The sequence below is a fragment of the Pseudomonas sp. NFACC25 genome, from assembly GCF_900100935.1.
GTDB classification, from domain to species: domain Bacteria; phylum Pseudomonadota; class Gammaproteobacteria; order Pseudomonadales; family Pseudomonadaceae; genus Aquipseudomonas; species Aquipseudomonas marginalis.
The window spans coordinates 229,155-284,359 of record NZ_FMUC01000004.1; the positions used below are offsets into that span (position 1 = coordinate 229,155).

51 protein-coding genes and 2 pseudogenes (2 of these 53 cut by a window edge) are annotated in these 55,205 nt (G+C 63.5%); 28 read left to right on the top strand and 25 right to left on the bottom strand.

Translation table 11 applies throughout. From position 1 onward, the window contains the following. From BLQ09_RS11905 to dctM, 6 genes are all read left to right on the top strand, one after another. Positions 1–307: the 3' portion of an MmgE/PrpD family protein gene (locus tag BLQ09_RS11905; RefSeq protein ID WP_092356878.1), read on the top strand. Its footprint begins 1,043 nt before the window's first position; 307 of the gene's 1,350 nt are visible here — the last part of the coding sequence; its start codon lies off the left edge, out of view; its stop codon occupies positions 305–307. 9 nt (positions 308–316) lie between these two features. After that, positions 317–1,510: a CaiB/BaiF CoA transferase family protein gene (locus BLQ09_RS11910; protein WP_027608532.1), complete on the top strand. Its 1,194-nt coding sequence runs from the start codon at positions 317–319 to the stop codon at positions 1,508–1,510. A 14-nt stretch (positions 1,511–1,524) separates the two neighbouring features. After that, on the top strand, positions 1,525–2,337 hold the full coding sequence (locus BLQ09_RS11915) for an HpcH/HpaI aldolase/citrate lyase family protein (protein ID WP_027608531.1): 813 nt from the start codon (positions 1,525–1,527) through the stop codon (positions 2,335–2,337). Positions 2,338–2,492: 155 nt separating this feature from the next. Further along, positions 2,493–3,476, top strand: coding sequence for a TRAP transporter substrate-binding protein (locus BLQ09_RS11920; RefSeq protein ID WP_027608530.1), 984 nt, complete (start codon positions 2,493–2,495; stop codon positions 3,474–3,476). A 48-nt stretch (positions 3,477–3,524) separates the two neighbouring features. Continuing rightward, positions 3,525–4,157 carry a TRAP transporter small permease gene (locus BLQ09_RS11925; protein WP_027608529.1) on the top strand — a complete coding sequence of 211 codons (633 nt, stop codon included), beginning with the start codon at positions 3,525–3,527 and terminating at the stop codon, positions 4,155–4,157. Then, a complete protein-coding gene (gene dctM / locus BLQ09_RS11930; protein ID WP_027608528.1) occupies positions 4,157–5,437 on the top strand; it encodes a C4-dicarboxylate TRAP transporter large permease protein DctM in 1,281 nt (426 codons plus the stop codon). Before BLQ09_RS11925 ends, dctM begins: the two co-directional genes overlap by 1 nt. Before the next feature lie 56 nt (positions 5,438–5,493). On the opposite strand, the gene ampC is transcribed toward dctM, so the two are convergent. Further along, positions 5,494–6,648, bottom strand: coding sequence for a class C beta-lactamase (gene ampC / locus BLQ09_RS11935; RefSeq protein WP_092356881.1), 1,155 nt, complete (start codon positions 6,646–6,648; stop codon positions 5,494–5,496). Between the two features lie 127 nt (positions 6,649–6,775). Here ampC and BLQ09_RS11940 point away from each other — a divergent pair, with 127 nt between their 5' ends. Continuing rightward, a complete protein-coding gene (locus BLQ09_RS11940; RefSeq protein ID WP_092356884.1) occupies positions 6,776–7,654 on the top strand; it encodes a LysR family transcriptional regulator in 879 nt (292 codons plus the stop codon). Positions 7,655–7,728: 74 nt separating this feature from the next. Continuing rightward, positions 7,729–8,913 (top strand): DUF2252 family protein, encoded by a 1,185-nt coding sequence (locus BLQ09_RS11945; protein ID WP_092356887.1) that lies wholly within the window; start codon positions 7,729–7,731, stop codon positions 8,911–8,913. A 123-nt stretch (positions 8,914–9,036) separates the two neighbouring features. Here the strand turns inward: BLQ09_RS11945 and yghX are convergent, their stop codons facing one another. Together yghX and BLQ09_RS11955 are read right to left on the bottom strand one after the other, a co-directional pair. Continuing rightward, positions 9,037–9,924, bottom strand: coding sequence for a YghX family hydrolase (gene yghX, locus BLQ09_RS11950; RefSeq protein WP_092356890.1), 888 nt, complete (start codon positions 9,922–9,924; stop codon positions 9,037–9,039). A 44-nt stretch (positions 9,925–9,968) separates the two neighbouring features. Next, on the bottom strand, positions 9,969–10,463 hold the full coding sequence (locus BLQ09_RS11955; RefSeq protein ID WP_027608523.1) for a PaaI family thioesterase: 495 nt from the start codon (positions 10,461–10,463) through the stop codon (positions 9,969–9,971). 86 nt (positions 10,464–10,549) lie between these two features. Here BLQ09_RS11955 and BLQ09_RS11960 point away from each other — a divergent pair, with 86 nt between their 5' ends. After that, the gene (locus tag BLQ09_RS11960) at positions 10,550–11,107 is read left to right on the top strand and encodes a YceI family protein (RefSeq protein WP_092356893.1); all 558 of its coding nucleotides are present in this window, start codon (positions 10,550–10,552) and stop codon (positions 11,105–11,107) included. Here BLQ09_RS11960 and BLQ09_RS11965 read toward each other — a convergent pair. Then, positions 11,104–11,994, bottom strand: a complete 891-nt coding sequence (locus tag BLQ09_RS11965; RefSeq protein WP_065942063.1) for a DMT family transporter — start codon at positions 11,992–11,994, stop codon at positions 11,104–11,106. The two genes, BLQ09_RS11960 and BLQ09_RS11965, sit on opposite strands and share 4 nt — an antisense overlap. Positions 11,995–12,083: 89 nt before the next feature. Between BLQ09_RS11965 and BLQ09_RS11970 the strand changes: the two genes are divergently transcribed. Beyond that, on the top strand, positions 12,084–13,409 hold the full coding sequence (locus BLQ09_RS11970; protein WP_092356896.1) for an aminotransferase-like domain-containing protein: 1,326 nt from the start codon (positions 12,084–12,086) through the stop codon (positions 13,407–13,409). A gap of 23 nt (positions 13,410–13,432) precedes the next feature. Here BLQ09_RS11970 and BLQ09_RS11975 read toward each other — a convergent pair whose 3' ends face one another. Further along, positions 13,433–13,861 carry a nuclear transport factor 2 family protein gene (locus BLQ09_RS11975; RefSeq protein ID WP_024075865.1) on the bottom strand — a complete coding sequence of 143 codons (429 nt, stop codon included), beginning with the start codon at positions 13,859–13,861 and terminating at the stop codon, positions 13,433–13,435. 246 nt (positions 13,862–14,107) lie between these two features. Between BLQ09_RS11975 and BLQ09_RS11980 the strand changes: the two genes are divergently transcribed. From BLQ09_RS11980 to BLQ09_RS30990, 3 genes and pseudogenes are all read left to right on the top strand, one after another. Next, positions 14,108–14,326, top strand: a complete 219-nt coding sequence (locus BLQ09_RS11980; protein ID WP_092356899.1) for a DUF6434 domain-containing protein — start codon at positions 14,108–14,110, stop codon at positions 14,324–14,326. Next, positions 14,323–14,793: a RidA family protein gene (locus BLQ09_RS11985; protein ID WP_092356902.1), complete on the top strand. Its 471-nt coding sequence runs from the start codon at positions 14,323–14,325 to the stop codon at positions 14,791–14,793. The genes BLQ09_RS11980 and BLQ09_RS11985 overlap by 4 nt, the downstream gene beginning before the upstream one ends. A gap of 44 nt (positions 14,794–14,837) precedes the next feature. Further along, positions 14,838–14,924 (top strand): annotated as a pseudogene (locus BLQ09_RS30990) (CPBP family intramembrane glutamate endopeptidase); the annotation flags it as partial. 117 nt (positions 14,925–15,041) lie between these two features. Here BLQ09_RS30990 and BLQ09_RS11990 read toward each other — a convergent pair. Both BLQ09_RS11990 and BLQ09_RS11995 read right to left on the bottom strand, forming a co-directional pair. Then, positions 15,042–16,748 carry an amidase gene (locus tag BLQ09_RS11990; RefSeq protein WP_092356905.1) on the bottom strand — a complete coding sequence of 569 codons (1,707 nt, stop codon included), beginning with the start codon at positions 16,746–16,748 and terminating at the stop codon, positions 15,042–15,044. A gap of 56 nt (positions 16,749–16,804) precedes the next feature. Then, the gene (locus tag BLQ09_RS11995; RefSeq protein ID WP_092356908.1) at positions 16,805–17,590 is read right to left on the bottom strand and encodes a helix-turn-helix domain-containing protein; all 786 of its coding nucleotides are present in this window, start codon (positions 17,588–17,590) and stop codon (positions 16,805–16,807) included. A gap of 83 nt (positions 17,591–17,673) precedes the next feature. On the opposite strand from BLQ09_RS11995, the gene BLQ09_RS12000 reads away from it, so the two are divergent. Continuing rightward, entirely contained in the window at positions 17,674–17,979 is a 306-nt protein-coding gene (locus BLQ09_RS12000) for a DUF2834 domain-containing protein (protein ID WP_092356911.1), read from the top strand. Further along, on the top strand, positions 17,972–18,394 hold the full coding sequence (locus tag BLQ09_RS12005) for an MAPEG family protein (RefSeq protein WP_092356914.1): 423 nt from the start codon (positions 17,972–17,974) through the stop codon (positions 18,392–18,394). Before BLQ09_RS12000 ends, BLQ09_RS12005 begins: the two co-directional genes overlap by 8 nt. An 89-nt stretch (positions 18,395–18,483) precedes the next feature. Here BLQ09_RS12005 and BLQ09_RS12010 read toward each other — a convergent pair whose 3' ends face one another. From BLQ09_RS12010 to BLQ09_RS12020, 3 genes are read right to left on the bottom strand one after another with little or no spacing between them, the layout of a single operon-like run. Continuing rightward, on the bottom strand, positions 18,484–19,407 hold the full coding sequence (locus BLQ09_RS12010; protein WP_027608512.1) for a sugar ABC transporter substrate-binding protein: 924 nt from the start codon (positions 19,405–19,407) through the stop codon (positions 18,484–18,486). A gap of 35 nt (positions 19,408–19,442) precedes the next feature. Beyond that, positions 19,443–20,576: a phytanoyl-CoA dioxygenase family protein gene (locus tag BLQ09_RS12015; RefSeq protein WP_092356918.1), complete on the bottom strand. Its 1,134-nt coding sequence runs from the start codon at positions 20,574–20,576 to the stop codon at positions 19,443–19,445. Beyond that, positions 20,576–21,418, bottom strand: coding sequence for an SDR family oxidoreductase (locus tag BLQ09_RS12020; RefSeq protein ID WP_092356921.1), 843 nt, complete (start codon positions 21,416–21,418; stop codon positions 20,576–20,578). Before BLQ09_RS12020 ends, BLQ09_RS12015 begins: the two co-directional genes overlap by 1 nt. Positions 21,419–21,540: 122 nt before the next feature. Here BLQ09_RS12020 and BLQ09_RS12025 point away from each other — a divergent pair, with 122 nt between their 5' ends. Then, complete coding sequence (locus BLQ09_RS12025) at positions 21,541–22,566, top strand: LacI family DNA-binding transcriptional regulator (RefSeq protein ID WP_027608509.1); 1,026 nt, start codon at positions 21,541–21,543, stop codon at positions 22,564–22,566. A gap of 32 nt (positions 22,567–22,598) precedes the next feature. Beyond that, positions 22,599–23,603, top strand: coding sequence for an inositol 2-dehydrogenase (gene iolG, locus BLQ09_RS12030; RefSeq protein ID WP_027608508.1), 1,005 nt, complete (start codon positions 22,599–22,601; stop codon positions 23,601–23,603). On the opposite strand, the gene BLQ09_RS12035 is transcribed toward iolG, so the two are convergent. Next, the gene (locus BLQ09_RS12035; RefSeq protein WP_027608507.1) at positions 23,591–24,754 is read right to left on the bottom strand and encodes a GGDEF domain-containing protein; all 1,164 of its coding nucleotides are present in this window, start codon (positions 24,752–24,754) and stop codon (positions 23,591–23,593) included. The genes iolG and BLQ09_RS12035 overlap by 13 nt on opposite strands. 110 nt (positions 24,755–24,864) lie before the next feature. Next, on the bottom strand, positions 24,865–26,076 hold the full coding sequence (locus tag BLQ09_RS12040; RefSeq protein ID WP_027608506.1) for an MFS transporter: 1,212 nt from the start codon (positions 26,074–26,076) through the stop codon (positions 24,865–24,867). 97 nt (positions 26,077–26,173) lie between these two features. Between BLQ09_RS12040 and BLQ09_RS12045 the strand changes: the two genes are divergently transcribed. Next, complete coding sequence (locus tag BLQ09_RS12045) at positions 26,174–26,995, top strand: AraC family transcriptional regulator (RefSeq protein ID WP_027608505.1); 822 nt, start codon at positions 26,174–26,176, stop codon at positions 26,993–26,995. Here BLQ09_RS12045 and BLQ09_RS12050 read toward each other — a convergent pair. Next, complete coding sequence (locus BLQ09_RS12050) at positions 26,952–29,561, bottom strand: bifunctional diguanylate cyclase/phosphodiesterase (protein ID WP_092356923.1); 2,610 nt, start codon at positions 29,559–29,561, stop codon at positions 26,952–26,954. The two genes, BLQ09_RS12045 and BLQ09_RS12050, sit on opposite strands and share 44 nt — an antisense overlap. A 66-nt stretch (positions 29,562–29,627) precedes the next feature. Further along, positions 29,628–30,026, bottom strand: coding sequence for a winged helix-turn-helix transcriptional regulator (locus tag BLQ09_RS12055; RefSeq protein ID WP_065928047.1), 399 nt, complete (start codon positions 30,024–30,026; stop codon positions 29,628–29,630). 90 nt (positions 30,027–30,116) lie between these two features. Here BLQ09_RS12055 and BLQ09_RS12060 point away from each other — a divergent pair, with 90 nt between their 5' ends. Continuing rightward, positions 30,117–30,860 (top strand): SDR family NAD(P)-dependent oxidoreductase, encoded by a 744-nt coding sequence (locus tag BLQ09_RS12060; RefSeq protein ID WP_027608503.1) that lies wholly within the window; start codon positions 30,117–30,119, stop codon positions 30,858–30,860. Here BLQ09_RS12060 and BLQ09_RS12065 read toward each other — a convergent pair. Beyond that, positions 30,812–32,017, bottom strand: a complete 1,206-nt coding sequence (locus BLQ09_RS12065; protein ID WP_092356926.1) for an MFS transporter — start codon at positions 32,015–32,017, stop codon at positions 30,812–30,814. The two genes, BLQ09_RS12060 and BLQ09_RS12065, sit on opposite strands and share 49 nt — an antisense overlap. Beyond that, positions 32,014–33,036 carry an alpha/beta hydrolase gene (locus tag BLQ09_RS12070; RefSeq protein WP_092356929.1) on the bottom strand — a complete coding sequence of 341 codons (1,023 nt, stop codon included), beginning with the start codon at positions 33,034–33,036 and terminating at the stop codon, positions 32,014–32,016. The genes BLQ09_RS12065 and BLQ09_RS12070 overlap by 4 nt, the downstream gene beginning before the upstream one ends. 165 nt (positions 33,037–33,201) lie before the next feature. Between BLQ09_RS12070 and BLQ09_RS12075 the strand changes: the two genes are divergently transcribed. Next, positions 33,202–34,125 (top strand): AraC family transcriptional regulator, encoded by a 924-nt coding sequence (locus tag BLQ09_RS12075; protein WP_027608501.1) that lies wholly within the window; start codon positions 33,202–33,204, stop codon positions 34,123–34,125. On the opposite strand, the gene BLQ09_RS12080 is transcribed toward BLQ09_RS12075, so the two are convergent. Then, a complete protein-coding gene (locus BLQ09_RS12080; protein WP_027608500.1) occupies positions 34,100–34,606 on the bottom strand; it encodes a GAF domain-containing protein in 507 nt (168 codons plus the stop codon). The genes BLQ09_RS12075 and BLQ09_RS12080 overlap by 26 nt on opposite strands. Before the next feature lie 52 nt (positions 34,607–34,658). Next, entirely contained in the window at positions 34,659–36,161 is a 1,503-nt protein-coding gene (gene proP / locus BLQ09_RS12085; protein ID WP_027608499.1) for a glycine betaine/L-proline transporter ProP, read from the bottom strand. 209 nt (positions 36,162–36,370) lie between these two features. Between proP and BLQ09_RS12090 the strand changes: the two genes are divergently transcribed. Further along, complete coding sequence (locus tag BLQ09_RS12090; protein ID WP_092356931.1) at positions 36,371–36,892, top strand: GNAT family N-acetyltransferase; 522 nt, start codon at positions 36,371–36,373, stop codon at positions 36,890–36,892. Positions 36,893–37,046: 154 nt separating this feature from the next. Beyond that, the gene (locus BLQ09_RS12095; RefSeq protein ID WP_092356934.1) at positions 37,047–38,450 is read left to right on the top strand and encodes an MFS transporter; all 1,404 of its coding nucleotides are present in this window, start codon (positions 37,047–37,049) and stop codon (positions 38,448–38,450) included. A 224-nt stretch (positions 38,451–38,674) separates the two neighbouring features. On the opposite strand, the gene BLQ09_RS12100 is transcribed toward BLQ09_RS12095, so the two are convergent. Next, the gene (locus BLQ09_RS12100) at positions 38,675–39,595 is read right to left on the bottom strand and encodes a bifunctional helix-turn-helix transcriptional regulator/GNAT family N-acetyltransferase (protein WP_092356937.1); all 921 of its coding nucleotides are present in this window, start codon (positions 39,593–39,595) and stop codon (positions 38,675–38,677) included. Between the two features lie 56 nt (positions 39,596–39,651). Beyond that, entirely contained in the window at positions 39,652–40,641 is a 990-nt protein-coding gene (locus BLQ09_RS12105; RefSeq protein WP_092356940.1) for a DMT family transporter, read from the bottom strand. A gap of 93 nt (positions 40,642–40,734) precedes the next feature. Here BLQ09_RS12105 and BLQ09_RS12110 point away from each other — a divergent pair, with 93 nt between their 5' ends. Then, the gene (locus tag BLQ09_RS12110; protein ID WP_092356943.1) at positions 40,735–41,643 is read left to right on the top strand and encodes a LysR substrate-binding domain-containing protein; all 909 of its coding nucleotides are present in this window, start codon (positions 40,735–40,737) and stop codon (positions 41,641–41,643) included. Positions 41,644–41,673: 30 nt separating this feature from the next. Here the strand turns inward: BLQ09_RS12110 and BLQ09_RS12115 are convergent, their stop codons facing one another. Next, the gene (locus BLQ09_RS12115) at positions 41,674–42,966 is read right to left on the bottom strand and encodes a PQQ-dependent sugar dehydrogenase (RefSeq protein ID WP_092356946.1); all 1,293 of its coding nucleotides are present in this window, start codon (positions 42,964–42,966) and stop codon (positions 41,674–41,676) included. Continuing rightward, complete coding sequence (locus tag BLQ09_RS12120) at positions 42,963–43,376, bottom strand: DUF2231 domain-containing protein (protein WP_092356949.1); 414 nt, start codon at positions 43,374–43,376, stop codon at positions 42,963–42,965. The genes BLQ09_RS12115 and BLQ09_RS12120 overlap by 4 nt, the downstream gene beginning before the upstream one ends. 157 nt (positions 43,377–43,533) lie before the next feature. On the opposite strand from BLQ09_RS12120, the gene BLQ09_RS12125 reads away from it, so the two are divergent. From BLQ09_RS12125 to BLQ09_RS12140, 4 genes are all read left to right on the top strand, one after another. Beyond that, positions 43,534–44,013: a P-loop nucleotide/nucleoside kinase family protein gene (locus BLQ09_RS12125; RefSeq protein WP_092356952.1), complete on the top strand. Its 480-nt coding sequence runs from the start codon at positions 43,534–43,536 to the stop codon at positions 44,011–44,013. Next, complete coding sequence (locus tag BLQ09_RS12130) at positions 44,010–44,804, top strand: nucleotidyltransferase domain-containing protein (protein WP_092356955.1); 795 nt, start codon at positions 44,010–44,012, stop codon at positions 44,802–44,804. The genes BLQ09_RS12125 and BLQ09_RS12130 overlap by 4 nt, the downstream gene beginning before the upstream one ends. Positions 44,805–44,902: 98 nt before the next feature. After that, entirely contained in the window at positions 44,903–45,805 is a 903-nt protein-coding gene (locus BLQ09_RS12135; protein ID WP_027608490.1) for a LysR family transcriptional regulator, read from the top strand. Between the two features lie 79 nt (positions 45,806–45,884). After that, positions 45,885–46,679: an alpha/beta fold hydrolase gene (locus BLQ09_RS12140; protein ID WP_092356958.1), complete on the top strand. Its 795-nt coding sequence runs from the start codon at positions 45,885–45,887 to the stop codon at positions 46,677–46,679. Here the strand turns inward: BLQ09_RS12140 and BLQ09_RS31830 are convergent. From BLQ09_RS31830 to BLQ09_RS12150, 3 genes and pseudogenes are all read right to left on the bottom strand, one after another. After that, positions 46,669–47,436, bottom strand: a complete 768-nt coding sequence (locus tag BLQ09_RS31830; protein ID WP_370737674.1) for a methyl-accepting chemotaxis protein — start codon at positions 47,434–47,436, stop codon at positions 46,669–46,671. The two genes, BLQ09_RS12140 and BLQ09_RS31830, sit on opposite strands and share 11 nt — an antisense overlap. Before the next feature lie 87 nt (positions 47,437–47,523). After that, positions 47,524–48,621: pseudogene (locus tag BLQ09_RS31835) on the bottom strand (cache domain-containing protein); the annotation flags it as partial. Between the two features lie 137 nt (positions 48,622–48,758). Then, positions 48,759–52,766, bottom strand: coding sequence for a bifunctional nitrate reductase/sulfite reductase flavoprotein subunit alpha (locus tag BLQ09_RS12150; protein WP_092356964.1), 4,008 nt, complete (start codon positions 52,764–52,766; stop codon positions 48,759–48,761). 693 nt (positions 52,767–53,459) lie between these two features. On the opposite strand from BLQ09_RS12150, the gene nirB reads away from it, so the two are divergent. After that, positions 53,460–55,205: the 5' portion of a nitrite reductase large subunit NirB gene (gene nirB, locus BLQ09_RS12155; protein WP_027608486.1), read on the top strand. It continues 798 nt past the right edge of the window; the window shows 1,746 of its 2,544 coding nt (coding positions 1–1,746); the start codon lies at positions 53,460–53,462; the stop codon falls past the right edge of the window.

Sequence of the window (55,205 nt, forward strand, 5' to 3'; positions counted from 1 at the left end):
GACCGATCCCGCCGTCGCCGCCTTTCGCGACAGGGTCAGCATGACCCTAGACCCCGAGGTCGATGGCGCCTACCCGCAGCGCTGGCTCGGCCGCGTCACCGTCACCACGGTTGACGGCCGCACCCTGCACGGCGCCATCGACGAGCCCAAGGGCGACCCGGGGAACAGCCTGAGCCGTGCAGAGCTGGCGGATAAATTCCAGCGCCTCGCCCGGTTCAGTAGCGCCCGCACACCGGCCCAGGCCGACATATTGATCGCCAAGGTCTGGGATGTGCGCAACGCCGCGTCCATGGCCCACTGGCTCTGAGGAACTGTCATGACTGACCCACGACCGCTGGACGGCATCACCGTTGTCAGCCTGGAACACGCGATCGCCGCGCCCTTTTGCACCCGTCAACTGGCCGACCTCGGCGCCCGCGTGATCAAGATCGAACGCCCCGGTGCCGGTGACTTCGCCCGTGGCTACGATGAGCGCGTGCGTGGCCTGGCCTCGCATTTCGTGTGGACCAACCGCTCCAAGGAAAGCCTCACCCTGGACCTCAAGCAGGACGAAGCCGACGCCATCCTCGACAGCCTGCTGGCCGATGCCGATGTGCTGGTGCAGAACCTTGCACCGGGCGCGGCGGCGCGCATGGGCCTGTCGTTCGAGGCGCTGCATGCACGCTTTCCACGGCTGATCGTCTGCGACATTTCCGGCTATGGCGAAGGCGGGCCCTACGAGAAAAAGAAAGCCTATGACCTGCTGATCCAGAGCGAGGGCGGCTTTCTGTCGGTGACCGGTGGCCCGGGTGACGAGCAGATGGCCAAGGCCGGTTGCTCCATCGCCGACATCTCCGCCGGCATGTACGCCTACAGCGGCATCCTTTCCGCGCTGCTGCTGCGCGGCAAGACGGGGCAGGGCAGCCGCATCGACGTGAGCATGCTCGAAAGCCTGGTGGAATGGATGGGCTACCCGATGTACTACGCCTTCGACGGTGCGCCGCCGCCGCCGCGTGCCGGCGCGGCGCATTCGACCATCTACCCCTACGGGCCGTTTCCCACCGGCGATGGCGGCACGGTGATGCTCGGTTTGCAGAATGAGCGCGAATGGGCGGCGTTCTGCGACAAGGTCCTGCTCACGCCTGGGCTGGCGACGGATGAGCGCTTCAGCGCCAACTTCAAGCGCTCGGCCAACCGCGAGGCGCTGCGCCAGATCATCGTCGACAGCTTTGCCCAACTGGATGCCGAGGCCGTGATCCAGCGCCTGGAGGATGCGCAGATCGCCAGTGCCCGCGTCAACGATATGCAAGGCGTGTGGGACCACCCGCAGCTCAAGGCCCGCGACAGTTGGCGTGAAGTGGCAAGCCCTGCCGGCCCGCTGCCATCGCTGCTGCCGCCGGCGCGCAACGGGGCGTTTACCCCGCGCATGGACGCTGTACCGGCGCTGGGGCAGCACAGCCAGGGCATCCTCGAGCAGCTCGGTTACTCCGGCGATGCCATCGACAGCCTGCGCGCGCGCGGCGTTATCTAATAAGGAAGTCCGTTATGCCAAATCCTCTTGTGCGCTCTGCGCTGTTTGTTCCCGGCAGCCGACCGGAACGCTTTGCCAAGGCGCTGGCCAGTGGCGCCGACGCCGTGATCGTGGATTTCGAAGACGCGGTGGAAGAGCCGCTCAAGCGCCAGGCGCGAGATAACCTCGGGGCGTTCCTGCAAAGTCACCCGCAGGCCCGGGTGTGGGTGCGCATCAATGCGCCGGAACATGCCGGGCATTTCGACGATGTGGCGTTTTGCAAAGCCTACGCCAACGTGGCGGGTGTACTCCTGCCGAAAGTGGAAAGTGCGGCCCAGGTGGCGGTGGTCGCCACGGCGGGCAAGCTGATCTGGCCGATTATCGAAAGCGCCCGCGGCTTGCTGGCGCTGGCCGACATCGCCCAGGCGCCGCAGGTCGAACGTCTGTCATTCGGCGGCCTGGACCTGGCGCTGGACCTCAACCTGAGCAGCAACTCCCCGGCCGCGCAGTTCGCCCTCGACCAGGCACGCCTGGCGCTGATCGTGCACTCCCGCGCGGCTGGCCTGGTGGCGCCACTGGATGGCGTGCACCCGGCCATCGACGACCCCGACGGCCTGCGCCGTTCGATCCGGCATGCCTATGAAATGGGCTTTGCCGGCGCGTTGTGTATCCATCCCAGGCAGGTGGCGGTGATCCATGAAGCGTTGGCGCCCAGCGCCGCAGACCTGGCCTGGGCGCAGCGGGTGGTGGACGCCGGGGCGCACGGGGCGGGGGCTTACCAGATTGATGGGCAGATGGTGGATGCGCCGGTGTTATTGCGGGCGCAGCGGTTGCTCGCACAGTCATAGCTGACGGAACCGAATCAAATGTGGGAGGGGGAACTGCATTTTTCTTGAGGTTGGTGTTCGGCGTGGCCGAACGCAGGTATCAAAAATTCGAAATTCACTACACGCGTCATATCAGGCACCTTGCCCTACAACACAACAATAAGAAGGTGATTTCCATGCTCAAGCTTTCTCGGGCGCTGTTCTGCGCCGCCACCTTGTTTGCCGCAGGCCTGGCCCAGGCGGCGGACCCGATCGTGATCAAGTTCGCCCACGTGGTCGCTGAAAACACCCCCAAGGGCCAGGGCGCGTTGCTGTTCAAGAAACTCGCCGAAGAACGCTTGCCGGGCAAGGTCAAGGTCGAGGTGTACCCCAACTCGTCACTGTTCGGTGACGGCAAGGAAATGGAAGCGCTGCTGCTGGGCGACGTGCAGATGCTGGCGCCATCCCTGGCCAAGTTCGAGCAATACACCCGGCAAGTGCAGATCTATGACCTGCCGTTCCTGTTCAACGACCTGGCCGCCGTCGACCGCTTCCAGGCCGCCGAGGGCAAGCAACTGCTGACCTCGATGCAGAACAAGAACATCCTCGGCCTGGCTTATTGGCACAACGGCCTCAAGCAACTCTCCGCCAACAAGGCGCTGCATGAACCCAAGGACGCCCGTGGCCTGAAATTCCGCGTGCAGGCCTCCAGCGTGCTGGAGGAACAGTTCAAGGCGATCCGCGCCAACCCGCGCAAGATGAGCTTTGCCGAGGTGTACCAGGGCTTGCAGACCGGCACCGTGAATGGCACCGAGAACACCTGGTCGAACTATGAAAGCCAGAAGGTCAACGAAGTGCAGAAGTACTTCACCGAATCCAACCATGGCCTGATCGACTACATGGTCATCACCAATGCCACCTTCTGGAACGGCCTGCCGCCGGACATCCGCGGCACCCTGGAGCAGGTCATGGTCGAGGTCACCGTCGAGGTGAACAAACAGGCCGAAGCCCTGAACCAGTCGGCCAGGCAGAAGATCATCGACGCCAGGACCAGCGAAATCATCGAGCTGACCCCCGAGCAACGCCAGCTGTGGCGCGACGCGATGCGCCCGGTATGGCAGAAGTTCGAAGGGGACATCGGGGCTGATCTGATCAAGGCGGCGGATGCCGCCAACCACTAAGGCCGGTTTCCGCCCTGACATCTCATTTTGCTTTCGCGAGGTTTTGCCATGCAAACGCTAAGGCGCGTCTGGGAGCACCTGGAGGAAGGCTTTATTGCCTTCCTGCTGGCGGCCATGACCCTGGTGACATTCGTCTACGTCATGCTCAACAACATCTACACGCTGTTCTTTGCCCTGGCCGACAAGTGGGCCTTCAGCAGCAACTTCTTCAGCGCCCTGGGCGACGGCACCATGACCTGGGCCCAGGACATGACCTGGAGCGTGGCGCTGACCAAGGCCATGTTCGGCTGGCTGATTTTCTTCGGCATTTCCTATGGCGTGCGCACCGCCGGCCACCTGGGGGTGGACGCGCTGGTCAAGCTGACCCGGCGTCCGGTGCAACGCGTGCTGGGCATGCTCGCCTGCCTGTGCTGCCTGGCCTATGCCGGGCTGTTCATGGTCGCCAGCTACAAGTGGGTCAGCGCGGTGATGACCGCCCATATCGGCGCCGAAGACCTCGATAAGTTCGGCATCGACGTGGGTGACATCGTGATCATCGTGCCCATCGGTTTTGCCCTGGTGTTTATCCGCTACCTGGAAATTTTCTACCGCATCTTTACCCGCCGTCAGGTCGGGTTGGGGCTGGCCGACGAGGCCGGTGAGGCCAGCAAGTTGGCCGGCAGCCATGGGGAGCGTCACTGATGGCCGTGCTCTGTCTGTTCCTGCTGTTGTTCGTGTTCATGTTCCTCGGCGTGCCGATTGCCATCGCGCTGGGTTTGTCGGGCGCGGTGTCGATCCTGATGTTCAGCCCGGACTCGGTCAGTTCCCTGGCGATCAAGCTGTTCGAAACCTCCGACGCCTATACCTTCCTGGCGATCCCGTTCTTCCTGCTCTCCGGTGCGTTCATGACCACCGGCGGCGTGGCGCAGCGGCTGATCGACTTTGCCAACGCCTGTGTCGGGCATATCCGTGGCGGCCTGGCGATTGCGGCGGTACTGGCGTGCATGCTGTTTGCGGCGCTGTCCGGCTCATCCCCGGCGACGGTGGCGGCGGTGGGTTCGATTGCGGTGGCGGGCATGGTGCGCTCCGGTTACCCGAAGGAATTCGGCGCGGGGATCATCTGCAACGCCGGCACCCTGGGCATCCTGATTCCGCCGTCGATCGTGATGGTGGTGTACTCGGCGGCGACGGAAACCTCGGTGGGCAAGCTGTTCATGGCCGGGGTGATCCCGGGCTTGCTGCTGGGTCTGATGCTGATGGTGGCGATCTATATTGTCGCGCGCATCAAGAAGCTGCCGGCCCAGCCACGGGCGACGTTTCGTGAGTGGCTGAGCTGTGCGCGCCGCGCCTTCTGGGGCCTGTTGCTGCTGGTGATCATCCTCGGCGGCATCTACAGCGGCATGTTCACCCCCACCGAAGCGGCGGCGGTGGCGGCCGTGTACTCGGCCTTTGTGGCGTTGTTCGTCTACAAGGACATGAAGCTGCGCGACTGCCCCAAGGTGCTGCTGGAGTCCGGGCGCCTGGCGATCATGCTGATGTTTATCATCGCCAATGCCATGCTCTTCGCCCATGTGCTGACCACCGAGCAGATCCCCCAGGAAATCACCGCCTGGGTGCTGTCCGAGGGCCTCACGCCGATTGGCTTTTTGATCATGGTCAACGTGGTGCTGCTGATCGCCGGCAGTTTCATGGAGCCTTCGGCCATCGTGCTGATCCTGGCGCCGATCTTCTTCCCGATCGCCATGAAGCTGGGCATCGACCCGATTCACCTGGGCATCGTGATGGTGGTCAATATGGAAATCGGCCTGGTGCACCCACCGGTGGGGCTGAATCTGTTCGTGACCTCGGCGGTGACCGGGTTGACGCTGGGGCAGACCATTCGTGCGGCGTTGCCGTGGCTGATGATCCTGTTGGTGTTCCTGATCATGGTCACGTACTTGCCGTTTATCTCGCTGGCCTTGCCGCATTGGCTGGGGATGTAGCGCGGGTCAACAGGTGGGAGGGGGCCAGTCGAATCGTCGCACCGGCCCCTCCACCGTTAGTGGTCCAGCGCACTCAAGATTGCATGGGCGACCTTTACCCGTTCGGCATTCGGGTAGTTCTTGTTCGCCAATATCACCACGCCCACTCCCTTGCTCGGCACGTACGCCACGTAGGCGCCAAACCCATTGGTGGAGCCGGTCTTGTTCACCAGGGTGTCGGCGTGGGGCGCCTGGGGCGGGGTCAGCCAGTTGACCGTGTGCGGTTCCATTGCCATGGGTGTGGAGTTGCCGGCCATCAACCTATCGAGCGGGATGGGGTAGGGGTACATTTCCCAGCCCAGGCCCTGGGTCATGCCCTCCACGTTGTAGTAACCCGTGTGAGTCACGCTGATCGCCTGCTGCAGGGTTTTATCCAGCGTTGCCGGGCGCATGTTCGCGTCAACGTACTTCAACAAGTCCGCAGCGCTTGTCTTGATGCCGTAGGCCTCGCTGTCCAGGGCGCCGGGGCCGACGCGTACCGGTTTGCCATCTTTGCCATAGCCCTGGGCGTACAGGCTCATCTGGCTCTGCGGCACCTTGATGAAGGTGTGCTTGAGCCCGAGCGCGGGCAACAGGGTCTTTTCCATCGCCTGAGCGAACGGCTGCTTGAGGCTCTGCGCCGCCAGGTAGCCGAACAACCCCAGGCTCGGGTTGGAATACAGGCGCTGGGTGCCAGGGGCGAAGTCGGGTTGCCAATGCTGGAAGTAGCTGATCATGCGCTGGCTGTTATCCGCGTTGGCGGGGAATTGCAGGGGCAAGCCGCCGGCGGTGTAGGTGCCGAGGTTGAGCACGCTGATGTGGTCGAACGTGCCGCCGCCCAGTGCCGGCAGGTAATGGCTGGCCGGGTCGGAAAGCGTGAGTTTGCCGCTGGCTACCGCGTAACCGGCCAGGGTCGCGGTGAAGGTCTTGCTCACTGAGCCCACTTCGAACAGGGTGTTTTCGCTGACCGGCTGGCGAGTCTCGGTGGCGGCGACGCCGTAGTTAAAGTATTGCGCCTTGCCGGCCCGCACCACGCCGACCACCAGGCCGTTAATCGACTGCTGCTGCATCAGCGGTTTTACATTGGCATCCACCACCGCCTGCAGGTCGGTGGCCGCCAGGCAGTTGCCGGCGGCGATAAACACCGCGAGGGCGGTGAAATTACGCACGCCAGACAGTAAATGTTGGGGCATGATAACGCTTCCATGAGAATGATCGATTGAATGAAGGGCCTGCGCGGGCGAGGCAAATGTAGGCCGTTCGCCGGTCCTGGGCAAACGATGATATCTCGCAGCAGTCATTAGAAATATTGGGGTCAATATGCTCCGCTCCCACTTACCGTTGAACGCCTTGCGCGCCTTCGAAGCGGCCGCCCGGCATCTGAGCTTTACCCGCGCTGCCATCGAGTTATGCGTGACCCAGGCGGCGGTCAGCCATCAGGTCAAGAGCCTGGAGGCGCAGCTCACTGTCACCTTGTTCAAGCGCCTGCCCCGCGGGTTGATGCTCACCCGCGAGGGCGAAACCCTGCTGCCGGTGGTGCGCGAGTCGTTCGACCGTATTGCCCACACCTTGGGCCAGTTCGAGGGCGGGCATTACCGCGAGGTACTCACCGTGGGCGCGGTCGGCACCTTTGCCGTTGGCTGGCTGCTGCCACGTCTGCCGGATTTCCAGAGCCGCTACCCGTTCATCGACCTGCGCCTGTCCACCCACAACAACCGCGTCGACGTGGCTGCCGAAGGCCTGGATTACGCGATCCGTTTCGGTGCAGGTGCCTGGCACGGCACGGATGCGCTGGAGTTGCTGGAAGCGCCGCTGACGGTACTGTGTGTGCCGTCACTCGCCGCGCAGTTGCACACGCCGGCCGACCTGTTGAAACACACGCTATTGCGCTCCTACCGCGCGGATGAGTGGAGCCTGTGGCTTCAGGCCGCCGGGCTGCCCGCCGACACCCTGGTACCGCGCAGCATCGTGTTCGACTCGTCGCTGGCGATGATGGAGGCGGCACTGCAAGGCAGCGGCGTGGCGCTGGCGCCGGCGATGATGTTCTCGCGGCAACTCGAGAGTGATGTGATTCGCCAGCCCTTCGACGTCGGCATCAGCACCGGCAGCTACTGGCTGACGCGCCTGCAGTCGCGGGCCGAGACCTCGGCCATGCAGGCCTTCAAGGCGTGGTTGCTGGAGGAGAGTGGGCGTGTCTGAGTTTATTTCTGAAACATAATGAAACATTTGCTCGGGGCCGGCGTTCTACCGCTACACCTGCACTGAGTTATTCCATGAAAATACCGCGCCCCTCCGCTCGCATGCCACACCTCACCCAACTGCGTAATTTGAAGATGGCACGCTCCGCCCACGCGTATGTGCGCGGCAGCACCGTGCAATTCTACGAGTGGCTGCACAGCCAGATGGGCAGGCGTCTGCCTCAAGGCCCGGCGATCTGGATCTGCGGCGACTGCCACGCGGGCAACCTGGGGCCTACCGGCGACAACAAGGGCCGCATCGATATGCATATCCGCGACCTTGACCAGGCCGTGATCGGCAACCCGGCCCACGACCTGGTGCGCCTGGCGCTGTCCCTGGCCACCGCCGCGCGCGGTTCGGACCTGCCGGGCGTGACCACCGCGCGCATGCTTGAAGAAATGATGGTGGGCTATGAACAGGCGTTCAAGGACAAGCCCGACGAGGTACCGCCGCGTCCGTCCCAGGTCAAGGCGGGGATGCGCAGCGCCGTCGAGCGCACCTGGAAAAGCCTGGCCCGTGAGCGCATCGACAACGTGCGGCCGACGATCCCGCTGGGCAAGCATTTCTGGTCGCTGTCGCGGGCAGAAAAAAGTGCGCTGGAAAGCGTCTGCGCGTCGGATGACATCCATCAGTTGGTCACCTCGCTCAAGGGCCGCCCCAAGGACGCCAAGGTCCAACTGCTGGATTCGGCTTACTGGGTCAAGGGCTGCAGCTCCCTCGGCCTGTTGCGCTACGCCGTCTTGCTGGGGGTGGGCGACAAGGACGATGAGGAATACTGCCTGATCGATATCAAGGAAGCCGTCGGCGCCGCCGCACCGCGCGCGGCACGGGCGAAGATGCCCAGGGACAACGGCCGCCGGGTGGTGGAGGGCGCCCGCCAGCTGTCGCCGGGCCTGGGTGAACGCATGGTGGCGACACGGTTTCTGGACCATGGCTTTTTCATCCGCGAACTGTTGCCCCAGGACATGAAGCTGGAACTGGACGAACTGAGTGAACTCGATGCCATGCACGCCGCCGGTTACCTGGCGCGGGTGGTCGGTATCGCCCATGCCCGGCAGATGGACCGGGCGACGCGCAAGGGCTGGATGGCGGTGCTGCAGGAAAACCGCTCCAAGCAATTGGATGCGCCGTCGTGGTTATGGACCAGCGTGGTGCAGTTGGTGGGCAGTCATGAGCAGGGCTACCTCAACCATTGCCGCCGGTATGCGCTGGAACACTGATCTGGAATGTGGTGATGGTCAATGTGGGAGGGGGCTTGCCCCCGATAGCGGCGGGTCAGTCACCTCAATGGTTGCTGATACACCGCAATCGGGGGCAAGCCCCCTCCCACATTTGGACTGCACTTAGGCCAGGTACTTGCGGAACCAACCGAGTGTCCTTTCCCATGCCAGATTCGCCGCTGCCTCGTCATAACGCGGCGTCGAATCGTTATGGAAGCCATGGTTGGCGCCCTTGTAGATGTACGCTTCATAAGTCGTGCCGGCGGCCTTCAGGGCCTTTTCATACGCCGGCCACCCCTCGTTGATCCGCGTATCCAGCTCGCCGTAATGCAGCATGATCGGTGCCTTGATGCGCGGCACGTCCTTGGCTTCCGGCTGGCGCCCGTAGAACGACACCGCCGCGCCCAGTTCCGGGTAAGCCACCGCCGCCGCATTGGTCACGCCGCCGCCATAGCAGAAGCCGGTGATGCCGACCTTGCCGGTGCTGCTGTCGTGGTGCATCAGCCATTCGATGGCGGCGAAGAAGTCGTTCATCAGCTTGGTCGGGTCGACTGTCTGTTGCAGCGCCACGCCTTTTTCATCGTTGCCGGGATAGCCGCCCACCGAGGTCAGGCCGTCCGGCGCGAGGGCGATAAACCCGGCTTTGGCCAGGCGCCGTGCGACGTCTTCGATGTAGGGGTTGAGGCCACGGTTTTCGTGGACCACCACCACGGCCGGCAGCTTGCCGGTGGCCTTGGCCGGGCGCACCAGGTAGCCACGCACGGTGCCGTTGCCCTTGGGCGAGGGGTAGGTGATGTAGTCGGCAACGATGTCCGGGTCGGTGAATTTCACCTGTTCGGCCAGGGCATAGTTGGGGCTCAGGGCCGCCAGCAGGGCCGAGGCGGTCAGGCCGCCAAAGGTGAACAGCGCCGCGCGGTCGAGAAATTCGCGGCGGTTGAGCTTGCCGTGGGCGTAGCCGTCGTAGAGTTCCAGCAGTTCGGGGGCAAAGTCTTTCGCGGTGAGACGAGTCATCGGTTCGGTCCTCGATTAGCGGTGCCAGTCAATGTAGACCAGGATCAGCCGTCACGGCCATGGGCGGCCGCAGCCAGTTCGCGGGTGTCGACGCGCACGAACAGCGAATCGCCGATGGCCGTGAGCACCTCGCCGGCGTACACCTCGCAGACCACGCGGCTTTTGCGACCCACGTCGCCCTCGACCCGCGCACGCAAGGTGAGCGGCACGCCCATGGGGGTCGGCTTGATGAATTTGATCGCCAGGTTGCCGGTGACGCAGTCGATGCGCGGCAGGCTGCCGGGTTCGCGCTGTTCGGCACGGTAGTGGTAGGCCATGGCGGTCCAGTTGGAATGGCAGTCCACCAGCATGGCGATCAGGCCGCCGTAGACCAGGTCGGGCCAGCCGCTGTATTTTGCCTCGGGGCGATGTTCGGCGATGAGATGGACACCATCGGCATCCCAGCGGCTCTTGATATGCAAGCCATGGGGGTTACTGCCGCCGCAGCCGTAGCAGATGCCTTCCGGCGCGGTGATGTCCTGTAGAGAAGGGGTGGGCATGCAGCGTCCTTATTGTTGTGAGCGGCTAATCTGTTTAGCAGGACAGGCACCTGATGGGAATACATCCTTTTTTTGCGGAGCGTGGCATGAAGCGTCGAATTCTCCCGTTGGTCCTGGTCCTGGGTGCTATCGGCTGTTCCCAGGCGGCGGAGTACACCGACGTCAATCGCACCGCCAGCCAGATCAGTTTTACCTATAAGCAGTTGGGGCAGCGGGTGTATGGCACCTTCGGCGACTTCGAAGGCACGCTGAGCTTTGACACGCAAAAGCCCGAAAGCGGACATGCCTTGCTCAAGATCCAGCTGGCGAGTATCGATGCCGGCAGCCCCGATGCCAACGACGAGCTGCAACGGGCCTCGTGGTTCGATACCGCGACCTATCCGGTGGGCGTGTATGAGTCCACCGCTGTAAAGGCCCTGGGGGATAACCGCTTCAACATCAGCGGCAACCTGACGATCAAGGGCACCACGCGCCCGGTGGCGGTCAACGTGGTGCTCAAGGAGCTGGATGGCATTGGCGTGTTCGACGGTGAGTTCATCCTCAAGCGCGGCGACTTCAGGATCGGCGAAGGCGAATGGGCCGGCAACAGCGTGGTGTCCGACGACATCAACATCAAGTTCAAGATGGTCGCGCCCCAGCGTTAGCGCGCGAAGCGCTTGGCCCCGGCCACGCAGCCGATCACCGCGACCGTCACCAGCAGCATGCCCAGGCTGACCTGTTCATGCAGCAAGCCCGCTGCCAGCGCCAGGCCGAAGAACGGTTGCAGCAGTTGCAATTGGCCGACGGCGGCGATGCCGCCCTGGGCCAGGCCGCGATACCAGAACACAAAGCCGATCAGCATGCTGAACAGCGACACATAGCCCAGGCTCAGCCAGGCCGGCAGGCTGATGCCGCTGACGCTCGACGGCGCCAGCACCAGGCTCAACGGCACCACCACCGGCAACGACACCACCAGCGCCCAGCAGATCACCTGCCAGCCGCCCAGGCTGCGCGACAGTTTGGCGCCTTCGGCATACCCCAGGCCGCACACCAGCACCGCCAGCAGCATCAGTACGTCACCCGCCGGTGCGGCGCTCAAGCCCTGGGCGAAGGCGTATCCCATCACCAGCAGACTGCCGAGGATCGAAAACAGCCAGAACACCGGGCGTGGACGCTCGCCGCCACGCAGTACAGCAAACACGGCGGTCGCCAGCGGCAGCAGGCCGATGAAGACGATGGAGTGTGCGGAGGTCACGTATTGCAGGGCCAGCGCGGTGAGTAACGGAAAGCCGATCACCACGCCGAGGGCGACGATGGCCAGGGGCATCCATTGCTGGCGTGCGGGACGTTGCTCCTTGAACAGCCCCAGCAAGGCCAGCCCCAGCAGCGCGGCAATGGCGGCGCGGATCATGGTCAGGAACACCGGGTCGAATTCCATCACCGCCAGGCGCGTGGCCGGCAGCGAGCCGCTGAAGATCACCACGCCGATAAAACCGTTGATCCAGCCTTGGGTGCGGGTGTCGAGGTTGCTGAGGGGAGCTGTACGTTCCATAAGGGGTGTCCGAAAAGGAAGAGTTGCGTGGCAGGCATCCTAGGATTGAAGATAAAGACAATCAAAAAATTGTCATGGATACATCGCTTATGCCCCGTGCCCGCTACAAGTCGTTGGTCGACAGCTTCGCCGAGGCCATTCGCTCAGGCCGCATGCCCCCCGGCACGCGACTGCCGACGCACCGCCAACTGGCCGCCGAGCATGGCCTGGCGCTGGTCACCGCGAGCCGGGTGTACGCCGAGCTGGAGGCCATGGGCCTGGTCAGTGGCGAAACGGGCCGCGGCACCTTCGTGCGCGAAATCTCGCTGCCGCCGGGGCAGGGCAGCGGGCAGATGAGTGTGGCGGCGGGCATGCTCGATCTGAATTTCAACTACCCGTCCTTGCCGGGCCAGGCCGACTTGCTGCGCACGGCCTTGCGCCAGTTGGCACTGTCCGGCGACCTCGACGCGCTGCTGCGTTACCAGCCCCACGCCGGTCGCCTGCATGAGCGCGCGGCTGTCGCGCGGCACCTGTTGAGCCGAGGGCTGACGGTCGAGGCCGAACAGGTGCTGGTGGTCAGCGGCGCCCAGCACGGGTTGGCCGTGACCATGATGGCCTTGCTCAAGCCCGGTGATGTGATCGCCGTCGACGCCTTGACGTATTCGGGGTTCAAGGTGCTGGCCGAGACCCTGCACCTGGAAATTGTCGCCATCCCGGTCACCGCCGACGGCCCGGACCTGGACCACCTGCACAGCCTGTGTCGCAAGCGCCCGGTGCGTGCCGTGTACAGCATGCCGACCCTGCATAACCCGTTGGGCTGGGTGCTGAGCCTGGCGCAGCGCGAGCAGTTGGTGGCGATTGCCCGTGAGCACAACCTGATGATCATCGAGGACGCGGCCTACGCGTTCCTGGCCGAGGACGCGCCGCTGCCCGTGGCCAGATTGGCGCCGGAGCGCACGGTCTACGTGGGCGGGCTGTCGAAAAGTGTCGCGACCGGCCTGCGCGTGGGGTTTATCGCTGCCCCGTCGGGTTGGGTCAAAGCACTCGAGCGCACCATCATGGCCACCACCTGGAACGTGCCGGGGGTGATGAGTGCGATTGCGGTGGCCTGGCTCGAGGATGGCACCGTGGCGCAACTTGAAGCACAAAAGCGCCAGGATGCGCGGGCGCGGCAAGCCTTGGCGGCGCAGGTGCTCAAGGGGCTGGCCTACACCAGCCACCCGTCATCGTATTTCTTGTGGCTGCCCCTGGCGGAAGAGGCTCGCGCCGATCAAGTCGCCATGACCTTGCAGCGCGACGGTATTTCCGTCTCCACCGCCGAGCCCTTCGCCGTCTCGGCCCACGTGCCCCATGCGTTGCGCCTGGCCTTGGGCTCGGTGGACATGCCGGCGCTGCGCGAGGCGTTGCTGAAGGTGCGCAAGGTAGTGCAGTGGTGAGCCCGATGGCCCACCGCTAGCCATCAGAATTTAAACGCCTGGCGCCCGATCAGCAGCCAGTGGCCTTTCTGTTTTTGCCAGATCTGGAAGTTCTCGATTTCGGTGGGCACTTCCTTGCCGCTGTTCACCGCCAGGGCGGAGAAGTGGTTGCGTACCAGGGCGGTATCGCCACTCAGGGTGATGGTCTGTTTCTGCATTTCCAGGGTCTTGAAGCCGCTGCGTCCGGTCTCGATGTCGGCGATGAATTCCTGCTTGTTCTGGATCTTGCCGCTGGAGTGGCCGTAGGTGAGGTTCTCGGCGGTCAGGCTCTGGAGCTGCTTGAGGTCTTTATGCAGCATGGCCTGGGTGAGGTGGTCGACCGCTTGGGCGACGTCTTTGTCGGCGGCAGGGGCGGCGGCCACATAGCCGCTGAACAGGCACAGAAATCCGATCAGCACTTTGACGTTTTGCATGGGTGTTTCCTTATTGTTGTTGGGGGCGGATATGACTCGTTAAGTCATCGTACAACCATGCAATATTTTCCCCAGTGAAGGAAAGAAAAATTTGAAATATCTCGAAAGGATTGGTGTTTCAATGGGTGTGGACATCTGGGTTTCTTATACGATGTCTCAACACCTCGTTTGGCTTAAACCTCGCTTCCGGTGCAAGTAGCACATCGCTATGCTACTGCCCGACCCCCAGATCTCCGGAGAGACAAAATGGATGTTGACTGGCACAGCGAACCCATCACCCGCGCCACTCCCGTGACCCCACACTATAAAAACACCCAGAACGTGCGCCGCTTCATGCTTGAACAATGTGGGCCGGGGTTCAAGTTCGACCGGCCTTTCATGGCCTGGATTCGCAACGCAACGCCCAAGACCATGGGCGACGTGGTGGATGAATGGCAACGACGCAACGAGGAAGCACGCCCATGACGCCCGATGAAAAATACCAAGCCGTGCAAAAACGCCTCGGCTATCAATTGGATGAATTCAAAGTCGGCGGCAACTACACACCGCTGGTGCGCGACGGCAACCACCTGTACATCAGCGGGCAGATCCCTCGCGTCGGCGACACGATCATGCTGCCGGGTAAAGTCGGTGACACCCTGACCCTGGCCCAGGCCCAGATCGCCGCCGGCATCAGTGCATTGCGCTGCCTGGGCCTGCTCAAGCAGGCACTCGGTTCGCTGGACCGGGTCAAGGCCATCCCGCGTATCACCGTGTATGTACGCAGCGCCGAGGACTTCGATCAGCAGAGTGAAGTGGCCAACGGCGCCTCGGACCTGTTGCACGAGATCCTCGGCGGTGCCGGGGTGCATTCGCGCACGTCGGTGGGAGTGATGCAACTGCCGAAGTCGGCGGCGGTGGAAATCGACATGGTCGCGGTCGCGCACGACTGATGGTCAGCCAAGGCCTGGTCGTCCTGCTCAACTACGGCCTGCACCTGGTGCGCATGCGTCATGGCGTGTTGGCGGCGACGGCCTGCCATGGCACGGCAATCCTGCTGATTGCCGTGCCCTATATGGCCTGACTTGAAATGCGCTCAGAACGGTGGGAGGGGGCTTGCTCCCGATGGCAGTGGGTCAGCCACCGATGCATCAACTGACACTCCCTCATCGGGAGCAAGCCCCCTCCCACAGTGAATCAGTTAGTTTGTCGCCAGCGGCGGCGTGCGCGGCGGGATCAGGCGTTTGCTGCCGGTGGCTTCATACGCCGCCGCAAAGCGCAGCAATGCCGAATCATCGTAGGCGCGCCCGGCAAAGGTCAGCCCGACCGGCATGCCGATGTCCGCCATCACGCCCATGGGCACGGTAACGGTAGGCACGCCCAGGTGGCGGATGGCGAGGTTGCCGTTAGCTACCCATACACCATTGCTCCAGGCGATATCGGCACTGGCTTCGTTCACGTCGGCATCCGCCGGGCCCACATCGGCCACGGTCGGGAACAGCACAGCGTGGAGGCCGAGCTTATCCATCCAGTCTTCCAGGTCGATCCGCCGGGTTTGCTCCAGGCCGCGCAGGCCATCGGGCACGGTGCTGATCTCGTTCCACGGGGTGATGCCGCGCTCGGCCATGCGCACGTATTCGTCCATGCCGGCGGCCAGGTCGTCTTCACGGTTGGGCAAGGTGCCGGGGTCGTGGGGGAAGATCTTCGGCCCGTCCACATCGGCCAGGCGGTTCAGGGCCGGGTCGTTGTTGGCGCGCAGGAAATCATCGAAGGCCCAGGCCGACAGTTCCCACAGTTCATCGTGCAGGAATTCCCTGGACACCAGGCCACGGGTAAACACGGTGGGCGCGCCGGGGCGGTCGCCTTCGCAGTTGGACACCAGCGGGAAATCCACCTCGATGACTTCTGCACCGGCCGCTTCAAGGGCCTGGCGTGCGTCCTTCCATAAGTCGATCACGCTGGCGCGGGTGTTGATCTTCTGCCCGGTGGGGCCGCCGATGCCGGGCTTCTCGCTGGTGCCGGCCTCGGGGTCGGCGTTGATGTACATGCGCGGCACGCCGAAGCGTTTGCCGGCCAGGGATTCGGCCGTCGCCGCCAATTCAGGGTAAGACGCCGGGCGTACCGAAGCGACGCTGGGGATCGGCACCCACGGCTGCAGGCGCCACAGGTCGCCACGGGTGTGCGGGTCTTCAGCCACTACCACGTCGAGCACTTCCAGCAGGTCGGCCATGGTGCGGGCGTAGGGCACCACCACGTCCATGGTCGGGGTCAACGGCCAGTTGCCGCGCACCGAAATCACCCCACGGGACGGGGTGTAGGCGCACAGGCCATTGTTGGACGCCGGGCCACGCCCGCTGGACCAGGTTTCCTCCGCCAGGCCGAAGGCGGCGAAGCTGGCGGCGGTGGCGGTGCCGGCACCGTTGGATGAGCCGGAGGCAAACGGCGCGGTGAGGTAGTCGGCGTTATACGGGCTTTCCGCGCGGCCATACACGCCGCGCTGCATGCCGCCATTGGCCATCGGCGGCATGTTGGTCTTGCCCAGGCAGATGGCGCCGCCGGCGCGCAGGCGCTCGATGGTGAACGCATCGCGCTGGGCGACCAGCTTGGCGAAGGCCGGGCTGCCGGAGGCGGCGGTCAGCCCCTTGACCAGGTAGCTGTCCTTGGCGGTGTAGGGAATGCCATCCAGTGGCCCCAGGGTTTCACCCTTGGCCCGGCGTGCATCGGAGGCCTCGGCTTCCTTCAGGGCGTCGGGGTTGCGCACGACGACGGCGTTGAGTGCGGTAGCGGTCTGCGGACCGTCGTAGGCATCGATCCGCGCGAGGTAAGCCTGCACCAGTTCAACGGCCGTGGTCTGGCCGGATTCGAGCGCCGCGCGCAATTGGGCAATGGAGACTTCGGTAACTTGCATGACGTTTTCTTCGCCGCCTTAAGTTGAGGTATGGCGGCAGTCTACGTACAGATATTTCACAAAACCAGTGCGGCATTTTCCCCATGGGCGGCACGCATCACCTGCCAGGTGGCGTCGTCTGCGGGAATCAGATGCTCGATACGCAGGGAGGCGAGGGTGATGTCCTGGGGCATGCCGAAGGTGGTGAAGGTGGACAGAAAGCTCAGCTCGCCCCGGCTGGTATGCACGCGGGTCAACACCAGTGGCGGCATTTCAGGCGGCGGCGTGGTGTGGGCGGGGGCGGGCAGGCTCGCCAGGAGAGCGGCCAGCGCAGGGTTGTCCAGCGCCTCGCGGCTTGCCCGTTGCCAGGCCAGGGTGCGGATTTCTTCGGCGTTGACCAGGTGGTCGCCCAGGCCGCCGGGTTGCAGCAGGGTGGTCAGCAGGTTCAGGCCTTCCAGCGGCGGCGTGACCCCCGCCAGTGCCAACAGCACGCCGGTACTCGCATTCGCCGCCAGCACTTCCCAGTGGCTGCCCAGCAGGATCGCCGGGGCCGGGTTGTTGGCGTGCAGGACATGGCTGACCGCCTCGCGAATTGCGGCCATGGCCGGTGACGCGAGCGGGGTAGCGGCGTAACGCGGGGCAAAACCGGCGGCGAGGAACACGCGGTTGCACTGCTCCAGGGGTGTTTCCAGGGCGCTGAGCAGGTTGTGCAGGGTGCCTGGGCTCGGCTTGGCACGGCCGGTTTCGAGGCAACTGAGATGGCGCTGGGAAATGCCGGTGATCAAGGCCAGGTCGAGCTGGCTCAATTTGGCGTGTCGACGCAGTTGGCGCAAGTGTTCGCCGGCAGTAGCGGGGTTATCCATGGCGTGACTATGACCTCCGAGGTCATTGCGAGGAGGGCAACCTTATCACTAGGGTGAGCCTCGATCACGTCAAGGAGCCGACCATGCACAAACCTTACCTGGCCCTCGCCGCTCTGCTGGGCTTTTCGCTGTACACCCTGTTCACGCTGCTCACGGCCGAGCAATCGCTGCTGGCCTTCGGACGAGAGTTGATATCGCGCCCGGACACCGCGCAGGTCGTCATCGACCTGTACCTGATGGCCGTGCTGGCCTGTGTGTGGATGTACCGGGATGCACGGTCGCGGGGGCGGTCGCTGGCGTCGGTGCTGCCGTACTTCTTGCTGACGGCGGTGTTCGTGTCGGTGGGGCCGTTGCTCTACATCGTCGTGAAGGGCGCGCGGGATGAATGAGCTGTTGCACATCTACGCCCTGTGCGTGCTGGTGCTGTGCCTGAAGATGTTCGGCATTTCCTGCTATCAGGGATTTTTCCGGCTTCGCGGGCTGGCGTTCACCAACCGCGAAGATGCGGCGGTCTTCAAGCGTGCTGCGCATCCCGTGGAGTTATCCCAGGTGAGTCGGGCGGCCAGGGCCTGGGCCAATGACCTGGAGAATATCCCGCTGTTCTTCGTGCTCGGTGGGTTGTGTGTGGCGCTGGGCACTGCCGGTGCGACCACTGCCTGGTTGTTCATTGGTTTCACCCTGGCGCGGATGGCCCATACGCTGATGTATCTGGCGGGATGGCAGCCGTGGCGCACGCTGGCGTATGGGCTGGGGGTGGCGTGCCTGTTCGGGCTGGGTGCAATGGTGCTTTACGCATTGCGATGAGCCGCAGCGACACCCCCGGTTTTTGTGGCAAGCCCTAACGTCGTTCAGTTAAGCGAAGGTGATTCACTGACTGGCATTAGGACAACCGTTTATGGGTTGAGGAATGCCTGGTAGTTGTCCTTGGTGATCTGCTGGTAAGGAATGGTCAGCTCGGCGTCATACGGCTGTTTCTTGACCATCTTCACCGCCAGGTCAATGGAGCCCACGGCCTGCCCTTTGTTGTCCTGATACGCTGTCACCAGCAACTGGCCTTTCTTCACCGCATCCAGCCCGGCCGCACCGCCATCGCTGCCGGCCACCAGAATATCCTTGCCGGGCTGCATGCCGGCCTGGCTGATCGCCATGGCCGCGCCAATCGCCATTTCGTCGGCATTCGCCGCCACGGCGTCGATTTTGCGCCCGGACACGATCCAGTTGTTCATCAGGTCAATCGCCTTGCTGCGCTGCCATTCGGCACTCTGCTCCTCGACGATCTTGATACCCGGATAGTCCTTGAGCACGTTCTTGACCCCCTGCGTGCGGTTGTGGGTGGCGTTGTTGGACAGCAGCCCGAGCATGATCGCCAGGTTGCCCTTGCCTCCCATTTTCTCGGCCAGGTAGCGCATCTGGATTTCACCGGCCTTGATCTCATCCGAGCCGACATAGCCAACCCCCGGCGGTACTTCCTTGAACTCGGGGCGGCGGTTGACGTACACCAGCGGGATCCTGGCCTGTTGGGCATTGACCGTCATTTTCTGGGTGGCGGCGGTGTCTACGGCGTTGACGATGATCGCGTCCATGCCCTGGGCGGTGAAGTTCTGCACCTGGTTAAGCTGGCGCACCACGTCGCCCTGGGCGTCTTCGAATTGCAGGGTCACGCCGGGCAGTTCCTTGGCGTGGGCGACCATGTAGTCACGCATTTGCGCAAGAAACACGTCGTCGACCTGGGCGATGCTCACGCCGATCCGTATATCGGCCAGCGCCCAGGGGGTGATGGCGAGGGTCAAGAGTGCCGCAAGGAGTTGCTTCTTCATGGTTGTGCTCCGTTGTTTTTGTTGTTGTTAAAGCATCACGCCTGGCGCTTGGCCCGCAGTTGCGTCACGGCCGCAGCGAAGTCCTCATACGCCCAGCGTTCGTCGAGGGCTTGCAGCATGAGTTGTTGCCCGGTTTGCGGGGCCAGGCCCTGCAAGGGTGGGTCGGTGTCGAGGTTGGTGGGGAAGGCATAGCCGTCGGCGGTGCAGGCCACCACCGCTGCAATTGCCTGGGCATCCAGGGCCGTGTTGGCCAGCAAGGCCGGGTACACCGCCAGCATCATGCGGTCGCGGTCGAGGGCTTCCATGGGCTTGCCGAAGGCCGAGGAGATTTGCAGCAGGTTGGCCATGCGCTGGTGGCCGGTCGTGCGGTTGGTGCCGGCGGCGTGGAACAACGCCGGGTTGAAAAACAGCAGGTCGCCCTTGTCCAGCGCCAGTTGCACGGCGTGTTGCTGGAAGTGCTCGATAAATTCGGGGCACCGCCAGGCCAGGTAACCCAGGGCGTATTGTTGGGAAAACGGCAGCAGCTGGGTGGGGCCGCTTTCCAGCGGCATCGCCGAGTGGGCCACGGCGCCCTGCAACGTCAGGTACTGGGACAGCACATGCAAGGGCAGGGGAAAGCGTTCCACCACCTCGGTGGTCTGGAAGCCCAGGTGATAGTCGCGGTGTGGCTGTTGCGCCTGGCCGCCGGGGTGCACCACGTTCACTTGCGCCGTCACCTGATAGCTCGGGCCCAGCCACGCCTCGGCGATCAGCCCCAGCAGCGGGTTGGCGTAATACTCCACAAAGGATTGCGGCGACTGCAGCGCCGCCTTCTGCAATGAATTCCAGATACGCCCGTTACTGCCGGCCTTGGCAAAATGGTCGGCGGCCACGCCTTGGGCGGCCTCCTGGGCGAAGATCGCCTCGAACACCTGGCTGTGGCGATCCACCACTTCCAGGTCCTCATAGGCGCGGCGCACCACCATCACGCCCGGTCCATCGCGAAACAAGCGGTGCAGCTCATTCATCACCGTGTGGCGGTCGCTGTTGCGCAAGGTGCGGGCCTGATAGACCGGCACGTTGCCGAGCACTTCCGCAGCCAGGGGATATTCCTCGGCACGCGCCTGTTGCGCGCAAATCCGCTTGAAATCCTCAATGCGCACATCCTGCAGTGTCACGAATGCCGACATTACTCACCTCCCAGGCTCAGGGCCTTGAAGGGCTGCGGGCTGCCGCTGTCGGTGCAGCCGACCACGCCTTGCTCCAGGTCGATCACCGCGCCGGTCATCATCCCCGACTCGCGCGACAGCAGGAACGCCACGCTTTGCGCCACCTCTTCGGGCTTGAGCAGGCGACCGAACGGCTGCGCGCGTTCAGCCTCAGCCAGCCAACCGTCCTGGGCGCCGTGGTACTGGCGCTGGATCTGATCCTCATGGGGCGTGTCCATCCAGCCGATGTTCAGGCCGTTGACGCGGATCCGGTTGCGCAGCGCACTGAACGCCACGTTCCTGGTCAGGATCGCCAGCGCACCTTTGGACGCCGCATACGCGCAAAGGAACGATTGCCCGCCATGCCCGGTGATGCTCTGGATATTCACCACGGCGCCTTCCACACCCTGGCTGATCATCAATTTCAACGCGTCCTGCATCAGGAAAAACGGCGCGCGCACATTCACCGCCATCAGCCGATCGAACAGCTCCGGCGAGGTGTCGACAATGGTGCCGCGGTCCGACATCCCGGCGCAGTTCACCAGGCCATGCAAGGTGCCGAAGTGGGTGCGCGCGGCGTCGATGATCGCGCGGCAATCCTCGACCTGTTCGAGGTCGGCCTCGACAAAAAACGCCTGGCAATCCAGCTGCGCCAACTGCCGCACCTGTTCTTCGCCCTGGGCGCGGCGCCGCCCGCAAATGATCAGCCCGGCGGCGCCGCGTCGCGCCAGGGTGTGGGCCACGGCGGCGCCCAGGCCCTGGGTGCTGCCGGTGACGACAAAATATTGGCCGTTGAAGGTACTGGCGAGGTCGGCTCGAGGCATGGGGTTCTCCTGGATTGTTGTTGTTTTGATTGCCCGGCTCGACGCCGGACAAAACTGAGACTAGCATTGCAAAACCTCAGTAATGCCTAAAAAAGACCTCATAAACACCTCAGGCGAAACCCATGCTCGAACGCGCCAAACACTTCTCCATCAAGCAGCTCGCGACCCAGGCGGGCGTGAGCAAGGCCACGGTCGACCGCGTGCTGCACCAGCGCGGCAGCGTGCACGCCCAGACTCGCCGACGTATCGAGCAGGCGCTGGATGAACTGGAATCCCAGGAGAAAAACGGCCTGGCGGTAGGGCGCACCTTCCATGTCGACGTGATCATGCACACCCCTCAGCGTTTCAGCGCCGCAGTGCAGGCGGCGATCACCGCGCAACTGGCCAGCCTCGCGCCGTTTCGCATCGCCCCGCGTTTTCACCTGTTCGAAGAAATCGAACCCCAGGCCATGCACGATCAGTTGCTGCGCTGCCTCGACACCGGCAGCCAGGGCGTGGTGCTCAAGGCCGCCGACGAACCGGCGGTGAACCAGGCCGTCAAGCACCTGATCGCGGCGGGCATCCCGGTGGTGACCTTGGTGACGGACCTGCCGCAAAGCGAACGCATCGGCTACGTCGGCATGGACAACCGCACCGCCGGCCAGACCGCCGCCTACCTGATGTCGCGCTGGCTGCCGGCGTTGCCCCAGGACGTGGCGGTGGTGATCGGCAGCGAGTTGTTCCGGGGCGAGGAGGAGCGCGAGATGGGCTTTCGCGCCTGGCTGCGCGGGCGAGCCCCTCACCTGCGGGTGCTGGACGTCAGCGGCGGCTATGGCGTGTACCCGCGCACCTTCGAGCGGGTCACCCAGGCGCTGCAACAGCATCCCGGCCTCAAGGCGGTGTACAGCGTCGGCGGCGGCAACCGTGCGATTGTCGACGCCTTCGCCGCCCTGGGTCGCCCGCTGGAAGTGTTTATCGGCCACGACCTCGACGAAGAAAACCGCCAACTGCTGCTGGACGAAAAAATCGCCGCGATCATCGACCACAACCTGCAGATCGATGCCCGCCACGTGTTCCTGCACATCCTGCACTACCACCGGTTGTGGAAGGCCGGGCCGATTGCGCCGTCACAGGTGCAGATCGTCACCCCGTTCAACCTGCCGGACTGAGTACTCCCTCCAACAACATCAGGAGTTCAACCATGCTACGTATCGCCGTCCTAGGTGCCGGGCGCATCGCCAGGATCCACGCCGCCAACGTCGCCGCCCACCCGAATGCCACGCTGGTGCTGGTGGCCGACCCCTGGCGCGAAGGCGTCGATGCCCTCAGCCGCCAACTGGGCTGCGAGGCGGCCTACGATTGTGCCGCCGCCCTCACGCGCAAAGACATCGACGCCGTGGTCATCGGCACCCCCACCGACACCCATATCGACCTGCTATTGGCCGCCGTCGCCGAGGGCAAGGCGGTACTCTGCGAGAAGCCCATCGACCTCGACATCGCCAAGGCCCGCAGCGCCGCCCAGGCCGTGGAGCGCCAGGGCGGCAAGGTGATGCTCGGCTTCAATCGCCGTTTCGACCCCGACATGCTGCGCCTGCGCCAGGCCCTGGATGCCGGCCAGATCGGCGCAGTGCGCCAGGTGATCATCACCAGCCGCGACCCAGGCCTGGCGCCGCGGGACTACCTGGAACACTCCGGCGGCATCCTGCGCGACATGACCATCCACGACTTCGACACCGCCCGCCACCTGCTCGGCGAGGAACCGGTGGAAGTCAGCGCCATTGCCAGCCGCCTGGTGGACCCGAGCCTGGAACAGATCGACGACTACGACAGCGTGATGGTCCTGCTGCGTACCGCCTCCGGCAAGCAATGCCATATCAACTGCTGCCGCCAGGCGGTGTACGGTTACGACCAGCGGGTGGAAGTCTCCGGCGCCCTTGGCGTGCTGCTCACCGACAACCATCGCCCCAGCACCCTGCGCCACTGGAGCGCCGACCACACCGAAGCGCTGGAACCGTTGCAGCATTTCTTCCTGGAGCGTTACGCCGATGCCTATCGCAATGAGCTGACCCGGTTTATCGATGCGCTGAACAGCGGCCAGCCGCTGCCCACCAGTGTGCGCGACGGGTTGTATGCGCTGCATCTGGCCGATTGTGCGTTGGAGTCGGTGAGGACGGGGAGGTGTGTGGCGGTCAGTTACGACCTGTAGGCCCCGGTCCGATCCACCAGCCGAATGCTGTCCCGTCCGCCACGCTTGGATTCATACAGCGTGGTATCTCCCTGTTCGATCAGCGCCGCCAGGCTGGCCGGCGGCTGGTCGAACAGGGTGGCGCCGATGCTCAGGGTCACCGGCGCGGGCGTGGCGAAGGTTTGTGCGGCCAGTTGCTGGAACTGCTCGCGCAGGCTGCTGCCCAGTTCGACGATCTGCTCGGTCGAGGCCGGGTTGAGCAGGATCACAAACTCATCACCGCCCAAACGTGCGGCCAGCGCGCCTCGGGGCACGACGGCGCGAATCATCTCGCTCAAGGCGATCAGCACGCGGTCGCCGGCGGTATGGCCGTGGAGGTCGTTGACCGACTTGAAGTTGTCGATATCGATCAGCAGCAGGGCGCCTGGTTGTTGCGCCGACACCTGGGCCAGCAGGCGCGGCGCGCGCAGGTCGAGGGCGCGGCGGTTGTAGAGGGCGGTGAGTGGGTCGCGGGCGGCGAGGCGGGCGATCTGCTGTTCGCGGCGGTAGCGCTCCGAGCCGGTCATTGACAGCGCAATCAGCATGATCGCCATGGCGCCTTCCACCAGGGACACCTGGATGATCTCGCCCTTGAACGCCGCAAGGTCGATCAAGGTGCCGGGGATCACCACCGACAGCGCCTTGGCCACGTAGAACATGCCGTGGACCAGCAGCACATAACGCAGTTGCACCGCGCCGATGCTCAATGATCGGCCGTGGGGCCGCAGCAGGAAACTGGCGCGCAGGGTCGGCAGTGCGACCAGCAGCGACTGCACGCCCAACATGGCTTTGGACCACGGCAGGTCGGTCGGGAGCATCAGCATGCCCAGCCACACGGCCAGCAGCAGCCACCATCGCGGCGACAGGCGTACCTGGGTAAAGCGTGCGACCCCGAGCAAGAACAGGCAGTGCGCGGCCACCAGCAAGCCGTTGGCAAACCAGATGCCGATGAGCAGGTAGCCATTGATGCGCAGCAGGGCCAGGGTGGAGCCGACGGTGATGGTGGCGAAACCGGCGCTCCAGAACAGCAGCGAAGGTTCGCGTACGCTGCGCCATTCTATGGCCAGGTACAGGGCAGCAGCAGCGGCCAGGGCAACGGTGAGTGCCAAAATCGTAGGAGGGTCGAGCGTCATTTCGTGCCGGGTCTGCCTGGGTGTGCGTTGAAGCCGGGGATTGTAAGCGCACACGCAGGTTTTTCAGAGCCCAAACGATAATGGCATACAGCCATCCGATGATCGGCGGTCTAGACGCCTTTGGTCGACGGCAGCAGTATCGTCAGGATGCCCACCAGTGGCAGGAACGAGCACAGTGTGTAGACGTACTCGATGCCGTGGCTGTCGGCGAGCAGGCCGAGCAAGGCCGCGCCGATCCCGCTGAAGCCGAACATCAGGCCGAAAAAGATCCCGGCGATCATGCCGACATTGCCCGGCACCAGTTCCTGGGCAAACACCACGATGGCCGAGAACGCCGAGGCGAGGATAAAGCCGATCACCACGCTGAGCACGGCGGTCCAGAACAGGTCGACGTAGGGCAGGGCCAGGGTGAACGGCGCGGCACCGAGGATCGAGAACCAGATGACTTTCTTGCGCCCGATCCGGTCGCCGATCGGCCCGCCCGCGAAGGTGCCCACGGCCACCGCACCGAGGAACAGGAACAGGTACATCTGGGAACTCGATACCGACAGGTGGAATTTTTCAATCAGGTAGAACGTGAAGTAGCTGGTCAGGCTGGTCATGTAGAAGTACTTGGAGAACACCAGCACCGCCAGCACCACCAGGGCAAACGTCACGCGGCCCTTGGACAAGCCGTGGGTGGCCTTGCCGCCTTGCTTGAGCTTGAACAGGTTGAGGTGGTTGCGGTACCAGCGGCTCAAGCCATACAGCACCAGGATCGCGAACACGGCAAACAGCCCGAACCAGGCGATGTTGCCCTGGCCGTAAGGAATGATGATCGCCGCCGCGAGCAACGGCCCCAACGCGCTGCCGGTGTTGCCGCCGACCTGGAAGGTCGATTGCGCCAGGCCATAGCGCCCGCCGGAGGCCAGGCGGGCGACGCGCGAGGTTTCCGGGTGGAAGGTCGACGAGCCGACGCCCACCAGGCCTGCCGCCAGCAGGATCGCCGGGAAGCTGCCGACAAACGCCAGCATCAGGATGCCGACCAGGGTGCAGACCATGCCCGCCGGCAGCAGCCACGGCTTGGGATGCCGGTCGGTGTGGTAGCCGATCCAGGGTTGCAGCAGCGAGGCGGTCAGCTGGAACGTCAGGGTGATCAGGCCGACCTGGGTAAACGTCAGGCCGTAGTTGGCCTTGAGCATCGGGTAGATCGACGGCAATACGGCCTGGATCAGGTCATTGATCAGGTGCGCCAGGGCACAGGCGCCGAGGATACGCAGGACTAACGGGCTTACTTGGGGCGGACTCGAGGTGGCGGCAGGTGATGCGGTCAGGGTCGACATGCAGGCATTCCATACAAGGCAGCGAACAGGGGCAGCGAGTACTTGAGCAGGCTGCCCATTTCAATTTGTTTCAGAGCTTATGCTAGATTCGCCAGGAATGCCTGTCTCGCGTAATTCGGGAGGCAACCATCGTAAAAAGGGCGAAATGATCAAATCACTGGATAAATTTTTGCAGGAAATCGATGAGGGCGACTGGGCTGTCATCAGTTCGGCCACCGATTATCCGGAAAACTGGGTGATCCCCGACCACAGTCACGAAAAGCATCAATTACTCTACGCCACCGAAGGCGTGATGGTGGTGCATTCGGCGCACAACCAATGGACGGTGCCGCCCCATCGCGGCTTCTGGATGCCCTGCGGGCACGTGCACTCCCTGCGCTGCGTGGGCGCCCTGAAAATGCGCAGCGTGTTCGTGCGCCCCGACAGTTTCCCCAACCTGCCGACCGAGACCAAGGCGGTGAGTATCTCGCCGCTGCTCAGCGAGCTGATCAAGGCCTCCGTGAGCTTGAAACCGCCCTATGCCGAAGACTCCCGCGATGCGCGGATCATGCACTTGATCCTCGACGAGCTGGCGCTGTTGCCGGCCTTGCCGCTGTCGCTGCCGCAGCCTGCCGATCTGCGGATCCAGCAGATCTGCCTGGCGTGGCAGGAGGACCCGGGCGATGCCTCCACCGTGGCGGATTGGAGCGAGCGCCTGGCCCTCGACCAGAAAACCATCCAGCGCCTGTTCCGCAAGGACACCGGCATGACCTTCGGCCAATGGCGCCAGCAGGCGCGGCTGCTGCTGGCACTGGAGCGTATCGCGGTGGGGCAGAAGATTATCGACGTAGCCCTGGAACTGGGCTACGAAAGCCCCAGCGCATTTACCAGCATGTTCAAGAAACAGTTTGGCAAGACCCCGAGTCATTTTTTCCGCTGACGTCGGCGCAGTAGTCGTCCAGCAAACCGTTGAATGCGTCGATATCCAGCGGTCGGCTGAGGAAGTAGCCCTGGCCTTCTTCACACGCCACGCTTTTGAGCATGGCCAGGTGCTCAGCGGTCTCAATGCCTTCGGCCGTGACCGTCAGGGCAAGGGCACGGCCCAAGCCGACAATGGCTTGGATAATCGCTTTGTCATCCTCGCTTTCCTCCAGGCGGGTGAGGAAGCTGCGGTCGATTTTCAGGCCATCGAACGGGAACGCCCGCAGGTAGCTGAGGGACGAATAGCCGGTGCCGAAGTCATCCATGGCAATGCGGATGCCCAGTTGCTTGAGTGTGCGCATCACCTCAAGTGCGCCGACGGCGTCCTCGAGCATGACGCTTTCGGTCATTTCCACCTCAAGGCGCGCAGGGTCGATACCCGAGGCGTCCAGGGCGTGGCGCACGCGCTCCACCAGGTTGCCGCGCTTGAACTCGGTGGGTGACAGGTTCACCGAGACGAACAGCGTGTCGGGCCACTGCGCCGCGCACGCACACGCGGTGGCCAGTACCCAGTCACTCAGCGCCAGGATCAGCCCCGATTCTTCGGCAATCGGAATAAAGGTGTCCGGGGCGATCAGCCCGCGTACCGGGTGCTGCCAGCGCACCAGGGCTTCGGCCCCGACCATCTGCCCATCGGCGATGCGATAGCGCGGCTGGAAGTGCAGGCGCAGTTCGGCGTGCTTGATCGCAAAGCGCAGATCGCTCTCCAGGCGCCGCCGCTCGATGATCCGCGTATTCATGTCCCCGGAGTAAAAGCGCCAGGTATTGCGCCCGGCGGCCTTGGCCTCATACAGCGCGATATCGGCGTAGCGCAGCAGTTCGGTGGCATCGCGGGCATCGGTGGGCGCCAGGGCAATGCCGATACTGGCACTGATAAACACCTCTTGTTCGTCGATTTTGATCGCCTGCTCGATGGACTCGATCAAGCGCAGGCACAGGCTTTCGACTTCATCCTGGCTGCCGGCGTCGCTGAGGATCAGCACAAACTCATCGCCGCCGACGCGAGCCACCAGGTCACCATGGCGCACGCAAGCAGCCAGGCGGCCGGACACTTGATTGAGCACCCGGTCACCGGCGGCGTGGCCGAGCAGGTCATTGACCGGCTTGAAGCGGTCCAGGTCGAGGCTGAGCATCACCAGCGGCTGCTCGGCGCTGGGCAGGGCCTTGAGTTTGCCGTCCAGGAATGCCTGCAGGCGCGTGCGGTTGGGCAGCCCGGTCAGGGCGTCGTGTTGAGACAGGTACTCGATGCGCCGACGTGCTTCGACTTCTTCGGTGACGTCGGTGGCCGTCCCGCGAAACCCGCCACAGGGCATTTCCCGGGCCGACAGCCGGGTTGTGCGCTCCTGTCCCTGGGCATCGATATAGCGGCATTGCACACTGATGTCCACGCGCCGGCCCGGAGTGCTCAGCCACTGCGACAGCAGGTCGGCCTCGGTGTCCAGCAGGTCGCTCATGGCCGCCCCGAGCCAGGCTTGCCGGGTCAGGCCGGTGACGCTTTCGAAACGCTCCGACAGGTAGGTAAAACGCCAGCCGACATCGATTTCCCAGACCCAGTCCGAGCTGGCCTCCACCACGTCACGAAAGCGCGCCTCGCTGGTGGCCAGGGCGGCCTGGCTGTCCAGCAGGGAGGTGTGGCTGGCATCCAGGGCGAGGGCGGCGGCGGTGGTGCGGCGCAGTATCACCCAGGTCATCAGGCACACCAGCAACGCGGCCAGGCCCAGCAGCGGCAGGCCTACGCCCATCAAGCGCAGGCCGGGCCGGGCCGGTTCCCAGTGCAGGCTGCCGGCGGCGCCGTTGTCGCCCAGGGGGAAAACCAGGGTCTGGCCGATGTCATCGGGCGTGGCCACATGGAGCTTGCCCACGCCGAACTCATCGCCGATTGCGTGCAACTTGGCGCTGTTGAGGACATCGACAAAGATCAATACCGAGGCCGGCCGGCCATCGGGCACTACCGTGGGGTCGGTGCCGGGTGTGATCGCGGCGGCGGCCACCAGTGCCGGGCTGCCGCGTACATTGATGAACGCCGTGACCGGTGTTTCGTTTTCAGCCCCGGCACGCGCCTGCTCGATAATTTCGGTCAAGGGCTGGTCGAGCCACTGCGAGAGCTCGATGCTTTGCAGCTCGCCCTTGATCACCGAGTAGACCGTGCCATTGTCGTTATCGACCACAAACAGGCCTTGGAAACCGAAGTCCTGATACAGCGTGGCGCCGACGTTGCCGCGCGCGTAGGCCCAGTCGCTGTCCACGGTCATGTGCAGGTGCTTGTAGGCATCGCTCCAGAAGGCGTAGTCCTTGACAGTCACCCGCAGGGACTTCTCCAGGGATTGCACGGCTTTACGCGTATAAAACGCGCTTTCCTGCTGTTCGGAGTGATCCAGTTCGTGCGCAAGGTAAACCAGGGAGTAGGCGGCGGCGGCAAAGACCAAGGCCAGCAACGCCACGAAATTGAACAGCGACGTGCGCGCCAGCGACAGGCTGCTGCGGTCGGACAAGGTGCGGACGATAGGGGCGAGAGAGTTCGGCATGGTTTCCCGCAGGACGTCGCTGCAAGTCATTGGTATGACGGGTTATCGGCGGTGCGGGTAAAAAACTTAGCGCTTCGGTGTTGGCGGGCGTTGAAGCGCGGTGCGCCCTCGGGATGGCGGCTTCACCGGCAGGCTGTCGCCGTATTCAGCCCACCACGCCATCAGCGCCTGCAGGGTCGGCGCGAGCGCGCGGGCTTTGGCGGTTATTTCATATTCGACCCGGGGCGGTACTTCGGCGAACACCGTGCGGGTCACCAGGCCATCGTCTTCCAGCTCGCGAAGTTGGGCCGTGAGCATATGTTGGGTAATGCCGCCGATGGTCTTGCGCAGCTCGCCGAACCGATAGACCCGCTGGTTCAACAGCCACATGATTTCCAGTTTCCACTTGCCGCTGAGCAGTGAAAATGCACGCCGCATTTCTTCATGCATATTCAGCTTTTCAACGCTTTTAGTCTGGTTTTCCATACTGACTGCCACTTTTTCATCCTACTTGTGCGAATTCATCTCCGCGGGGATCTTAGCTGAAATTCATCCCTCACAGACTGGAGAAAACACATGTCCCGACTCAACGCAAAAGTCGCCATTGTCACCGGTGCCGGACGTGGTATCGGCCGCGCCACGGCCAAGCTGTTCGCGGCCCAGGGCGCCAAGGTCGCCGTGGTGTCGCGCACCCCGGAAAACGTCGCGCGCGTGGTGGCCGATATCCAGGCCGCAGGCGGCACGGCGCTCGGCGTGGTGTGCGACCTGGCTGATGCGGCGCAGGTCAGCGCAGCGGTGGCGAACGTCGTCGCCACCTATGGCGGCATCGACATTCTGGTCAATAACGCATTCGACCCGTCCGTGGTGTTTTCCTCGGTGCTCGAGTTGCCGGTCGAACAACTGCAACGCAACCTGGACATGGGCCCGATCGCCTACCTGCGCACCATGCAAGCCTGCTACCCGTACCTCAAGGCCAGCGGCGCAGGGCGGGTGATCAACTTCGGTTCGCTGGCCGGCATCATCGGCATGCAAGGCTACGCGCCCTACAACATGGCCAAGGAAGCGGTGCGCGCGCTGACCCGCTCGGCCGCGCGGGAATGGGGCGTGGATAACATCACCGTCAATAACCTGCTGCCGGTGGCCGATACCTGGGGTGATAGTTATGACGCGCCGGCACCCTCCAATGTGCTCGGGCGTTATGGCTCGCCGGAAGACGACATCGCGCCGGTGGCGCTGTTCCTGGCCAGCCAGGATGCGCAGTTCATCACCGGCTACAGCCTGACACCGGATGGCGGGCAGATCATCGATAGTGCGCGTTGACTGACCCGCGCAGCGGCCCAGGCGAGTAGCGCTGCGATGCACAGGAGCGCGGCGCTCAATGCAAACGTCACCTGGTAGCCGCACAGGTCAAACACCACACCGCCCAGCGTTGCCCCGGCAGCGATTGCCAGTTGGATGATGGCAACCATTAAGCCGCCCCCTGCCTCGGCATCGTCAGGCAGGGTTTTTGCCAGCCAGGTCCACCAGCCCACCGGCGCGGCGGTGGCTACCAGGCCCCACACACCGAGGAGCGCGGCGGTAATAACGGGCGAACTGCCGAATGCGACCAATGCCAGGGCGATCACCGCCATCAATACGGGAATGGCGATCAGCGTGGGGTACAGGCCGTTCTTCAGGACACGCTCGATCAGCAGCGTGCCGGCCAAACCGGCCAGGCCGAGCACCAGCAGCATCAACGACAGCAGCGATACTCCCACCTGGGTAACACCTTCCAGAAACGGCCGCAGGTAGGTGAACAGCATGAACTGGCCCATGAAAAACACGCTGACGGCCAGCATGCCCAGGGCCACCGGGGCGCGCTTGATCAAGCGCAACAGGTGGCCGTTGCCGGCCTGGCGACGGGGTTTGATCGATGGCAGGCTCAGCAGCAGCCACAGCACCGCAACCACGGCCACCGGCACCACGCAGAAAAACGCGCCACGCCAGCCGATCAAACCACCGAGGAAACTGCCCAACGGTGCTGCGATCACGGTTGCCAGTGCGTTACCGCCATTGACGATGGCCAAGGCGCGCGGCACCTGGCCCTCGGGCACCAGGCCCATGGCAGTGGCTGCCGACAGTGACCAGAAACCGCCGATGGCCACGCCGATCAGGGCGCGGCCCAGCATGAAGATCAGGTAGTTCGGCGCGAACGCTACCACGCTGCCGGACACGATCATCAGCAAGGTCAGCGCGACCAGCAGGCGCTTGCGATCCATGCGCGCCGCCACTCGGGCGATCACCAGGCTGGTGAGCAAGGCAAACAGGCCTGACACCGAAATACCCTGGCCGGCCTGGCCTTGGCTGATGCCCAGGTCGGCGGCCAGCGGGGTCAACAGGCTCACCGGCATGAACTCCGAGGCCACCAGGGCAAAGGCCGCCAGGGACAGGGCGAAGACGGCGCCCCAGCGGGGCGCGTGAGGGTTTATCGAGATCACTTCAAGTGACTGTTAAAGAAGCTGGTGAGCTTGGCGAAGGGGATCAGGTTGACCCGGTCGTAGAGGTCCACATGGCCGGCGTTGGGGAGGATCACCAGTTCCTTGGGCTCGGCGGCACGGTTGTAGGCGTCTTCGCTGAACTCGCGGGAGTGGGCGTCGGCACCGGCAATCAGCAACAGCGGGCGAGGCGAAATGGTCTCGATGTCGTTGAACGGATAGAAGTTCATGAACTTCACGTTGCTGGTCAGCGTCGGCATGGTGGTGGTCTGCGGCGACGCGCCGGCCGGTGTGACTTCACCGCGCGGTGTGCGGTAGAAATCGAAAAACTCATCGCCAATCGGGTTGCCGCTCCGCTTGAGCGGCGTGCCGCTGGTGTAGAGGGTCTCGCCGCCCTGGAATTCCACGTAACGCTGGTTGGCCGCCTGCACCAGCACCTGCTGGCGTTGTTCCGCTGTCATGCCGTGCTTGAGGCCGTTGCGGTTGGCGGCGCCCATGTCGTACATGCTGACCGTGGCGATGGCCTTGAGGCGTGGGTCGATCTTTGCCGCCGCGATGGCAAAGCTGCCGCCGCCGCAGATGCCGATCACGCCGATGCGCTCACGATCGACCAGCGGCCGGGTACCGAGGAAGTCCACGGCAGCGCTGAAGTCTTCGGCGTAGAGGTCGGGCAGCACCGCATTGCGTGGTGTGCCTGCGCTTTCGCCCCAGAACGACAGGTCCAGCGACAAGGTGACAAAGCCCTGTTCGGCCATTTTGGTGGCGTAGAGGTTGGCGCTCTGTTCCTTGACGGCACCCATCGGGTGGCCGACGATCAGCGCGGCATTTTTCGAGGCCGGGGCGAGCTGTTTGGGCACGAACAGGTTGCCCGCCACCGGCATGCCGTATTGATTGTTGAAGGTGACTTTTTCGACGGACACCTTGTCGCTTGTGTAGAAGTTGTTTGCACCGTTGGACATGTCGGCTCCCAGAGAAGAGAACGAAATCACCAGCAGACTCAGGGTGAGCAAGAGGCTTTTCATGGATGGATCCTTGAGAAGGGGGTCGGCACATTTTCCCGGCGTGGCTGAGGGTTCTGTAGTGCGTTCCACTGGATTACTTGCCTGATCCTCTGAGTCTGGCGGGTTGCCGGGGACGTAAGCGGGCCGGTCGGGGTAAAGTCCAACGATCAGAGCGAAGGGCCCTTTATGAAGATCAATCAAATGCCCCTGGACGTGCTGGTCCACGCGATCGGCTCAAGGGTCTGCATACCCGGCGACTACCCCATGCCCATCCCCGGCCTGGGCTTTTATCGGCGTGAGCAGCCCGCGACACCCGTGGTGTGCATGGTCGAGCCGAGCATCGTGCTGGTTGCCCAGGGTGAGAAGCGGCTGTGGGTCGGCGGCGAGGGGTACCCGTATGACACGGCACGATTTCTGCTCACGTCGCTGGATATACCGGCCAACTCCGAAGTGCTGGTCGCCAGCCCGACCCGCCCGTGCCTGGGCCTGACCTTCAAGCTCGACCTGCGCATCCTGGCCGAGCTGATCGCCCAGGGGGCGTTGCCGCCAACGCGTGAGCGGGCGGTGATGAAAGGCGTGGGGATTGGTGTCGTGACCGGCGCCATGCTCGCCTCCTTTGCGCGCCTGGTTGAATTGCTTGATGAGCCCGAAGCGATACCGGTGCTCGCACCCTTGATCCAGCGCGAGATTCACTTCCGGCTATTGCAGAGCGACCAGGCCGGCCGACTGCGCCAGATCTGTTCCGTGGACGGGCAGGGTTATCGGATTGCGCGGGCGATCGATTGGCTCAAGCTCAATTACGACGTGCCGCTGCGCGTGGACGAACTGGCCGCGCGTGTGCAGATGAGCGCGGCGACCTTTCACCATCACTTTCGCCAACTGACGGCGATGAGCCCGCTGCAGTATCAGAAATGGCTGCGCCTCAACGAAGCGCGGCGCTTAATGTTGAACGAGCACCGGGACGTGTCCAGTGCGGCGTTCAAGGTCGGCTATGAAAGCCCGTCGCAGTTCAGCCGCGAGTACAGCCGGCTTTTTGGTGTGCCGCCCAAGCGCGATATGGCCATGCTGCGCGGCAAAGCGCCGGTCAGCGATCCGCTGGCGTCAAGTTAGCGTAGAAGATGCAGCCGATCAGCCGCGCAAACAGGCTGAGGGTTTCCGGCAGGTTGGGGTCGTCAAACAGCATCGCCCGGGAATCCAGCGCACACAGTGCGCCGAACAGGCGGCCATCCGGCAGGAAGATCGGCGCCCCGGCGTAGCTCTCGATGGCGTATTGCTTGACCACCGGGCGCGTGGCAAAGCGGCCATTGGCGCTGACCTGCGGGATGAACAGGGTCTGCGGGTTGATGCAGAACTCGCTGCACAGGGTGGTTTCCAGGTCGAGCACGTCATCGGCATGAATGCCCATGTCGAAGGGGTCGTGCGCTGAACAGACAATCCATTCCAGGTCAGTGAACTTGGCGATGCCGGCAAAGCGCATGCCCGTCAGGCGGGTGACCAATTGCAGGATGCTGGTGGTGGCTTCGATTTCGGCGATGGCAGCGCGTTCGTCGGCGCTGAGTAACGCGTGTGCGGCGGTGAAGCTTGGAAGCATGGTTGAACACTCCACTGGCGTGGCGGCCCTTGCCACCACGCTTGGTCAGGTCTTAATTGATACGCGGATGCTGCTGCACCAGGTTCTGGCGCTTGGCTTCCAGTTCGGCAATCTCGGCGTCGATGTCTTCGATTTTCTGCTCGATATTGTCGTGATGCTCCTGCAGCAACTCCTTCGCTTCTTCCATGTCCGACGCAGCCGGTGCGGCGCCGCGCAGGGGTTTGTTGGCGGTTTCCTTCATGGTCAGGCCGGTGATCAGGCCGACCACCGCAAACACCATCAGGTAGTAGGCGGGCATGTACAGGTCGTTGGTGCTTTCCACCAGCCAGGCCACCGCGGTAGGGGTGACGCCGGCGATCAATACGGAGACGTTGAACGCACTGGCCAAGGCACTGTAGCGCAGGTGCGTGGGGAACATCGCCGGCAGCGTGGACGCCATGACGCCGATGAAGAAGTTAAGCACGACGGCCAGGATCAGCAAGCCGGCGAAGATCAGGCCGGTCTTGCCGCTGGTAATCAGCATGAAGGCCGGAATGGCCAGGAACAGCAGGCCGATGCTGCCGGCGATGATGAAGGGCTTGCGGCCGATCTTGTCGCTGACAAAACCGATGAACGGCTGCACGAACAGCATGCCGACCATGATCGCGATGATGATCAGCACACCGCTGTTTTCGGAGTAGTGCAGGTTATGGGACAGGTAGCTCGGCATGTACGTGAGCAGCATGTAGTACGTCACGTTGGTGGCCGCGACGATGCCGATGCAAGTCAGCAGGCTGCGCCAGTGCTTGGTGGCGATCTCCTTGAACGACACTTTCGGGCCATGGGTCAGGCCTTCGCGGTCACCCTGTTCGAGCTTGTCGACATGCTGTTGGAACGCCGGGGTTTCTTCCAGCGCATGGCGCAGGTACAGGCCGATCATGCCCAGGGGCAGGGCCAGGAAGAACGGCAGGCGCCAGCCCCAGGCCTCGAAGTCGGCTTCGCCCAGCACGCTGGAGATCAGCACCACGACGCCCGCACCGAGAACGAAACCGGCGATGGAGCCGAAGTCCAGCCAACTGCCGAGGAAACCGCGCTTGCGGTCCGGCGCATATTCGGCGACGAAGATCGAGGCGCCGGTGTATTCACCGCCCACCGAGAAGCCCTGGGCCATTTTGCACAGCAGCAGCAGGATCGGCGCCCAGATGCCGATGGAGGCATACCCGGGGATCAGGCCGATGGCGAAGGTGCTCAGCGACATGATCACAATGGTCGCGGCGAGGACTTTCTGGCGTCCGTATTTATCGCCCAGCGCGCCGAAGAACAGGCCGCCCAGGGGACGAATCAGGAACGGCACGGAGAACGTCGCCAGTGCCGCGATCATTTGTACGCTGGGGGAGGCGTCGGGAAAGAACACCTTGCCCAATACATAGGCGACAAACCCGTAGACACCAAAGTCGAACCATTCCATGGCGTTACCCAGTGCGGCGGCGGTGATCGCCTTGCGCATCTTGGCGTCGTCAACAATGGTGATGTCTTTCAAACCGATGGGCTTGACGCTTTTCTTACGTAATTTCATGCGGACCACTCTAAAACAGAACAGGGGAGGTGCCATCGTTGCAATGGCACCGCTCTGTCAGTTCAGATACAAGCGGACATGAAATAATTCACCGCTATTTGCGTTTTTTTGCCTGGGGCGCAATTTGCGTGCAATTGCCTGGGTTTTCGGGGTGAGCACCTACCCTGGGGCAAACCCGTTCGCCACAGTTGTAAAGAGGACTTATCCCGATGCCTGCCACCGTTTCCCGCCTTGTCTATCGTCCGCCACAGCTTGGGGATGTGCAGCGATTATTCGCGATCTTCGGTGACCCGCTGACCAATCTCTTCAATCCCTCCGGGCCCATGCCCAGCCTGTCCGCGGCCCAACGCCTGCTCGATCACTGGCTCCAGCAGTGGGCCGACAACGGCTATGGCTGGTGGGCGGTTGCCCGTATTGACGCGCCGGACTTCATCATCGGCTTTGGTGGAGTCGCCCCGCTTAACTACCTCACGCAACCGCGCGTCAACCTGGGCTACCGCTTTGCCGTGGAAGCCTGGGGGCAGGGCTACGCCACTGAGCTGGCACGCGATGCCCTGGCGTTGGCGTTTGACACCCTCCGTCTGCCGGAAGTGTTCGGCCTGGTGCGGCCCGATCACGCGGCGTCGATCCGTGTGCTGGAGAAGGTCGGCATGCAGCCGTTCGGTGTGCTCGACGATGTGCCCGGCAAGGCGCCGAGCCGGGTCATGCGCATTTGTCGTCCTACAACCTAGCCGCGCCTGACACTTTTCACACCCGTGAGATAGCCCGCAAAAGCCGTAATCTTTCAGATTGACAGCGGGTAGGTAGCCCGATATAAAAGCCACAGTTGTACGACGACATATGACGTTACATATGTCCTACCTAACAAAAATAAAAAGTGATGCCATGAACTTGATCGAGCCCATCAACGCCCAGCGCGTTGGCCAAGCTGTAGGCAACTATCGCTGGACCATCTGCGCGATGTTGTTTTTCGCGACCACCGTCAACTACCTCGACCGCCAGGTGCTCAGCCTGCTTGCGCCGCAGTTGTCGACGCAATTTGGCTGGAGCAACACCGATTACGCCAATATCGCGGCGGTGTTCCAGTTTGTGTATGCGATTTCCATGCTGTTTGCCGGGCGGTTTGTCGACAAGATCGGCACCAAGGCCGCCTACGTGATCGCGATTGCGGTCTGGTCCACCGGCGCCATCATGCATGCGTTCTCGGTGCCGATGGGCGAGGGCATCGCGGCGGTCAGCGCCGCGTTCGGCCTGGCGGTGATCCCCGTGTCCATCGCCGGCTTCATGCTGTCCCGGGCCGTGCTGGCGATTGGCGAGGCGGGTAACTTCCCGATTGCGATCAAGGCCACCGCCGAATATTTCCCCAAGAAAGAACGCTCGCTGGCCACCGGGATCTTCAACTCCGGCGCCAACGTCGGCGCGATCCTGGCGCCGATCTGCGTGCCCCTGATCGCCGGGATGTGGGGCTGGGAAGCGGCCTTTATGGTTATCGGCATGCTGGGCTTTGTGTGGGTGGCGGTTTGGGCGGCGGTGTATGAGAAGCCGGAGCAGCAGAAACGCCTGTCGGCCGAAGAGCTGGCCTATATCCGCAGCGACCAGGCGCAGCAGCCCTCTATCCCGCCGGTTGCAGGCGCGGTACAGAAAAAAGTCTCGTGGTTCAAGTTGCTCACCTACCGCCAGACCTGGGCGTTTGCCTTCGGCAAGTTCATGACCGATGGCGTGTGGTGGTTCTTCCTGTTCTGGCTGCCTACCTACCTGTCGGCGCAATACGGCATGAAAGGCGCCGATATCGTCATGCCGCTGGCCGTGCTGTACAGCATGACCATGGTCGGCAGCATCGGCGGCGGCTGGTTCCCCAGCTACTTCATGGCCCGTGGCGATGTCCCCTATGACGGCCGGATGAAAGCCATGCTGGTGATCGCGCTGTTCCCGTTGGTGGTGTTGCTGGCACAACCGTTGGGCTACATCAGCTTCTGGGTCCCGGTATTGCTGATCGGCGTCGGCGCCTCGGCGCACCAGGCGTGGTCGTGCAACATCTTCACCACCGTGTCCGACATGTTCCCGCAGAAAACCGTGGCCTCGGTGGTCGGCATCGGCGGCATGGCCGGCGGCATCGGCGGTGTGGTGATGACCAAGATCGGCGGCTGGGTGTTCGACTACTACAAGTCCATCAATGACATCCACACCGGCTACATGATCATGTTCGCGATCTGTGCGCTGGCGTACCTGGTGGCGTGGAGCGTGATGAAGACCCTGGTGCCGCGCCACAAGGAAATCACGGACCTGTAAACCCAGACCCGCTACCTCTGTGGTGAGCGGGCTTGTCGAATCGTCGCACCGCCGGCGTTGGGGTGCGAAGCGCCCCTAATAAAGACGGATGCGTTGTATCAGGCACTCCGCTGCGCCTGGTTTAGGGGCTGCTGCGCAGCCCAGCGCGGGACAAGCCCGCTCGCCACAGGTCCGTCGAATCACCCATAACGTTGTGTCGAGACCCATTCCTTCAAGCGTCTTTTCTACAACGCGCGCGCCCAGGTCTGGCTGACCAGCTGCTTGCCGAAACTCAAGGTCGGCTCTTCTTCCACCAACTCGAAACCGGCTTTCTGGTAGAGCTTGCGCGCATCGGTCAGGGCGCTCATGGTCCACAGCATCATGCGGGTGTAGCCGGCATCGCGGGCAAAGCGCAGGCATTCGTCCACCAGGCGCTGGCCGATGCCCAGGCCCCGCGCACTCGCATCCACGTAGAGCATGCGCAGCTTGGCGGTTGTATCGTCATGGCGCACGACGAACACCGAACCCACCACCTCACCATCCTTCTCCGCGATCCAGCAGCGCTCCCGCGCCGGGTCGAACTCGCGCAGGTACTTGGCGACGATCTCCGCCACCAGCGCTTCAAACTCCCAGTTCCAGTGGTATTCGCGGGCATACAGCGCGGCTTGCTGCTGCACCACCAGGCCCATATCCCCGGGGCGTGGGTCGCGCAGCAGGTAACTCGACGGGCGGCCTTGCAACAGGGTCTGGATGCGTTGCATGGCGTCGGTCAATTGCTGCTGCTGGGGTTCGGGCAGGCTCTCGAGCAGGGCGATGACTTCATCCTGGGTCTGCTGTTCCAGGGGCGCCAGGACCGCGCGACCGAGATCGGTGAGGTGCAATTGCACCGCGCGCGCATCGGTGGCGCAGCGGACTTTCTGGATCAGGCCGTTTTTCTCGAAGCCACTGGTCAGGCGGCTCAGGTAACCCGCGTCGAGGCTGAGCATCTGGCACAGGTCGGCGCTGGTGAGGTCGCCACGGGAGGACAGCTCGTACATCACCCGAATTTCAGTCAGGGAATAGTCGCTGTGCAGCAGGTGTTCCTGCAGCACGCCGATCTGGTGGGTGTAGAAGCGATTGAAGCCGCGCACGATGCCGGCGCGTTCCACAAGCAGGGGAGTGGACATGGCGAATGCTCGAATGGTTGCCTGAGGCAATTATATTGTTGCTTCAGGCAACCATGTCAATGGCTTTGCTCGACGGTCACCGTCCTCCCTGCACCGGCCGTCGCCTGGGGGCTCGTCAATATGATTCGAATCGCCATGACCACGCCGATCAGCACCGCGCTCAGGCCCGCGGCTTCCATGAGTGTGGGCCAGCGCCCGTGGAACCCCAGGCCAAGCAGGGTGGCGAAGAGGGATTCGAGGGCGATCAATTGGCCGCTGAGCACCATCGGCAGGCGTCGGGTCGCGGCGTTCCAGGCCCAGGCGCCGACGAGGGTCGACATCACCGCAATGATCAGGGCCCAGGCATAGAGCGGGCCTGCCTGGGAAAGGCCGAAGCCGAGCGTCGGCAGCGTGAACAAGCCAAGTGCCTGGATGAACGGCAGCAGGCACAACGTGGCGACACCGGCGCCCACCATCATCAGTGCGGTCCAGAGGCCGGTTGCCTGCGCCGCGAGGTGCGTCAGTTGCCGTTGGTTGATCACGCTGAACCACAACCAGAGGGCGACCGCACTCAGGGAAAAAAACAGCCCCGCCAACCAGGCGCTTGTATCCAATGCAGGTTGATGAAAGCTGCTGATGTTCGACAGCACGAGGCCCGTCGTGAGGCATGCCAGGGGGGCTGCCAGTCGGCGCCATGGGACTGTCCGGGTGCTGGCGTTACCCACCAGAGCCAACAATACCGGCACCGTGCCGATAAACGCCGGGGTCATGACCGGGCCGCCGAACATCACGCCGGCAGCGATGCACAGGCCGTAGCCCAGGCAACCCACCGCCCCGAGGGCGGCAGCGAGGCATCGCTGGGCGGGCCTGAGCGTGCGCAGTTGTGCCCGGCATAGCAGCACACCCGTGCCGCCCAGCACGCCTGCGATCAAAAACCGCACGGCCATCAGGTCATAAAGGCTGTAGCCGCCAGTGACGTAGGGCGCGATGAAGTTCAGCGCCCAGCCCAGTGTGGCAACAATCGCGAGCAGCACGCCGACGGCAATGGAGGTCTGTGCAGCGTTCATCCGGGGCATCCATTGAGGTAATGGATCCATGGTGCCCAGTCATGCGGGTGTGCTACAAACGAGTTCTCGGCCGTGGATGTATAACCTCAGATTATGAATACACTTGGCAAGACCCTGCCGCCCCTGGCCAGCCTGTTGCCGTTTGAAGCGGCGGCACGCCTGGGCAGTTTCTCCAAGGCAGCCGATGAGCTGCACATCACCCAGGCCGCCATCAGCCGCCAGATTCGCGGGCTGGAAGACAACCTGGGGGTGAAGCTGTTCAGCCGGCGCAACCGGGCGGTGTTCCTCACCCAAGAGGGGCGGGAACTGGGCCGGGTGGTCGGCGAGGCGCTGCGCAGCATCAGTGAGAGTGCCACCAGCCTGCGGGGGTCAACCCACAGTCATCGCGTGGTGTTGCTGTGCCAGTTGTGCGAAGCGTTTTATTGGCTGATGCCGCGCCTGTCGACGTTACACCAGCAATACCCGCACATCGAAATCCAGGTGGTGACCTCCACCCGGCCCCTGACGGAGTTCACCAGTCACTTCGACGTGGCCTTGCAAAGTACCGGGCGCGCGAGTGGCAGCCATCCGCTGATGTTCACCGCCGCCGACGAAGTGTTCCCGGTGTGCAGCCCCGGCTATCTGGACAGCAAACCACCGCTGTCGCTCGCCGGGTTGCAGTCGCGCACCTTGTTGCACCACAGCTCCCATCCTCCGCACCTGATGGAGTGGGACAGCTGGTTGCAGGTGTTCGGCCAGGCCTTGGGCGGGGAGGTGCGCGGTGCGACCTTCGATAGCTACCCGCTGATGTTGCAGGCGGCGGTGGAGGGGCATGGGATCGCCATGGGCTGGCGGCGTACGGCGAGCCGGTTGATTGACAGCGGGGCGCTGGTAAGGCCCTGTGTCGAGAGTGTGCATTTGCCCCAGGCGCTATCGATTTATCGGCAGCAGGGAGAGGACATCCGCGCTGAAGTCATGGCGTTGCTCGACTGGCTGGAGGTGCAATTGCAGGATGAAGTCTGACAGGGGCGCCGCCGCCCCTGTCATATGCCGCTATGGCTTGCGCGTCACCCGCCACACGGTATTGGCCAGGTCGTCGGCGATGATCAGCGCGCCTTTCGGGTCCACCGTCACCCCCACCGGGCGCCCACGGGTCTTGCCGTCGTCACCGCGAAAGCCGGTGGCGAAATCAATCGGCTCACCCGATGGCTTGCCATTGCTGAACGGCACGAAGATCACCTTGTAGCCCACCGGGTTGTCGCGGTTCCAGCTGCCGTGCTCGCCGACGAATACGCCGTCGGCAAATTGCTCGCCCATGGCCGGGATGGAAAAGTCCACGCCGAGTGCGGCCACGTGGGAGCCCAGGCTGTAGTCGGGCTTGATCGCGGCGGCGACTTTGGCCGGGTTCTGCGGTTGCGCGCGCGGGTCGACGTTCTGGCCCCAATAGCTGTAGGGCCAGCCGTAGAACGCGCCTTCTTTCACCGAGGTCAGGTAGTCGGGCACCAGGTCGGGGCCGAGTTCGTCGCGTTCGTTGACCACCGTCCACAGTTGCCCGGAGTCGGGTTGGATGGTCAGCGCCGTCGGGTTGCGCAGGCCGGTGGCGTATGGTTTGTGCGCGCCGGTCGCTGCATCGATCTGCCAGACCATGGCGCGGTCGATTTCCACTTCCATGCCACGTTCGGTCACGTTGCTGTTGGAGCCGATCCCCACATACAACTGGCGTCCATCGGCACTCACCGCCAGGGACTTGGTCCAGTGATGGTTGATCTGCGCCGGCAGGTCGGTGACTTTGACCGGTGCGCCGCTGGCCTTGGTCTGGCCATCGGTGTAGTCGAAGCGCACCAGCGCATCCTGGTTGGCCACGTAGAGCTTGCCATCGGCAAACGCCAGGCCGTAGGGCGCGTTGAGGTTGTCGGCGAACACCGTCTTCAACTCATAGGTGCCGTCACCGTCGGCATCGCGCAGCAGCGTCAGGCGGTTACCGCCTTTTACCTTGGTGTTGCCCTGGGCCTTGATCACGCTGGCGATCACATCCTTGGGCTTGAGCTTGGCCGCACTGCCGCCACGGCCTTCGGCGATGAGGATGTCACCGTTGGGCAGCACCAACGTCTGGCGCGGGATGGCCAGGTCGGTGGCGATGGCCGTGACGCTGTAGCCGTCGGGCACCTTGGGTTTCTGATCGCCCCAGGGGGTGGGCTCGGCGATCTTCATGCTCGGCAACAGGCTGCTTTGTTGCTCCGGCAACGTGGGGTCGGGGCCACGGGCCTGGGTCTTGTCACCTTCGCCGCCGCAGGCGCTCAGCAACAGCGCGGCGCTCAATACGCTCAGTGTGTGGGGCGTTTTCATTTGGCACCTCCCGAGCGCAGGCCGGTCCAGGTGGCCGCCAGTGTCAGCAGCAAGACGACTGCCGACATGATCAGCCCGGCAGGCATTGAGGCGTAGGCATCCTTGGCATGTTGAAAGGCATTGACCAGCCCTAATACCCAGGTGGCTAACAGCAGCAGGACATACCGCGTGGGTTGCCCCGCCTTGCGCTCGGCGCGAAGCAGGTTGACCAGCGCAAACAGGAACGCGAACCCACAGAACACCAGAGCACCGGCAATCAACCAGGACGCAAAGTTGGCCCATTGAATCTGGTAGGTCTGGGTGTAGGCAATGTCGCTGAGCAAGGCCCCGAGAAACAGCGGCACGGTGCCGGCCAGCAAGGTCGCATGCAGCGGCCCCGGCATGTATCGGTAGGCGGGAAGGGTTGTCATGGTAAGGCGGCTCCTTGTTGTACAACGCCCCTGGTCGGGGCTGCGCATAGGAAATGAACGCCTTACCTGTCAGATAGTTCAGCATAATTCGTGTCGAAATATTAAGAACCAGCCGGAAAGCTGGCATGCTCAAGGCTTCACATAAGGAGCCGTACCCATGCCAACCCTGCACCTGCTGTGCGGCAAGATCGCCTCGGGCAAGTCGACACTGGCCAAGACCCTGGTGGCCGAACACGCCGCCATCCTGCTCAGCGAAGACACCTGGCTCGCCCAGTTGTACCCCGGTGAAATCCTCTCGATCGCCGACTACCTGCGCTGTGCCCAGCGTATTCGCGGGGTGTTGGGCCCGCTGGTGATCAACCTGCTTGAATCCGGCGTCAACGTGGTGCTGGATTTTCCCGCCAATACCCTGGCCAATCGCGAATGGCTGCTGGGGTTGGCGCAGGCCGCCAAGGTGCCGCACCGCCTGCATTACCTCGAGCTGGACGACGCCACCTGCCGCGCAAGGCTGCATGCGCGCAATGCCCGGGGCGATCATGATTTCGCGGCAACGGATACCGAGTTCGACCTGATCACCCGGCATTTCTGCGTGCCGAGTGAGGCGGAAGGGCTGGTGATCGAGGTGCATCGCCCATGAGTCCGCCTTCTGCGGGCATCGACGCGGACGGTTTTATCCTCACCGTCGCCGACACGCCCGTGCAGCTTGAATACCAGCCGCTGCTGGCGGACGTCTGCGCGTCGCTCTCGACGGACGACCTGGGCCTGGACGGCCTCTATCTCTATGGCAGTGTCGCAAGGGGCGACGCCATTCCCGGCGTTTCCGACCTCGACCTCACCCTGGTGCTGCGCGAGCCGGCAACCGCGGAGCTATTGGCCCGGCTGGAGGCAGTCCGGCGTGCGCTGGAGCAGCGGCACCCCCTTGTCACCAAGGTGGATTTCGATATCGGCCACCGCGCGCAAGTACTGGCGGCGGAAAACCGCAACAGGTGGGGCTTCTGGCTCAAACACCAGTGCCGCTGCCTGTGGGGCAATGATCTGTCAGTGCATTTCGAACGGTTTCGGCCATCCCGTGACATCGCGCTGGCGGTAAATGGTGATTTTCACGCCGTATTGAGCACGTACCTCACGCGCATCGCGTGCGCCGACACCGAGGTGCAGCGACTTCGCTTGCAGCGCGAGGCTTCACGCAAGCTGATCAGGTCCACCCATGTATTGCTTTCGGAAGATGCGTCGACATGGCCCCTCACCCTCGAAGAGCATGTGGCGATGTTCGTCCGGGGGTATCCGCAGCGGGTCACTCACCTTGCGTTCTTTCTCTTTGAGGCCAGGAACCCTGGCGCCACGATGGAAAACTTCACCGCGCGGCTTCGGGCTTTTCTGGATTGGATGGATTCACCCACCGTCCTTCCTACCTACGTAGCGGATTAAAAATGTGGGGCTGTGCTTGCGCCATAAGGCTTATCCAAAGATGATAGGTTTATTAGCGTTAAACCTGACCTTTCATACGTCAAGCCTATGGAGCTCCCATGATCAACTTCCGCCTTATCCGCCACCTCTGGCTGTTCCTCGCCGTGGCCGAAGAACAGAACTTCGGCCGTGCCGCCAAGCGCCTGGGTATGTCGCAGCCGCCGTTGAGCGAGCAGATCCAGGTGCTGGAGCAGGCGCTCAAGGTCACGTTGTTCGAGCGTTCGCGGCGGGGCGCCAAGTTGACGCCGGTGGGTGCGGCGATCCTGCCGGCGGTGCGCAAGTTCGCCGAACAGTTGGAGCGCCTGGAGCTGGCGGTGGAGGAGGCGGTGGCGGGGCAGTCGGGCATGCTCACCATTGGCGCGATTTCCACGGCGATGTTTGATGTGTTGCCTGGCTTGATCGACCTGCTCAAGCAGCGATACCCCCAGCTCACCGTATCGGTGCGCGAGATCGACAGCGTGGAGGCGGTACCGGCGCTGGAGGCGGGGGATATCGACCTGGCGTTTGCGCGATTGGACGGCGACCTCGGCCCGGCGATCCAGTCCTTGCCGTTGCGCGAGGACCGCCTGATGGTGGCGCTGCCCGGCGATCACCCGCTGGCGTCGCGCACGCGCATCAGCCTGTCGAGCCTGGCCAGCGAGCCTTTGGTGATGTTTTCGCGCAAGGTCAGCCCGGTGTACTTCGACAACCTGATCGCCACGTGCCGCGCCAGCGGGTTCTCGCCGCGGGTGCTGCATGAGGTGCGTTCGGTGGCCTCGCAGATTGCCTTTGTCAGCTGCGGCCAGGGCATCGCGCTGGTGCCGGCCTCGTTGAAAAAACTCGCCCCGGATAACGTGGTGCTGCGGGCCTTGACCCAGAAGCTCAACGTCGTGACGACGGCGGTCGCCTGGAACTCGCAAAGGCCAAACCCGTTAGTCACAGAACTGGTCGCGCAATTCCAGGCTCATACGATTGGCGTATGAAAACGTTCTGCAATCGGTCATTTACACGCGCAGGGAAACCCTTGAAATTGGCCGCCTTTGTGTTCAAGGAGCCCTCGCCATGTCGTTCACTCACACCCGTCTGCCGCTGACGGTAGATGGCGTATCGCTGGATATCGCCGCCCTGCATCGCTCCGGCGAGCACGCGCCGATCCTGTTCCTGCACGGCTTTGGCTCCACCAAGGAAGACTACGCCGATATCGTCCTGCACCCGGCTTTCGACGGGCATCCCTTTGTTGCGTATGACGCGCCCGGCTGTGGCGAAAGTGAATGCGCCGACCTGGGGGCAATCAGCATCCCGTTCCTGCTCGAAACCGCCTTGCAGGTGCTGGAGCACTTCCAGATCGAACGTTTCCACCTGGTCGGCCACTCCATGGGCGGGTTGACGGCCTTGCTGCTGGCGCACCGTTTCCCTGGCCGTGTCCTGAGCTTCATCGATATCGAAGGCAATATCGCCGCGCAAGACTGCTTTCTCAGTCGCCAGATCGTCGACTACCCGGCGGATGACCCGGAGGTGTTCTTCAGCGCCTTCATCGAACGCACCCGCCAGGCGCCGGCGTATGCCAGCGCCCTGTATTCAGCGAGCTTGCGCCACAAGGTCCGCGCCGGCGCGGTGCGCGGGATTTTCCAATCGATGGTGACGCTTTCCGATAACGCCGACCTGATGGACAAGTTCCTCGGCCTGCCATGCCCCAAGCTGTTCATGTACGGCGCGCAGAACGCCGGGCTGTCCTACCTGCCGCACATCCAGGCTAACGGTGTGCACCTGGCGCCCATTGCGACGTGCGGGCACTTCCCGATGTATTCCAACCCGCAGGCGATGTGGCAACAGATCGCGGCATTCATCAGGACTTGAAGCGCCCCACCAGGCCATTCAGCTCATCCGACAGGTTCGACAGGCGCCCCGAGTCGTCCTGCGCCGAGTTGGCCAGGCTTTCCACCAGGCGTGCCTCGTCGTAGATCTGCTGGATATGCCGGTTGATCTCTTCGGCCACGCTGTGTTGTTCCTCCGCGGCGGCGGAGATTTGCAGGTTCTGGTCGCGGATTTCGTTGACCGACAGCTGGATGCCTTCAAAGCTGTCCCGCGCGCTTTCGATGGACGACACACTGGCCCGTGACAGGTCCAGGCAACTGCCCATTTTTTGCGTGACTTCCTGGGTCTTGTTTTCCAGGGTGCCGAGCAGGTGCTCGATCTCGCCGGTGGAGTCGGAGGTGCGCTTGGCCAACGCGCGCACCTCGTCGGCGACCACGGCAAAACCACGGCCCTGGTCACCGGCACGGGCAGCCTCGATGGCGGCGTTGAGGGCCAGCAGGTTGGTCTGTTCGGCAATCGCACGGATGGTGCCGATGATCTGGTTGATGCTGCGGCTGCCGGCTTCGAGTTCGACCATGGCGTCGGACGATTCGGTCAGGCGGCGGCCCAGGCGGTTGACGTTATCGGTGGTGACTTCGATCTGCTGCTTGCCCTCGGCCACGCGGCGATGGCCGTTCTCCGCCGACTCTGCCGCACTGCTGCAGGAGCGGGCGACTTCGTTGGCGGTGGCGACCATTTCGTTGAACGCGGTGGACACCAGTTCCACCGCCTCGCGCTGGCGCCCGGCGGCTTCGTTCATGTTATGTGCGACTTCGCTGTTGACCTTGGAGGCGTTGTGCAAATTGGCCGAGGCCGCGCCGATGTGCTGGATCAATTGGCGAATCGCGGCGAGGAACTTGTTGAACCAGCCGGCCAGTTCGGCGGTTTCATCCTTGCCCTGCACCTGCAGTGCGTGGCGCAGGTCGCCTTCGCCCTCGGCAATCGACTGCAAGCCGCTGCTGACCTGGCCGATGGGCTTGACGATCACCTTGGAAAACGCCGCCGCAAGCACGCCGAAGATCAGCACCAGCACGCCGACGATGACCGCTGTGAGGTAGGTCATGCGCGTGGCTTCGGCCATCACTTCGCGGTGCTCGATCAGGCCGATATAGCGCCAGCCCAGGCCGGGAGAGGTCCACACGTTGGCCATGTAGCGCACGCCGTCGATTTCCACCTCGGTAGAACCCTGGGACGTCTCGGCCAGGTGCGCATAGGCGGCGCCCAGGTCCTTGAGCGGCTTGAAACTGTGGGCGGCGTCGCGCGGGTCGACCAGCACCACGCCGTCTTCGATCAGCATCACGTAGCCGCTTTCGCCGAGCTTGATGCTCTTGACCAGTTCGGTGAGGTTCTTCAGCGACACGCTGACCACGAACACGCCCTTGGCCTTGCCGGCGTTATCCAGCAGCGCCCGGGCAGTGCCCACCAGCGCCACGTCGTCTTTGTCGTAGTAGTAAGCCGGCGTGCGCACGGTCTTGCCGGGGCTGGCCATCGCGGCCTTGTACCAGGGGCGCGTGCGTGGATCGTACTTGGCCAACTGTGGGTCATCCGGCCATTTGGCGTAGGTACCGTCTTCCAGGCCGATGGACAGGATCGCGGCGGCCGGGTGCGTGGCGCCGAAGCGTGCAAAGCGCTTGATCACATCCTGCGCCGCCGCCGGCGTCGGTTGGCTGGCTGCATCGGCAGGCTGGTAATTCTTCAGAGAGTCCACGGCGGTGTATACAGGATCGGTGGCCATTTGATCGACGTTCTGCAGTGTGCCGTCGAAGAACTGGCGGATATTGCCGTCGATCTGGCGGATTTCCCGGGTGCTGCCATCGATGAACTGATCCACCGCCTGGGTCCGTGTGTTCATCACGGAGATCACGGCCACCAGGCTTACCGGAATAAACGCCACAGAGACAAATGCCAGCACCAGCTTATTTTTTATTTTCATCGAGACGACCATCAGCGCAGAGGGTGGTCAAATCGTCCGCTCAGGAAAAACAGCGCGGCGATTTGCTATCACTGCTGTTTCGGCCCGGTGCCGGTAAATCTTTAGGGTTTTTTGTACACAATACAAAGTGCTTATTGTTCTGTATCCAATCAGTAGACATCACGCAGGTAACGCTTCTGTTCGCTCAACTGGCGCCAGTACTCCACTGCGCCCTCAACGCCAAGCCCGCCGTGGGTTTGCGCGACCTGGCGCAGCGCCTGGTCGACATCCTTGGCCATATGGCTGGCATCCCCGCAGATATACAGCCTGGCGCCGTCCTGCAACCAGCGCCACAGCTCGGCACCCTGTTCGTGGATGCGGTCCTGTACGTAGATCTTTTGCGCCTGGTCGCGGGAGAACGCCAGGCTCAGGTGGGTGAGCAGGCCGTCGCGCTGCATGCCTTGCAGTTCATCCTGGTAATAGAAGTCGCTGGCCGCGTGCTGCTCGCCGAAGAACAGCCAGTTGCGGCCCTGGTGCCCCTGGGCCCGACGTTCCTGCAAAAACGCGCGGAACGGCGCCACACCGGTGCCGGGGCCGATCATGATCATCGGTACGTCGCCGTCGGCCGGTGTGCGGAAGTGCTTGGACGGCTGCACGAACAACGGCACCTCGCTGTCTGCGGCGCGGTCGGCGAGGAAGGTCGAGGACACGCCCTTGCGCTTGCCATAACGCACGGCGGCCACGGTGAGGTGCACTTCCTGTGGGTAGGCCTTGGCGCTGGAGGCGATTGAATACAAACGTGGTTGCAGGCGCTTGAGGGTGCCGAGCAGTTCGTCCGCCGAGCAATCGATGGGGTACTCGTGCAGCACATCCACCAGTTGCCGGCCCCACAGCCAAGCCTGCAGTTCGGTCTTGTGCTCGGGGCTCAGCAGGCGCTTAAGGCCTGGGTTGGCACTGCGCTCGGCGATAAAGGCGAGGGTGTCGCTGCTGGGGCGGGCGATTTCGAAACGCTGGGTCAATGCCTGGTGCAGCGGTACATCGCCGAAGGTGTCGATGTTCACGCAGGCACTGGCATCCAGGCGCGTCAGGTCGAGCAGTTCGTTGACCAGTTCCGGGCAGTTGCGCGGCATCACTCCCAGGGCATCACCGGCTTCATAGCTCAGCCCGGAGTCGGTCAGGTCCAGGGCGAACTGGCGGGTTTCCTTGTGGGTGCTCTGCGGGTTCAGGTGCCGGTTGAGCAGCAGCCGTGAGCCATGCAGCTTGGTTTTGCCGGCCGGTGTGGCGGGTGTTACCGGGGCTACGGGCTTTGCCGGGTGGAGGGTCTGTTGGAATTGGGCCAGCCACGCATCGGCGCGCTCTTCGAATTCGGTGTCGCAATCCACGCGCTCCAGCAGGCGGGTCGCGCCCAGCTCCAGCAGGCGCTGGTCAAGGCGTTTGCCGTGCTTGCAGAACTGGTCGTAATTCGGATCGCCCAGGGCCAGTACCGCAAAGCGCAGCGACTCCAGGCGCATCTCGGCGGTGCTGAGGCTGTGCCAGAAGCCTTCGCCATTGTCCGGCGGGTCGCCGTCGCCGAAGGTACTGCTGATCAGCGCCAGGTTTTGTGTGCTCGCCAGTTTGCTGGCCGGGAAATCCGCCATCGCGCTGAGCTCGACGCTGATACCGGCGTCGCGCAGGCGCTTGGCGAATCGCTCGGCGAGGGCTTCGGCGTTGCCGGTCTGGGAGGCCCATAACAGGGTGACGGCCGGGGAGGGCGTTGCGGCGATGGCGCTGACGTCTGCGCGGCTGAACAATCCGCCGAGCAAACCGTCCAGCCACAGTCGGGAATCCTTGGTCAGCGGCGCATGGGTTGGCATCACCGGCACACCCGCTGCCAGGCGCCCGGCCTCGGAGCGCAGACCGCTGAGGAAACCTGCCAGGTAAGTACGCTCGCTGTCGCTCAGTGTCGGCGCCGGCACGTTACGGAGGCCGGCAATATCGGCGAAGGCGTCGAGGCGCGACAGGGTGAGGTCCTCTACTAAGGGGGGCAAGTCTTGCGAGACCGGCCCATCGAGAAACTGGTGATCGATCAACTCGACCCGGGCCAGGGCGACGGCACAGAACTTGAACTCGGGTTGCAGGGAAATTGGATCGACCGCGTCGTTGGTCACCGCGTTGATCGCCAGGTTTTCGCCAAATACATCGTTCCAGTGGAAAGGCGCAAAACAGTTGCCCGGCCGCACGCGGTCGGTGACCACCGCAGGCAGTACGGCACGCCCGCGGGAGGAGCGCACCTCCACGCGGTCCTTGTCCTGGATGCCCAGGCTGGCGGCGTCTTCGGGGTGCAGTTCGACGAAGGGGCCGGGGTTGAGTTTGTTCAGGGTGGCGACCTTGCCGGTCTTGGTCAGGGTGTGCCACTGGTGCTGCAAACGCCCGGTGTTGAGCACGAAAGGGAAGGCCTCATCCGGCATCTCCGCCGGCGGCATATGCGGGCGCGCCAGGAACTGGCCCTTGCCGTTCTCGGTGGCGAATCTGAGCGTGCCTGTATTCAGGTAGCGGATCGGGTTGCGGTCGGCGCCCGCGTCTGAAGCGCAGGGCCATTGCAGCGGTTGCGCGCGCAGCCGTTGATGGCTGGCGCCGCGAATGTCATAGCCGGTCTTGGGGTTCCAGGCGCGCTTGATCTCGTCGAAGACCTCGGCGGCACTGGCATAGGTGAAGGCTTCGGCAAAGCCCATCTCGCAAGCGACCCTGGCGATGATCTGCCAATCGGGCAAGGTCTGGCCCGGTGGTTCGACGGCTTTTTGCATCAGGGTCAGGTTGCGCTCGGAGTTGATCATCACCCCATCGGCCTCGGCCCACAGCGCACCGGGCAGCAGGATGTCGGCGTAGCGGTTGGTTTCGGTGTCGAGGAAGGCGTCCTGGGTGATCACCAGTTCGGCGGCTTGCAGGCCTTCGATGACCTTGCGGCGATTGGGCGCGCTGGCCACCGGGTTGGTGCAGATGATCCAGCAGGCCTTGATCTGCCCGGCGCTCATCTGCTCGAACAGCGCCACGGTGCCGCCGCCGACCTGGCGCGGCAGGCTGCCTGGGGGGATCTGCCAGAGGTCTTCGATAAATGCGCGGTCGGCTTCCACCAGCACCGAGCGCTGCCCCGGCAGGCCCGGGCCCATGTAGCCCATCTCACGGCCGCCCATGGCATTGGGTTGGCCGGTGAGGGAAAACGGCCCGCTGCCGGGGCGGCAGATGGCGCCGGTGGCCAGGTGCAGGTTGCACAGGGCGTTGGTGTTCCAGGTGCCGTGGGTGCTTTGGTTGAGGCCCATGGTCCAGCAGCTCATCCACTCGGCGGCGGCGCCTATCCAGTCGGCGGCCTGGCGGATATCCGCTTCCGCCAGGCCGGTGATCTCGGCGACCGTGTGCGGCGGGTAGTCCTCGAGAAAGCCGGGCATGGCCTCCCAGCCCTCGGTGAACGCGGCAATGAACGCGGGGTCGGTGTGGCCGTTCTTGACCAGCAGGTGCAACAGGCCATTGAGCAGGGCGAGGTCGGTGCCGGGTTTGATCGGCAGGTACAGGCCGGCCTTGTCCGCCGTGGCGCTGCGCCGTGGGTCGACCACGATCAGCTTCGCCCCGGCCTTGATCCGGTCCATCATGCGCAGGAACAGGATCGGGTGACAGTCGGCCATATTGGCGCCGATCACGAAGAACAGGTCGGCGCGGTCGAAGTCTTCATAGGAGCCCGGCGGCCCGTCGGAGCCCAGGGACAGCTTGTAGCCGCTGCCGGCGCTGGCCATGCACAGGCGCGAGTTGGACTCGACGTTGTTGGTGCGCACAAAGCCCTTGGCCAGCTTATTGATCAGGTACTGGGCCTCCAGGGACATTTGCCCGGAGACGTAAAAGGACAGGGCATCCGGCCCGTGACTGTCGAGGATGCCGCGCAGGCGCCCGGCGGTTTCGCTGATGGCGGTGTCCATGGCGATGCGCACCGGGTCGTGGTCACGCTTCTCGCGCAGGTAGGCGTTTTCCATCCGCCCGGACTCGGCGATGGCCTGCCCGCAGGTGGTGCCTTTGGTGCACAGGCGGCCGAAGTTGGTGGGGTGGGCCTTATCACCGATGACCTTGACCACCTTATTGTGCTCGACCTGCATGATGATGCCGCAGCCCACACCACAATAGGGACACACACTGCGTACGCTTTGGTTTGCCATCCGTCACCCTCGAAACTTTTTCTGCCCGCCAACAAAAAAGCGCCCTGCAACCCTCCGTTGGAAACGGGGATTGCACGGCGCCTTTGTCGTGAATGGGCAATCAGCGTTGACTGCTCTGTGTGTGTTCCTAGCAAGTCACGCGCCAATTTCTTAAGCACGGGCAAATTGTGGCAAGCCAGCTTGTTGTGGTGAGCGGGATTACTGTGGTGAGCGGGCTTGCCCCGCGCTGGGTGGCGAAGCCGCCCCATCACTGCCGCTGCTTACTTCCTGTAAGGACTGAGGTGCCTGGGTTTAGGGCTGCTGCGCAGCCCAGCGCGGGGCAAGCCCGCTCACCACAGCAAGCCCGCGCACCACAATAAGCCCGCTCTTCTGTGACCCTTTGATTTTTATCCGGGAATGCACTTTTTTGTCGCGGGATGCACCAGTTGGAGGCGCTGAAGTGTGCATTCAGTCTCGATGAGTACCGCCAGAAGGCGTCGCAGTAAGGCTCGCGACCAATTGGCACAGACCCTGCAAGCTCCCCCTCAACCCACCTCGGTCAACGACGATCGACAACAGGGGCATAAAGCGGTAGATCCGGCGCAGTCGCCGATCCGATCCCGCATAAGAACAGGCAAAGGCGCCTGGAACCGCAAGGTTTCAGGCTTTTTTTTTTGCTTTTTAAACCGTGATGAACGTTGTCGGGTGCTTGCTATGAACAAACAGATGAAAACCCTGATCGTCGTCGGCAATGGCATGGTCGGCCACCATTGCGTGGAGCAATTGATCGAACGCGGCGCGCTGGATCACTACCGGTTGCACGTGTTCAGCGAAGAGCCGATGCGTGCCTATGACCGCGTGCACCTTTCCGAGTATTTCACCGGCCGCGATGCCGAGTCCCTGGCGTTGTCGGACGCCGCGTTGTACCAGACGCCGGGTGTCACCCTGCACCTGGGCGTACCGGTGCTGGAGATCGACCGCGAACGCTGTGAAGTGATCACCGCCCAGGGCTGCGTGGGCTACGACAAGCTGGTGCTGGCCACCGGTTCCTATCCGTTCGTACCGCCGATCGAGGGCGCCGAAGGCGACTCGCGCCTGGTGTATCGCACCCTCGAAGACCTCGACGCCATCCGTGCCGCAGCCGCCAATGCCCGCCGTGGTGTGGTGGTGGGCGGTGGCCTGCTCGGCCTGGAAGCCGCCAACGCCCTGAAAAGCCTGGGCCTGGAAGCCCATGTGGTGGAATTCGCGCCGCGCTTGATGCCGGTACAGCTGGATGATTTTGGCGGCCTGGCCCTCAAGGCCCAGATCGAGCGGCTGGGCGTCGGTGTGCATCTGTCCCGCGCCACCCAGTCGATCAGCGCCGGCGAGCGGTACCGCTATCGCATGAACTTTGCCAATGACGAGTTCCTTGAGACTGACCTGATTGTGTTCTCCGCCGGGATCCGCGCCCAGGATGCCCTGGCTCGCCAGGCCGGCCTGGACATTGGCCCGCGCGGCGGCGTGGTGATCAACGACGAGTGCTTGAGCTGCGACCCCAACATCTATGCGATTGGCGAATGCGCTTCCTGGAACGGCAGCCTGTTCGGCCTGGTTGCGCCGGGTTACCAAATGGCCCGTGGCGTCGCCGCGCTGTTGTGCGAGCACAGCGCCGAGCCGTTTGTCGGCGCCGACATGTCCACCAAGCTCAAGTTGCTGGGCGTGGACGTGGGCTCCATCGGCGACGCCCACGCCCATACGCCGGGTGCGCGCAGCTACCAGTTCATCGACGAGGCGACCGCCAGCTATCGGCGCCTGGTGGTGGATGCGAGCGGCAAACACGTGATTGGCGCGGTGCTGGTCGGCGACAACAGCTACTACGACACCTTGCTGCAATACATGCAGAACAGCATCGCGCTGCCGGCCGAACCGGCCAGCCTGATCCTGCCATCGTCCAGCGGCGCACCGACCCTCGGCCCAGGCGCCTTGCCGGACTCGGCCACGGTGTGCTCGTGCCACAACGTCAACAAGGGCGCGATCTGCTCGGCCATCGACGGCGGTTGCAGCGACCTTGGCCTGCTCAAGTCGCAGACCAAGGCCTGCACCGGTTGCGGTGGGTGTGCCGGGTTGCTCAAGCAGGTGTTCGAGCACGAGCTGATTGCCCGTGGCGTCAGCGTCGACAAGAGCCTGTGCGAACACTTTGCCTATACCCGCCAGGAGTTGTATGCCCTGGTGCGCGTGGAAGGGGTGACCACCTTCGAAGAACTGCTGGCCAGGCACGGCCGTGGCCACACCGGCTGCGATGTGTGCAAACCGGCGGTGGGGTCGATCCTGGCCTCGTGCTGGAACCAGCCGATCATGGACGCGTCCCTGGTGCCGTTGCAGGACACCAACGACACCTTCATGGCCAACATGCAGAAGAACGGCACCTACTCGGTAGTGCCGCGTATTCCGGGCGGTGAGATCACCGCCGACAAGCTGATC

Excerpts from the sequence above, each read along its gene's own strand:
- BLQ09_RS11910 (WP_027608532.1), top strand. The coding sequence starts at position 317 with ATGACTGACCCACGACCGCTGGACGGCATCACCGTTGTCAGCCTGGAA.
- BLQ09_RS11915 (WP_027608531.1), top strand. The coding sequence starts at position 1,525 with ATGCCAAATCCTCTTGTGCGCTCTGCGCTGTTTGTTCCCGGCAGCCGA.
- BLQ09_RS11920 (WP_027608530.1), top strand. The coding sequence starts at position 2,493 with ATGCTCAAGCTTTCTCGGGCGCTGTTCTGCGCCGCCACCTTGTTTGCC.
- BLQ09_RS11925 (WP_027608529.1), top strand. The coding sequence starts at position 3,525 with ATGCAAACGCTAAGGCGCGTCTGGGAGCACCTGGAGGAAGGCTTTATT.
- dctM (WP_027608528.1), top strand. The coding sequence starts at position 4,157 with ATGGCCGTGCTCTGTCTGTTCCTGCTGTTGTTCGTGTTCATGTTCCTC.
- ampC (WP_092356881.1), bottom strand. The coding sequence starts at position 6,648 with ATGCCCCAACATTTACTGTCTGGCGTGCGTAATTTCACCGCCCTCGCG.
- BLQ09_RS11940 (WP_092356884.1), top strand. The coding sequence starts at position 6,776 with ATGCTCCGCTCCCACTTACCGTTGAACGCCTTGCGCGCCTTCGAAGCG.
- BLQ09_RS11945 (WP_092356887.1), top strand. The coding sequence starts at position 7,729 with ATGAAAATACCGCGCCCCTCCGCTCGCATGCCACACCTCACCCAACTG.
- yghX (WP_092356890.1), bottom strand. The coding sequence starts at position 9,924 with ATGACTCGTCTCACCGCGAAAGACTTTGCCCCCGAACTGCTGGAACTC.
- BLQ09_RS11955 (WP_027608523.1), bottom strand. The coding sequence starts at position 10,463 with ATGCCCACCCCTTCTCTACAGGACATCACCGCGCCGGAAGGCATCTGC.
- BLQ09_RS11960 (WP_092356893.1), top strand. The coding sequence starts at position 10,550 with ATGAAGCGTCGAATTCTCCCGTTGGTCCTGGTCCTGGGTGCTATCGGC.
- BLQ09_RS11965 (WP_065942063.1), bottom strand. The coding sequence starts at position 11,994 with ATGGAACGTACAGCTCCCCTCAGCAACCTCGACACCCGCACCCAAGGC.
- BLQ09_RS11970 (WP_092356896.1), top strand. The coding sequence starts at position 12,084 with ATGCCCCGTGCCCGCTACAAGTCGTTGGTCGACAGCTTCGCCGAGGCC.
- BLQ09_RS11975 (WP_024075865.1), bottom strand. The coding sequence starts at position 13,861 with ATGCAAAACGTCAAAGTGCTGATCGGATTTCTGTGCCTGTTCAGCGGC.
- BLQ09_RS11980 (WP_092356899.1), top strand. The coding sequence starts at position 14,108 with ATGGATGTTGACTGGCACAGCGAACCCATCACCCGCGCCACTCCCGTG.
- BLQ09_RS11985 (WP_092356902.1), top strand. The coding sequence starts at position 14,323 with ATGACGCCCGATGAAAAATACCAAGCCGTGCAAAAACGCCTCGGCTAT.
- BLQ09_RS11990 (WP_092356905.1), bottom strand. The coding sequence starts at position 16,748 with ATGCAAGTTACCGAAGTCTCCATTGCCCAATTGCGCGCGGCGCTCGAA.
- BLQ09_RS11995 (WP_092356908.1), bottom strand. The coding sequence starts at position 17,590 with ATGGATAACCCCGCTACTGCCGGCGAACACTTGCGCCAACTGCGTCGA.
- BLQ09_RS12000 (WP_092356911.1), top strand. The coding sequence starts at position 17,674 with ATGCACAAACCTTACCTGGCCCTCGCCGCTCTGCTGGGCTTTTCGCTG.
- BLQ09_RS12005 (WP_092356914.1), top strand. The coding sequence starts at position 17,972 with ATGAATGAGCTGTTGCACATCTACGCCCTGTGCGTGCTGGTGCTGTGC.
- BLQ09_RS12010 (WP_027608512.1), bottom strand. The coding sequence starts at position 19,407 with ATGAAGAAGCAACTCCTTGCGGCACTCTTGACCCTCGCCATCACCCCC.
- BLQ09_RS12015 (WP_092356918.1), bottom strand. The coding sequence starts at position 20,576 with ATGTCGGCATTCGTGACACTGCAGGATGTGCGCATTGAGGATTTCAAG.
- BLQ09_RS12020 (WP_092356921.1), bottom strand. The coding sequence starts at position 21,418 with ATGCCTCGAGCCGACCTCGCCAGTACCTTCAACGGCCAATATTTTGTC.
- BLQ09_RS12025 (WP_027608509.1), top strand. The coding sequence starts at position 21,541 with ATGCTCGAACGCGCCAAACACTTCTCCATCAAGCAGCTCGCGACCCAG.
- iolG (WP_027608508.1), top strand. The coding sequence starts at position 22,599 with ATGCTACGTATCGCCGTCCTAGGTGCCGGGCGCATCGCCAGGATCCAC.
- BLQ09_RS12035 (WP_027608507.1), bottom strand. The coding sequence starts at position 24,754 with ATGACGCTCGACCCTCCTACGATTTTGGCACTCACCGTTGCCCTGGCC.
- BLQ09_RS12040 (WP_027608506.1), bottom strand. The coding sequence starts at position 26,076 with ATGTCGACCCTGACCGCATCACCTGCCGCCACCTCGAGTCCGCCCCAA.
- BLQ09_RS12045 (WP_027608505.1), top strand. The coding sequence starts at position 26,174 with ATGCCTGTCTCGCGTAATTCGGGAGGCAACCATCGTAAAAAGGGCGAA.
- BLQ09_RS12050 (WP_092356923.1), bottom strand. The coding sequence starts at position 29,561 with ATGCCGAACTCTCTCGCCCCTATCGTCCGCACCTTGTCCGACCGCAGC.
- BLQ09_RS12055 (WP_065928047.1), bottom strand. The coding sequence starts at position 30,026 with ATGGAAAACCAGACTAAAAGCGTTGAAAAGCTGAATATGCATGAAGAA.
- BLQ09_RS12060 (WP_027608503.1), top strand. The coding sequence starts at position 30,117 with ATGTCCCGACTCAACGCAAAAGTCGCCATTGTCACCGGTGCCGGACGT.
- BLQ09_RS12070 (WP_092356929.1), bottom strand. The coding sequence starts at position 33,036 with ATGAAAAGCCTCTTGCTCACCCTGAGTCTGCTGGTGATTTCGTTCTCT.
- BLQ09_RS12075 (WP_027608501.1), top strand. The coding sequence starts at position 33,202 with ATGAAGATCAATCAAATGCCCCTGGACGTGCTGGTCCACGCGATCGGC.
- BLQ09_RS12080 (WP_027608500.1), bottom strand. The coding sequence starts at position 34,606 with ATGCTTCCAAGCTTCACCGCCGCACACGCGTTACTCAGCGCCGACGAA.
- proP (WP_027608499.1), bottom strand. The coding sequence starts at position 36,161 with ATGAAATTACGTAAGAAAAGCGTCAAGCCCATCGGTTTGAAAGACATC.
- BLQ09_RS12090 (WP_092356931.1), top strand. The coding sequence starts at position 36,371 with ATGCCTGCCACCGTTTCCCGCCTTGTCTATCGTCCGCCACAGCTTGGG.
- BLQ09_RS12095 (WP_092356934.1), top strand. The coding sequence starts at position 37,047 with ATGAACTTGATCGAGCCCATCAACGCCCAGCGCGTTGGCCAAGCTGTA.
- BLQ09_RS12100 (WP_092356937.1), bottom strand. The coding sequence starts at position 39,595 with ATGTCCACTCCCCTGCTTGTGGAACGCGCCGGCATCGTGCGCGGCTTC.
- BLQ09_RS12105 (WP_092356940.1), bottom strand. The coding sequence starts at position 40,641 with ATGAACGCTGCACAGACCTCCATTGCCGTCGGCGTGCTGCTCGCGATT.
- BLQ09_RS12110 (WP_092356943.1), top strand. The coding sequence starts at position 40,735 with ATGAATACACTTGGCAAGACCCTGCCGCCCCTGGCCAGCCTGTTGCCG.
- BLQ09_RS12115 (WP_092356946.1), bottom strand. The coding sequence starts at position 42,966 with ATGAAAACGCCCCACACACTGAGCGTATTGAGCGCCGCGCTGTTGCTG.
- BLQ09_RS12120 (WP_092356949.1), bottom strand. The coding sequence starts at position 43,376 with ATGACAACCCTTCCCGCCTACCGATACATGCCGGGGCCGCTGCATGCG.
- BLQ09_RS12125 (WP_092356952.1), top strand. The coding sequence starts at position 43,534 with ATGCCAACCCTGCACCTGCTGTGCGGCAAGATCGCCTCGGGCAAGTCG.
- BLQ09_RS12130 (WP_092356955.1), top strand. The coding sequence starts at position 44,010 with ATGAGTCCGCCTTCTGCGGGCATCGACGCGGACGGTTTTATCCTCACC.
- BLQ09_RS12135 (WP_027608490.1), top strand. The coding sequence starts at position 44,903 with ATGATCAACTTCCGCCTTATCCGCCACCTCTGGCTGTTCCTCGCCGTG.
- BLQ09_RS12140 (WP_092356958.1), top strand. The coding sequence starts at position 45,885 with ATGTCGTTCACTCACACCCGTCTGCCGCTGACGGTAGATGGCGTATCG.
- BLQ09_RS31830 (WP_370737674.1), bottom strand. The coding sequence starts at position 47,436 with ATGAACGAAGCCGCCGGGCGCCAGCGCGAGGCGGTGGAACTGGTGTCC.
- BLQ09_RS12150 (WP_092356964.1), bottom strand. The coding sequence starts at position 52,766 with ATGGCAAACCAAAGCGTACGCAGTGTGTGTCCCTATTGTGGTGTGGGC.